The organism is Paenibacillus sp. Y568 (assembly GCF_059445545.1).
Genome location: NZ_JCAIUM010000026.1, coordinates 1 through 55,757, shown reverse-complemented (window position 1 = coordinate 55,757; position 55,757 = coordinate 1). Strand labels below are relative to the sequence as shown.

46 protein-coding genes and 1 riboswitch are annotated in these 55,757 nt (G+C 41.3%); of the genes, 36 read left to right on the top strand and 10 right to left on the bottom strand.

Going from position 1 to position 55,757, the window contains the following annotated elements:
• From AC1D7X_RS23915 to AC1D7X_RS23820, 20 genes are all read left to right on the top strand, one after another.
• Positions 1–155: IS3 family transposase (locus tag AC1D7X_RS23915; RefSeq protein WP_495476250.1), on the top strand; the 155-nt coding region annotated here is incomplete at its 5' end.
• A 131-nt stretch (positions 156–286) separates the two neighbouring features.
• The gene (locus tag AC1D7X_RS23910) at positions 287–2,608 is read left to right on the top strand and encodes a helix-turn-helix domain-containing protein (protein ID WP_495458018.1); all 2,322 of its coding nucleotides are present in this window, start codon (positions 287–289) and stop codon (positions 2,606–2,608) included.
• A gap of 26 nt (positions 2,609–2,634) precedes the next feature.
• Complete coding sequence (locus AC1D7X_RS23905) at positions 2,635–3,672, top strand: glycoside hydrolase family protein (protein WP_495458019.1); 1,038 nt, start codon at positions 2,635–2,637, stop codon at positions 3,670–3,672.
• Positions 3,673–4,014: 342 nt separating this feature from the next.
• On the top strand, positions 4,015–5,415 hold the full coding sequence (locus AC1D7X_RS23900) for a transcriptional regulator (protein ID WP_495476249.1): 1,401 nt from the start codon (positions 4,015–4,017) through the stop codon (positions 5,413–5,415).
• Between the two features lie 326 nt (positions 5,416–5,741).
• Positions 5,742–6,614: a copper amine oxidase N-terminal domain-containing protein gene (locus tag AC1D7X_RS23895; protein ID WP_495476248.1), complete on the top strand. Its 873-nt coding sequence runs from the start codon at positions 5,742–5,744 to the stop codon at positions 6,612–6,614.
• Positions 6,615–7,536: 922 nt separating this feature from the next.
• The gene (locus AC1D7X_RS23890) at positions 7,537–8,994 is read left to right on the top strand and encodes a PTS mannitol transporter subunit IIBC (RefSeq protein ID WP_495458022.1); all 1,458 of its coding nucleotides are present in this window, start codon (positions 7,537–7,539) and stop codon (positions 8,992–8,994) included.
• Positions 8,995–9,087: 93 nt separating this feature from the next.
• Positions 9,088–11,172: a BglG family transcription antiterminator gene (locus AC1D7X_RS23885; RefSeq protein WP_495458023.1), complete on the top strand. Its 2,085-nt coding sequence runs from the start codon at positions 9,088–9,090 to the stop codon at positions 11,170–11,172.
• Positions 11,169–11,606, top strand: coding sequence for a PTS mannitol transporter subunit IIA (locus AC1D7X_RS23880; RefSeq protein ID WP_495476247.1), 438 nt, complete (start codon positions 11,169–11,171; stop codon positions 11,604–11,606). Before AC1D7X_RS23885 ends, AC1D7X_RS23880 begins: the two co-directional genes overlap by 4 nt.
• Positions 11,603–12,757 (top strand): mannitol-1-phosphate 5-dehydrogenase, encoded by a 1,155-nt coding sequence (locus AC1D7X_RS23875; RefSeq protein ID WP_495476246.1) that lies wholly within the window; start codon positions 11,603–11,605, stop codon positions 12,755–12,757. The genes AC1D7X_RS23880 and AC1D7X_RS23875 overlap by 4 nt, the downstream gene beginning before the upstream one ends.
• A gap of 25 nt (positions 12,758–12,782) precedes the next feature.
• On the top strand, positions 12,783–14,501 hold the full coding sequence (ptsP, locus tag AC1D7X_RS23870) for a phosphoenolpyruvate--protein phosphotransferase (protein WP_495476245.1): 1,719 nt from the start codon (positions 12,783–12,785) through the stop codon (positions 14,499–14,501).
• The gene (locus tag AC1D7X_RS23865; protein ID WP_495458027.1) at positions 14,501–14,764 is read left to right on the top strand and encodes an HPr family phosphocarrier protein; all 264 of its coding nucleotides are present in this window, start codon (positions 14,501–14,503) and stop codon (positions 14,762–14,764) included. The genes ptsP and AC1D7X_RS23865 overlap by 1 nt, the downstream gene beginning before the upstream one ends.
• A gap of 144 nt (positions 14,765–14,908) precedes the next feature.
• On the top strand, positions 14,909–15,583 hold the full coding sequence (locus AC1D7X_RS23860; RefSeq protein ID WP_495458028.1) for a response regulator transcription factor: 675 nt from the start codon (positions 14,909–14,911) through the stop codon (positions 15,581–15,583).
• On the top strand, positions 15,571–15,723 hold the full coding sequence (locus tag AC1D7X_RS23855) for a hypothetical protein (RefSeq protein WP_495476244.1): 153 nt from the start codon (positions 15,571–15,573) through the stop codon (positions 15,721–15,723). The genes AC1D7X_RS23860 and AC1D7X_RS23855 overlap by 13 nt, the downstream gene beginning before the upstream one ends.
• A gap of 183 nt (positions 15,724–15,906) precedes the next feature.
• A complete protein-coding gene (locus tag AC1D7X_RS23850; protein WP_495458030.1) occupies positions 15,907–16,332 on the top strand; it encodes a MerR family transcriptional regulator in 426 nt (141 codons plus the stop codon).
• Between the two features lie 9 nt (positions 16,333–16,341).
• Positions 16,342–17,760: a DHA2 family efflux MFS transporter permease subunit gene (locus AC1D7X_RS23845; protein ID WP_495476243.1), complete on the top strand. Its 1,419-nt coding sequence runs from the start codon at positions 16,342–16,344 to the stop codon at positions 17,758–17,760.
• Positions 17,761–17,952: 192 nt separating this feature from the next.
• Entirely contained in the window at positions 17,953–18,627 is a 675-nt protein-coding gene (locus AC1D7X_RS23840; protein ID WP_495458028.1) for a response regulator transcription factor, read from the top strand.
• Positions 18,615–19,805 (top strand): HAMP domain-containing sensor histidine kinase, encoded by a 1,191-nt coding sequence (locus AC1D7X_RS23835; RefSeq protein ID WP_495476242.1) that lies wholly within the window; start codon positions 18,615–18,617, stop codon positions 19,803–19,805. The genes AC1D7X_RS23840 and AC1D7X_RS23835 overlap by 13 nt, the downstream gene beginning before the upstream one ends.
• A 67-nt stretch (positions 19,806–19,872) precedes the next feature.
• Entirely contained in the window at positions 19,873–20,775 is a 903-nt protein-coding gene (locus AC1D7X_RS23830) for an ABC transporter ATP-binding protein (RefSeq protein ID WP_495458033.1), read from the top strand.
• Complete coding sequence (locus AC1D7X_RS23825; RefSeq protein ID WP_495476241.1) at positions 20,775–22,049, top strand: ABC transporter permease; 1,275 nt, start codon at positions 20,775–20,777, stop codon at positions 22,047–22,049. Before AC1D7X_RS23830 ends, AC1D7X_RS23825 begins: the two co-directional genes overlap by 1 nt.
• Positions 22,009–22,656: a hypothetical protein gene (locus AC1D7X_RS23820; RefSeq protein WP_495458035.1), complete on the top strand. Its 648-nt coding sequence runs from the start codon at positions 22,009–22,011 to the stop codon at positions 22,654–22,656. The genes AC1D7X_RS23825 and AC1D7X_RS23820 overlap by 41 nt, the downstream gene beginning before the upstream one ends.
• A 50-nt stretch (positions 22,657–22,706) precedes the next feature.
• On the opposite strand, the gene AC1D7X_RS23815 is transcribed toward AC1D7X_RS23820, so the two are convergent.
• Together AC1D7X_RS23815 and AC1D7X_RS23810 are read right to left on the bottom strand one after the other, a co-directional pair.
• Complete coding sequence (locus AC1D7X_RS23815; protein WP_495458036.1) at positions 22,707–23,744, bottom strand: HAMP domain-containing sensor histidine kinase; 1,038 nt, start codon at positions 23,742–23,744, stop codon at positions 22,707–22,709.
• Positions 23,741–24,415, bottom strand: coding sequence for a response regulator transcription factor (locus AC1D7X_RS23810; protein WP_495458037.1), 675 nt, complete (start codon positions 24,413–24,415; stop codon positions 23,741–23,743). The genes AC1D7X_RS23815 and AC1D7X_RS23810 overlap by 4 nt, the downstream gene beginning before the upstream one ends.
• 252 nt (positions 24,416–24,667) lie before the next feature.
• Here AC1D7X_RS23810 and AC1D7X_RS23805 point away from each other — a divergent pair, with 252 nt between their 5' ends.
• Positions 24,668–27,058, top strand: a complete 2,391-nt coding sequence (locus AC1D7X_RS23805) for an ABC transporter ATP-binding protein/permease (RefSeq protein ID WP_495476240.1) — start codon at positions 24,668–24,670, stop codon at positions 27,056–27,058.
• Between the two features lie 171 nt (positions 27,059–27,229).
• Here the strand turns inward: AC1D7X_RS23805 and AC1D7X_RS23800 are convergent, their stop codons facing one another.
• Both AC1D7X_RS23800 and AC1D7X_RS23795 read right to left on the bottom strand, forming a co-directional pair.
• Positions 27,230–27,559 (bottom strand): type II toxin-antitoxin system PemK/MazF family toxin, encoded by a 330-nt coding sequence (locus tag AC1D7X_RS23800; protein ID WP_495458039.1) that lies wholly within the window; start codon positions 27,557–27,559, stop codon positions 27,230–27,232.
• Positions 27,556–27,831, bottom strand: coding sequence for an AbrB/MazE/SpoVT family DNA-binding domain-containing protein (locus AC1D7X_RS23795; RefSeq protein ID WP_495458040.1), 276 nt, complete (start codon positions 27,829–27,831; stop codon positions 27,556–27,558). The genes AC1D7X_RS23800 and AC1D7X_RS23795 overlap by 4 nt, the downstream gene beginning before the upstream one ends.
• Positions 27,832–28,071: 240 nt before the next feature.
• Here AC1D7X_RS23795 and AC1D7X_RS23790 point away from each other — a divergent pair, with 240 nt between their 5' ends.
• From AC1D7X_RS23790 to AC1D7X_RS23745, 10 genes are all read left to right on the top strand, one after another.
• Positions 28,072–29,775 (top strand): sensor histidine kinase, encoded by a 1,704-nt coding sequence (locus tag AC1D7X_RS23790; protein WP_495458063.1) that lies wholly within the window; start codon positions 28,072–28,074, stop codon positions 29,773–29,775.
• Positions 29,768–31,198 (top strand): response regulator, encoded by a 1,431-nt coding sequence (locus AC1D7X_RS23785; RefSeq protein ID WP_495458041.1) that lies wholly within the window; start codon positions 29,768–29,770, stop codon positions 31,196–31,198. The genes AC1D7X_RS23790 and AC1D7X_RS23785 overlap by 8 nt, the downstream gene beginning before the upstream one ends.
• Positions 31,199–31,357: 159 nt before the next feature.
• A complete protein-coding gene (locus tag AC1D7X_RS23780) occupies positions 31,358–33,037 on the top strand; it encodes an extracellular solute-binding protein (protein WP_495476239.1) in 1,680 nt (559 codons plus the stop codon).
• Positions 33,038–33,124: 87 nt separating this feature from the next.
• Positions 33,125–34,015 carry an ABC transporter permease gene (locus AC1D7X_RS23775; protein ID WP_495458043.1) on the top strand — a complete coding sequence of 297 codons (891 nt, stop codon included), beginning with the start codon at positions 33,125–33,127 and terminating at the stop codon, positions 34,013–34,015.
• A gap of 18 nt (positions 34,016–34,033) precedes the next feature.
• The gene (locus AC1D7X_RS23770; protein WP_495476238.1) at positions 34,034–34,918 is read left to right on the top strand and encodes a carbohydrate ABC transporter permease; all 885 of its coding nucleotides are present in this window, start codon (positions 34,034–34,036) and stop codon (positions 34,916–34,918) included.
• A gap of 412 nt (positions 34,919–35,330) precedes the next feature.
• Positions 35,331–36,689 carry an FAD-dependent oxidoreductase gene (locus AC1D7X_RS23765; protein ID WP_495476237.1) on the top strand — a complete coding sequence of 453 codons (1,359 nt, stop codon included), beginning with the start codon at positions 35,331–35,333 and terminating at the stop codon, positions 36,687–36,689.
• A gap of 61 nt (positions 36,690–36,750) precedes the next feature.
• Positions 36,751–38,046 (top strand): citrate transporter, encoded by a 1,296-nt coding sequence (locus AC1D7X_RS23760; RefSeq protein WP_495476236.1) that lies wholly within the window; start codon positions 36,751–36,753, stop codon positions 38,044–38,046.
• Between the two features lie 63 nt (positions 38,047–38,109).
• Positions 38,110–40,257 (top strand): hydantoinase/oxoprolinase family protein, encoded by a 2,148-nt coding sequence (locus AC1D7X_RS23755; protein ID WP_495476235.1) that lies wholly within the window; start codon positions 38,110–38,112, stop codon positions 40,255–40,257.
• 23 nt (positions 40,258–40,280) lie between these two features.
• On the top strand, positions 40,281–40,931 hold the full coding sequence (locus AC1D7X_RS23750; protein ID WP_495458048.1) for a hypothetical protein: 651 nt from the start codon (positions 40,281–40,283) through the stop codon (positions 40,929–40,931).
• Positions 40,932–41,037: 106 nt separating this feature from the next.
• The gene (locus AC1D7X_RS23745) at positions 41,038–41,898 is read left to right on the top strand and encodes a MurR/RpiR family transcriptional regulator (RefSeq protein ID WP_495458049.1); all 861 of its coding nucleotides are present in this window, start codon (positions 41,038–41,040) and stop codon (positions 41,896–41,898) included.
• Between the two features lie 90 nt (positions 41,899–41,988).
• Here the strand turns inward: AC1D7X_RS23745 and AC1D7X_RS23740 are convergent, their stop codons facing one another.
• Complete coding sequence (locus tag AC1D7X_RS23740) at positions 41,989–42,843, bottom strand: manganese catalase family protein (RefSeq protein WP_495476234.1); 855 nt, start codon at positions 42,841–42,843, stop codon at positions 41,989–41,991.
• A 153-nt stretch (positions 42,844–42,996) separates the two neighbouring features.
• Positions 42,997–43,503 carry a DUF3231 family protein gene (locus tag AC1D7X_RS23735; protein ID WP_495458051.1) on the bottom strand — a complete coding sequence of 169 codons (507 nt, stop codon included), beginning with the start codon at positions 43,501–43,503 and terminating at the stop codon, positions 42,997–42,999.
• A gap of 163 nt (positions 43,504–43,666) precedes the next feature.
• Here AC1D7X_RS23735 and AC1D7X_RS23730 point away from each other — a divergent pair, with 163 nt between their 5' ends.
• The 3 genes from AC1D7X_RS23730 (at position 43,667) to AC1D7X_RS23720 (ending at position 46,704) form a co-directional block, all read left to right on the top strand.
• Positions 43,667–44,191, top strand: a complete 525-nt coding sequence (locus tag AC1D7X_RS23730; RefSeq protein WP_495476233.1) for a DUF4241 domain-containing protein — start codon at positions 43,667–43,669, stop codon at positions 44,189–44,191.
• 389 nt (positions 44,192–44,580) lie between these two features.
• Entirely contained in the window at positions 44,581–45,936 is a 1,356-nt protein-coding gene (locus AC1D7X_RS23725) for an arsenic transporter (protein WP_495476232.1), read from the top strand.
• Positions 45,937–46,461: 525 nt separating this feature from the next.
• Positions 46,462–46,704: a hypothetical protein gene (locus AC1D7X_RS23720; protein WP_495476231.1), complete on the top strand. Its 243-nt coding sequence runs from the start codon at positions 46,462–46,464 to the stop codon at positions 46,702–46,704.
• A gap of 110 nt (positions 46,705–46,814) precedes the next feature.
• Here the strand turns inward: AC1D7X_RS23720 and AC1D7X_RS23715 are convergent, their stop codons facing one another.
• The 3 genes from AC1D7X_RS23715 to AC1D7X_RS23705 form a co-directional block, all read right to left on the bottom strand.
• Positions 46,815–48,047, bottom strand: coding sequence for an L-lactate MFS transporter (locus AC1D7X_RS23715; RefSeq protein WP_495458055.1), 1,233 nt, complete (start codon positions 48,045–48,047; stop codon positions 46,815–46,817).
• Positions 48,048–48,166: 119 nt separating this feature from the next.
• On the bottom strand, positions 48,167–48,916 hold the full coding sequence (locus AC1D7X_RS23710) for a LytR/AlgR family response regulator transcription factor (RefSeq protein WP_495458056.1): 750 nt from the start codon (positions 48,914–48,916) through the stop codon (positions 48,167–48,169).
• Positions 48,913–50,574: a LytS/YhcK type 5TM receptor domain-containing protein gene (locus AC1D7X_RS23705; protein ID WP_495458057.1), complete on the bottom strand. Its 1,662-nt coding sequence runs from the start codon at positions 50,572–50,574 to the stop codon at positions 48,913–48,915. Before AC1D7X_RS23705 ends, AC1D7X_RS23710 begins: the two co-directional genes overlap by 4 nt.
• 682 nt (positions 50,575–51,256) lie before the next feature.
• Here AC1D7X_RS23705 and hflX point away from each other — a divergent pair.
• Positions 51,257–52,519 carry a GTPase HflX gene (gene hflX / locus AC1D7X_RS23700; protein ID WP_495476230.1) on the top strand — a complete coding sequence of 421 codons (1,263 nt, stop codon included), beginning with the start codon at positions 51,257–51,259 and terminating at the stop codon, positions 52,517–52,519.
• 179 nt (positions 52,520–52,698) lie between these two features.
• Here hflX and AC1D7X_RS23695 read toward each other — a convergent pair whose 3' ends face one another.
• A complete protein-coding gene (locus AC1D7X_RS23695; RefSeq protein ID WP_495458059.1) occupies positions 52,699–53,718 on the bottom strand; it encodes an S-layer homology domain-containing protein in 1,020 nt (339 codons plus the stop codon).
• Between the two features lie 239 nt (positions 53,719–53,957).
• A riboswitch (FMN riboswitch) is annotated at positions 53,958–54,135 on the top strand.
• 129 nt (positions 54,136–54,264) lie between these two features.
• On the opposite strand from AC1D7X_RS23695, the gene AC1D7X_RS23690 reads away from it, so the two are divergent.
• Complete coding sequence (locus AC1D7X_RS23690; protein WP_495476229.1) at positions 54,265–55,227, top strand: DMT family transporter; 963 nt, start codon at positions 54,265–54,267, stop codon at positions 55,225–55,227.
• The last annotated feature ends 530 nt before the right edge of the window (positions 55,228–55,757 follow it).

Below are 55,757 nucleotides of genomic sequence, written 5' to 3'. Positions count from 1 at the left end.
TTAAAACGGAAAAACTTTATTTGCAGAAGCCAGATAGCGAGGAAAGTGCTCGAAAACTCATTGCAGAACACATCGAATACTACAATAAAGAGCGATTCCAGAAAAAATTAGGCGACCTCTCCCCGGTAGAATACCGTGAGGCGATCGCCGCTTAACACTCTCTTTTATTACTGTCTACTTGACGGGGCTATGACCAAAAGTGGGACTGCTTTTTACTTTCATATGTTATGCAACCGCTTTCAATTAAAAATGGTAAAACTAGTATACCTATGACAGGGATGATTCTATGTTGATCAAGTCGAGATTGAGTTTCCTTAGTCGAATAATAGTGACCAATGTCGTTATTTTTATGTTCTCGATTATTATGGTTTCCGTTATTAGTTACTATTACAATACACAGATTATCGATAAGCATACATCGGATACGTACCAGCGATTGCTCTCGCAAACCGACTATAATATCGAGACCTTATATGAGAGAGTCTTTCAAATCGGTGAACAGTTTCTCAATGATCCTGAGATCATTAAGGGACTTTATTCAAATGAACTGAGCCCAGCTGATTCCATAAAGGTTGCCACGCGAATAAATGATGTAGTGAATTTGAACTCTTTTATTAATTCGGTCTATTTGTACAATGGGACTATGGAAAGGTTTATCCACTCGATCTCTAAGGATATTGATATCCGAACGATTGATAAAGAAGCTCCGGCATTAATCGAAGTACGCAAAACCATGAACAAAATGACGTTTCTCCCCCACACACAGAAATATACCTATCGATCCAAAGACTACAACGACGATATTCTTTCCTTAATATTCACCTACTCGGGTGGAAAGAATGGCAATGCGATCTTTATTAATTTGAAACTAGACGCCGTTCGGGATCTATTCAATACAATGGAAGGGTCCGAGTACTCCAACTTTATTATTGTAGATAAACATGGGCTGAATATTGTTAATGGCAAACATCCAGAACGATTCATGCAAGATAGTAAGGATCAGGCATTTATTAACCAAGTTATTCATTCTACGGAAGAATCAAATAACTTTATTGCTGACATATCAGGTGAGAAATCATTAATTACTTCGATTTACAATGACAAACTGGAATGGTATCTGATTTATACAACGGACTATACCTATCTTTCCAAAGATAGTTTCAACGTGCTGAAGAATATCATTATCGGAGCTATCATCATTCTATTGATAAGTGTTGCTGCAACTATTTTTATCCTTAATAAAATTTATATGCCCTTTGGTCAGTTCATTAAGATGATCCGATACAGTCATCCCTATGAGCCGCAGTCCGACCATTACGATGATGTTCAATATGTTAGTGATGTATTCAAGGGACTGATCAGTCAAGTGACTACGCTAGAAGATTCAGCCGTGAAGGATCGCAACAAGTTGAAGGAAGGGTTCCTCAAAGACTTGCTCAATAATGAAAGCCATATCGATCAGAGCGAGATAGAGAGTTATTTCAACAAGCTAGGCGTTCAATTGAGGCCAACCCATCTACGCACACTTGTGATAGAGATGGAAGGGGAAGGAGCAATCGTCGAGGGGGAAATTGACGCTAGGAGAGCTCTCGCAAAAGATGCTATGTATGAACTGGCACTTCGGATATTCCCTACTCATAACGATAATGAACTAGAGAGAATAGAAATAGGCAATCCTTCCTTAGTTCTAATCATGAATGATCATGAAGGAAATCCGATGGAAGATCAATTGAATGGATTTATCTATCAAGTCGAGAAATTCATGAGCATTCAAGTGAAGGTAGGAGTGGGCATACATGTCCATATGGCTCAATCCTTATCGCGATCTTTTGAGACGGCAAAAGAGGCACTACGTTATAAGTATGTAAGAAGCCATGAAAGTGTATTTTACTATGATGAGATTCAAGCACGATTAAAGATACAATTCACTAATCCCGTGGAACTCGAACAGACTCTAATGAGCCAACTTAAGATGAATAACTTGGAAGGGGCTCAGGAGGAAGTTGAGAAATTATTCAAGCAACTCAGAGGCTGCTCGATTAAAGAAATATTCGAGATATTAAGAAGAATAGGCGGGAAATTGGATACTGAGTTCAAGGATATCGTAGACTTTTTTCCACTGTATGCAAGTTATCAGAAGGATTCGCTGGTAGACACTATGACTAGCTTTGTTTATATCGAACAAGTATACGAATTTTCCTTAGAACTGGTTGAGTTTATTATTCGCGAATTAAAGGGGAATAGGTATAGAGACAGCAATGTTATCGTCAAAAATGCTTGTGATTTCATCCAAAATCACTACAGGGAAGGCAATCTATCCGCTGATGCAGTAGCTGCTTCACTCCAAATCTCAGTTCCGTATTTCAGTAAATTATTTAATGAGAACATGAAGGTTACATTCTCAAACTATGTAACAAACTTACGGTTGAATGAGGCGGAAGAGCTACTGCTTCATACACCTTTAAAAATTAAAGAAATCAGTGAGAATATCGGTTTCTTGAATAGTACCTATTTCATTACCGTTTTTAAGAAAAGACACGGGGTATCTCCCAACCAGTTTAGACAGATGAAAAAGGCGAATAAGAGTGAGCGAAGTATAAAAGGATAAAAGTAGATAAAGGAGGTCGATAACGGATGACTAATCCGATTTATGATCGATTGCTGCCTGCCCCAGTCAATGGAGGCTATCGTGAGGATGACCATTATATCTGGTGCGGGTCCTGTGTGCGTGGCGAGGATGGACGCTATCATCTGTTTGCTTCCCGCTGGAGCAAAGAGCTAGGATTTGGTGTGAACTGGCTGTTTAATTGCGAGATCGTGAGGGCATCTAGTGAAACGCCCGAAGGGCCCTATAGATACGATGAGACGGTACTTGGAAGGAGGGATAGAGCTTTTTTCGATGGAATGAACCAGCATAATCCCTATATCCAGCAGTGGAACGGAACGTATTACCTTTATTATATGGGAACTACCTACGGCGGACCGATTCCGGGTCCAGGGGATTCGGTTTCCTCTGAACGAGGAGCCGAAGTATGGAATAATAAGAGAATTGGCCTAGCCGTGTCACAATCCGTCTACGGACCGTGGAGAAGAAAGGATACGCCGTTGCTAGAGCCTCGTCCGGGGAAGTGGGATTGCACCATAACCACGAATCCTGCGGTCACGATCCTACCAGATGGAACCACCTATATGATATACAAATCAAGGGAGTATGCCGGGGCTACATTACAATTGGGCATTGCCATAGCGGATCATCCCGAAGGGCCCTTCCTGCGTCTGACAGATGATCCAATCTTGAATTTCTCCGATCCAGATCTGCATGTCGAAGATCCTTATTTATGGCATGCCGATGGTTTATTCCATCTCCTTATGAAGGATGATCTAAAGAATGGCAGTAGCGGTCTGACGGGAGAATGGGGAGCCGGAGTCTATGCGACAAGCGAAGATTGCATCCATTGGAGCATTCATCCGAGTCCAAAGGCGTACTCCCGTATGGTGAAGTGGGATGATGGCACGCAGAGAGAGATGTGTAATTTGGAAAGACCCTATTTATTATTCGAAAATGGCGTTCCGACGCACTTGTTTGCCGCTACAGGTACGGGCGAAGGACCATATTGTTTCGACCATACTTGGAACATGGTTATTCCGTTATCAACCACACAGGGTAAGTAAGACAATTGCTATTATTGTCGGATTTGATAGGGGAGGTTAATAATGTGATGACTTTTGGGATGAAGGCAGATAACGGGATTGGTTGATTGGGAAATAAGAGTAGCGGTAGGTGGAATTCTGAAGAATTTCACCTGCCGTGTTTTTGCATAAGAGAAGCTTACTCTAAATATAGTAGAGATGCAGTTCCCTCGTAAGGGTTACTGTTTTTTATCTTTATACATAAAATGTATTAAAAACGCGAATCTGTAAGAATGATTATTGACCACTGGAATAATTACAGATACAATAAATAATAGAAAAATATGGATTTTGTCGATTCGTTATTTTATGGGGGTGATCTAGTTGGAAGTGAACATCACGATCCGCTCGAAGATAGAGGAATATTTAAGAACGAACGGAAAGACCCTCCAAGCTTTATCAGAATCTATCGGATTGAACAAAGGAATTCTAAGTGCCATCATGAATCGTAATCCACCGAAAGCTATAGCAGTTAGACAGTTGGATCTCATTACAGCAGGTATGGGACTTCCAGAGGGGGCATTATACGTATTATATGTGGAAGAATGTCTCATTACGAATCCACCGAATTGGCGAAGATTAAGACCTTTCCTACAACGATGTGCTGAACTAGAAAAGTACGATTGTATTAAGGATGTACTGCAACGACTTATGGAAGACCTTTCATTTATTCCAGGTATATTCGATATGGCAGAGTTACTCTATCAACAAGGTTGGACTCGATCTGCAACATTGCTCTATGAATGTGTAGCTGAAGGTGAGAAATATCAACATTCTGAGAGACTGGCAATTTGCCAATATCGCTTATTTAAAGTAAAGCTAGGGCAAGATAATATCATGAATTTAAAAGTCGCTAGTCAGTTCGATCCTTACCTGAGTCGGCTTCCTGAAGACGAGCAACTCGATGCATTACGAGATTTGGGTAATGTGTACACGGCACTTCATGAGTGGGAGCGATTAGATGAGATTGCTGATCAACTTGGGATGCTAGTGACAAGTATATATAAATATGAATGCGAGTCTAACAGATACGATGAAGCGAATAGAAGGACGAAGTATCCTTTAGTTGCTTATTACGCGTATGCTTATGTCATGAAGCTAGATGTGTGTGACAGTCGAAAAGATTACAAGTCAGCGAAGCAATATAATCAACAGTATGCGGATTTGAATTGGTTTCAGGGATTAGGAGAAGAAGGGAAGACGTATGTAATCAAGTTTAAAGAGTGGTCACGTGCGAATGCCTATATGATTGATTTAAAAGCTGGATACACAGAGATACTTCCTGAATATGTATCCTATATTGAGAAAAAAGAGTATGAGATTCTTCCGGGCTTAGAAATTATTATGAAGGCTGCGAACCAATATCATTTAAATGTAGATCATATTCTTCAGAAGTTTCAATACAGTATTTCATCTTATGTGTATCTGGATTTTGAGGTCGGAGACTATAACTATCAGTTAAGTATGGATAGACATACCAATTTTTTCTATGAAATTGCCTATTACTATTTCAATAAGTCTAGCTATGTAACTGCATGTAGGTATATTTTGACAGGTCTGGCATCTTCTATTAAAATGAATAATAAGTCAACTATGATTTTGTGTATGAAACTGTTTGAAGAGTTTAGAGAGTTTGTATCGGTTGAATCTTTATATGAATACAAAAATTTAATTAAAGGAGTTTATGAAAATGCGGAAAATGATATCTTCGTTGTTAGCCATTAGTCTATGCCTTATTATTATTACTCTACCAACTTTTTCAAATTCAGATCAAGGTACAGTATCTCCCTTCGCTCACGGTTCTGGTGGACTGAATTAAAGACATTTCATTTTTACAATGAAACACTAGTAAGAAGAACCACACAACAAAGCCACGTGCCAATGCCCCAATGGGGTCAAGGACGTGGTTTTTTGCTTTAGAGTATCAGACAATTCCATTATTATAATCGGGTAATCTGAAAAAGATGAATCCGTTCTAACTACAACTTATCACGATCCAGTCGCGTTAATATAAGTAATGAATACTATCTTTATCTAGGAGATGAGATGTAATGAGACGGAATAAATGGCTCAAATTCACGGTTGCTTCCGCACTGATTGGAAGTGTCCTCTTCATGGGTTCATCTGCGTATGCAGCAGCTCCTTCTGTCTATGTGAACGGGGAGCTTCAATACGATGCGATGATGGTCAAAGGGAATGCAATGATCAAATTACGTGCTCTGTCGGATTCGGCATGGCTTGTTTTTGCATATGATCCGAAGACGCGCGTTGTGATGTTTCATACGAAAGATAACAAGATAATGGTGAAATTACGGGAAGGGGAGAAGAAAGCGACTGTGAACGGCAAATCCGTTCCGATTGACGCCGCAGTCGTGAACAAGAACGGACTGACTTATGTGCCGCTCCGATTCATCAGTGAGACGCTTGGCGCTTACGTGAAGTATAACGCGAAAGACAACCGTGTCGTCGTGCGAACACCTACAGCCCAGCAAGAATATGAGACGCTGATGCACGGCGATCTTACGGAAGCACGCGAGATCGCGTTACAATTGCCAGAGATCTCGGGGGATGCTCCAATGTTGGAATCGGGTGAAGGGTATCATCATTATGGTTTCACGTTCCCCGAAGGAGAAGCCTTGCGATTTATTTTCGATAATGCAGGTTACGACTATGGGTATTACGAGGTCAATGAAGAAGGACTAGCGATCAAGAAATGGCAGTATGATGCTGTAGCTAAGCGTGAATGGGGCATGAAACCGCAATTTAAAAGCTCAGTATATTTCTTGAATCACTGGATGGGCGGTGTATATACTTTCGGCGAGATCGATGCGCAAGGGAATAGTCAGGAGCTTGGCAAGCTTCTATCTGAAGAAGTTGACGGAAGAGTCGTTCCGATTGAAGACGAGAAGCGCACGGATGATTAATAGTCAGGGAGCAGAACATTGTACTTGTTATCATAATATTCATAGGATTGGTAGTTGCCGGAGCCATTACATTACCCGAAGATGGAAATTATCGTATTTATGTTGAGAACAATTCTTTGGATGATGTAATTTTCATTTAATACTAGATAAGAAATTAGAAGGACCTATTGTTTAAGTGAAGAAGAAAATTACTCTAAGATAAAGAGAACTTATGAAGAAAGATAAGAACGAATAATCCCAACCTGTTAAGCTAATAGGTCACAATAGTTTAACTAATGTATCTTTTTCGTTAAAATGGTATAATGTGGGTTGTTATCACGAAAAGGAGCTGATTTCCATTTCTGACTTTTTTGATCCTGGATTTAACTCGAACTCGAATATGACTGACCCTGGCGGTCATAAAGCTAATCATGATGTTAATTCGCAAAGATATCATTCAGAGGGGGTTCCTGGATTTTGGAGACAGGCAACCAATCTGTTGATTGTAGTAGCAATTATTGCATTCATTATCCTGATTTTTCGGATCTTTTTATGACGAGGGTTGTCAGCTGATAGCTATTAAATTGCTGAATCGTTCAATTAAGAGTCGTTAACTTTGTTACATATTACAGCCAGTTTAGTACTTCCTAGAACAATAATCGGGACCGTTAATTAAGGAGAACTCCTTAGTTAGCGGTCTTTTTATATTTATCTGATGGGGACATCACATCACGCTCAAGTATTTTGCAGATCATGAGATAGAAGGTTGTTCCGCCAATGTGGAATATTTGAAATCGAATATAATATTGTACTGGTAAACTATTTTAAATGCTGTCAACAATGTGATTGACAAAATTCCGTTTTCCTTTACTTGTTCAAATAGGTGCTATGCTTTACGCTTTAATCAAGAAATGAAAGCGCTATTATGGGGAGGTAATTAAATATGGCAGAGGTTCAGTTGAAGACTTCAACTCGCGGAGGCGTTCGAGTCAGCGTACAAAAGTTTGGACGTTTTCTCAGTGGGATGGTCATGCCGAATATCGGTGCGTTCATTGCTTGGGGGCTAATTACGGCACTGTTTATCCCAACGGGTTGGTATCCGAATGAGTACTTGGCTAAACTTGTGGGCCCAATGATCACGTACATGCTTCCGCTACTCATCGGATACACCGGTGGAACCATGGTACACAAACAACGTGGGGGTGTCATTGGTGCTCTGATGACGATGGGTATTATTATCGGCACAGATATCCCGATGTTTATGGGCGCGATGATCTGTGGTCCATTGGCAGCATGGGTACTGAAGCAATTCGATCGTTCGATTGAGGGGAAAATCAAACCAGGTTTTGAAATGCTAGTCAATAACTTCTCACTCGGTATTATTGGTGGGATTCTAACGCTAATCTCTTACTCGGGTGTCGGATTTGTAATTGAGCAGATAACGAATTGGTTGTCTTATGGCGTAGAATACCTGGTTAATCACAATCTGATTCCACTGGTGAATGTCCTTATCGAGCCAGCGAAAATTCTGTTCTTGAACAATGCTATCAACCATGGCGTACTGAGCCCGATTGCATTAGATGAAGCATCTAAAGTGGGTAAGTCGATTTTGTTCATGCTGGAGTCTAACCCAGGTCCAGGTCTTGGTATTCTCTTGGCTTACATGGTTGCAGGACGTGGATTAGCCAAACAATCTGCACCCGGTGCTGCAATCATCCACTTCTTTGGTGGGATTCACGAAATTTACTTTCCTTATATTCTAATGAATCCGCGTCTCATCCTTGCAGCCATTGCAGGTGGTGTAACAGGTACGCTTACGTTCACGCTTTTTGGAGCGGGTCTAGTAGGTCCACCTTCTCCGGGTAGCATCTTTGCTTACTTCTTGATGGCGCCTAGGGGCGGAATGCTTGCAGCACTTAGCGGTGTTGTGACGGCAGCAATCGCTTCATTTATTGTCGCTGCACTGCTACTCAGAACGGGTAAACAAGATGACTTAGATGGTGATGATCTGGGGGAAGCAACTTCTAAATTGAAGGAAATGAAATCGGCAGGGTCTCTAGCAGGGAACAACGCTATCGTAGGAAATGCAAGCGTTAATAACAACGCCACTGTGGTAAAGGCCACAATAGATGTGCACACCATTATCTTTGCATGCGACGCGGGTATGGGTTCTAGCGCAATGGGCGCTGCAATCTTACGCAAGAAAATGAAGGCAGCAGGTTCTGATATTTCCGTAATCAATTCGGCTATCAATGATATTCCGAGCGGTGCAGATATTATCATCTCACATAAATCGCTTACCCACAGGGCTCAGCTTAAGGCGCCTGATGCAGAACATATATCTATCGATGACTTCATGAAGAGCCCTGAGTACGACAAGTTGGTTGCTCGACTTACTTGATCAGACATAGTACGAATCTAGAGGCTGTTGTTGATACTAGCGATTTCATAGGTGACGGTCGATCCAATCTGTTGTGTTAGGAGAGTTACGCTAATGAGTGTGTCCAGTAGAACTCGTAACATATTGGAGCTATTGCTTCGGAGTGAGCGTGATCTTACAGCATCAGAAATCGCCACAGAAATCCATGTCAGTTCACGGACGGTTCATCGTGAATTAGCAGCAGTAGCGGATGTGTTACGTGAGCAAGGGATTGAGCTACTTAGGAAGTCTGGTACTGGTATCCGTGTACAGGGTGATAAGGCGAGCTTGGAGAATCTGCATCGGTTGGTCTCTACATCTAATGATATCGAATTCTCATTAGACGAGAGGCAATCTTATATCCTGTGTCTTCTTCTCCGAAATGATGAACCTGTCAAGTTGTTCACCCTTGCACATGAGTTGAAAGTAACCGTAGCGACCATTACGAACGATCTGGATGAGCTTACCGAATGGGTTCAGAAGTTCGATGTGGAACTTGTTCGCAAAAGGGGTTATGGCGTTGAATTATCTGGTAAGGAAGAGCGATTGCGGGAAGTCATTCGACAGCTAGTTAAGCTTAGGATTGACGATGCGGAGCTGATTGCGACCCGTGACGAACGTTCACTTCATCCACTTGACCGGGAGCTGTTCTTGCTTATAGGCAAATCGGAAATGGCGAATATCGAGAATATTTTGTGGAATTGGGAGGCGCATTGGGCGGATCGGATGAGTGAGAATAGCTATACTGATTTACTCATTCGGTTATCCATAGCAATACAGCGTATCCGAGCCGACAGAAGGGTGACTGAACTAATCGCGATAGATCAGACAGTCAATCTTGTATTGCAGGACGTATTGGGAGCACAACGCTTGACTGAAGAGTTGTCTGATGAGTTAGGTCTTCCTATTTGTCCAGCAGAGATAGCTTATATCCTAAGTCTTCTAGAACATGCACGTCAAGAAGATAGTGTTCCATTCCTAGGTGAAGATATAGTACTTGCTCAAATGGTGAGTGAGGTCATCCAACAGGTACAACATGCGATGGGAGTCGACTACAGTGGGGATCTTTCTCTTCGGGATGGCTTATTTCATCATATGAAAGTGAGCTTACAGAGAATCTACGATGGATTGAGTATCCGTAATCCTCTTCTAGACCAGATTCAGAAAGATTATATGGAGCTTTATGGGGTTGTCCGTAAGGCTGTCGATTGTGTATCCCCTAAGCTACATGTGCCTGATGAGGAAATTGGATTTCTTGTTATGCATTTCGGTGCATCGCAGGAACGGATCAAGCAATTACGGAGAGAAGTACGTGCCATTCTGGTATGTACCAGCGGAATCGGATCTTCGAAACATCTACAGATTCGGCTTCAAAAAGAGCTTCCACAGATCGCCATTGTTGATCGGGTTTCTTGGTATGAGGCATCCCGTATTTCGGAGGATACGTATGATCTGATTATCTCTACCGTCGATTTACCTCTAGATCCGTTGCAGTATATCAAGATAAGTCCATTACTTACATTAGCAGAAGTAGAGCAGCTAAGATCATTTATCAAGGTGACGACGCTGGGGAGACAACGCGAGGAGACCATGATTGAGGGGATTACGCCTACGCAGTTCGGATTCGAACAGTTATTGAGTCTGAAGACAACACTGGATGAGATCGTGCTCTTGGTCAAGCGATTTAAGGTCGTTGAGATTCGAGAGCATCAGGTCTACGATCTGACCACTCTATTTGATGAAGCATGCCTAGTTGAGGAAAAAGAGGGCGTACTTATATCTTCATCCTTAGTTGTAGAACGACTAATAGAACGGGAGCGAAGTAGTAGTCAAATGATAACTGGCACCTCTCTTGCTCTGTTCCATACTCGAAGTTCTCACATCCTACGACCCTCGTTGTCGCTTTATCGTCTGGTTCAGCCACTTCCGATGAAGACGACACCACCTAGCCAGTTAAGTCAGTTCTTATTCATGCTTGCCCCTCAGACATTGTCGCGTGAAAGTCTCGAAGTGCTTAGTGAAATCAGTGCCATGTTACTGGAGAGTAGCGTGATTGAATTACTTGAGACAGGTGACGAAATAGCGATTAGAAGCTACTTGACGGTCAGACTGAGAACATTCCTCAGTACTAAAATAGAGAAACGAGTGAGGTTGAAATGAATATTCTCTCCATAGATAAAGTGAAATTGAATGTCACTGCAAAAGATAAATATGAAGTGATTCGTCTAGCGGGTGAATTATTAGTTAACGCAGGACATGTTGAACCAAGTTATATCGATAGCATGATCGAACGAGAAGATTCACTGTCCACGTATATGGGTGGAGGTTTAGCCATTCCACACGGCACAAATACATCTAAAAGGTTCATTAAATCCACGGGATTATCCATCGTACAGCTGCCAGAAGGAGTGGATTTCGGAGAAGGCCATATCGCTAATCTGATCATCGGTATTGCAGCAGTAGGGAATGATCATATAGAAATTCTGACGAATGTAGGTGTTATTTGTTCGGATGATGATAATCTGGAGCGGATTCTGAAAGCATCCACACCAGAAGATCTAATCGAAATCTTTAATATGAATTTAGAAGAATGAAGGCTGTACATTTCGGCGCAGGTAACATCGGACGTGGGTTTATAGGATTGCTGCTTTCACAATCTGGCTACGAAGTGATATTCTCCGATGTTAATAAGACGCTAGTCTGTGACTTGCAAGAGCGTGGCGAATATACGGTGACGCTGGCAGATGACACGAAGGAACAACTGCTAGTCAAAGGTATAACAGCTATTGATGGAACGGACTTGGAGAAAGTTGCTTCGATTGTTGCAGAAGCAGATATAGTCACAACAGCTGTTGGTGTTAACATACTGAAGCATATCGCGGTTGGTATTGCGCGTGGAATTGAACAACGGATTGCGAATGGAGCAGGGAATCTGCATATTATTGCTTGTGAGAATACCATCGGTGGCAGCACCCAGCTGAAAGAGCATGTCTATGGACATTTAGATGAGGCTATCAAGGGGAAAGTCTCCGCAGTTGTAGCCTTTCCGGATGCAGCTGTAGACCGGATCGTACCCATCCAACATAACGTGGATCCCCTTGCGGTCACGGTGGAGTCGTTCTATGAGTGGGTAGTTGATGCTTCTGCTATGTTGGAGGGTTACCAACCGGTGAAAGGCATTCATTATGTCGATAATCTTAGTCCATTTATTGAACGAAAGTTATTTACGGTTAATACGGGTCACTGTACCGCTGCTTACCTCGGTAACCTCAAAGGGTATGATACGATCCAACAGGCCATGGCAGATGAGTCTATTGTGGATGAGGTGAAAGCTACGTTACAGGAGACAGGAACTGTTCTTGTATCTCGACATCATTTCAACCAGGAGGAGCATGACAAATATATCGATACCATTATTGGACGTTTTGCCAATCCCTACCTTACCGATGAAGTCATCCGTGTAGGTCGATCTCCGATACGCAAGTTATCTCCGAATGATCGGCTCGTCAAGCTAGCCCTGCTTGCACATGAGTTGGGTATCGAACCGAAACGGCTGGCTAAGGTGATGGCAGCAGCGCTCTGCTTCGATCATGCAGAAGATCCTGAATCCGTTGAGCTTCAACAAGCAATTATGGACACAGGCATCGGGCCAACGATAACGAAGTACACATCCATTCCGGAAGATCATCCTGTATTTTTCCTTGTAGTGGATAGGTATGAACGAATTCTCGCCACACATGCTTAGGAAAGGCTAGAGAGAGGAGAAGTCAATGACTCACATAATGACAGGTGTTGCAGCATCTCCCGGAATTGCGATTGCTAAGGCATTTCGATTAGCTAGTACAGAGCATATTCCACAGAAGCAGACCATTACGGATACGTTAGCGGAAGTAGAACGATTCCGACAAGCGGTTGAGAGAGCGAAGGGCGAAATTGAGGGGATTCGACAATTGACAGTACAAAGGTTGGGAGAGCGGAAAGCGGAAATATTTGAAGCTCACCTGTTGCTACTGGAAGACCCTGATCTGGTTGAAGTTACAGAGGATAGAATCATCGACGAGAAGATGAACGCCGAATATACGTTGTATGAAGTTACTGTAGGCGTTATGGAAATGCTCCGGGAGATGGATAATGAGCTACTTCGTGAGCGTGCGATTGATGTTAGGGACGTATCTGGACGGGTGATGAGTCAACTCATAGGCAAGCCATATGCTACATTGTCAGGTATTTCTGAGGAGACGGTCATTATTGCTGAAGACTTAACACCATCGGATACGGCACAATTAGATCTGACCTATGTGCTTGGATTCATTACGGAAGTGGGGAGCCGCACATCGCACTCTGCCATTATGGCGAGATCGCTGGAGGTGCCAGCTGTAGTAGGTGCAGACTCAGCGACAGTACTTATCCCCCATGGGGCTATTCTTATTCTGGACGCGACGGAAGGCAAAGTTATCGTGAATCCCTCTGAGCCAGAGTTGATGGAATACCGTGAGAAGAAAGAACGTTATGAAGAACGTAGAGCGCAGTTGAGGCTTCTGTCTAAGCAACCATCGGTTACCTCTGACGGAGTACATCTCGAACTTGCGGCGAATATCGGTAGTGTTGAAGATGTAGCAAAGGTATTAGAAGTCGGAGCTGATGGCATAGGGTTATTCCGTACGGAATTTCTTTATATGGGACGGAGTTCGCTACCAACAGAGGAGGAACAATATCAAGTATATAAACATGTACTAGAGCGATTGGAAGATAAGCGTGTCGTTATCCGGACGTTAGACATTGGAGGAGACAAAGATCTTCCTTATCTGACGTTGCCTAAGGAGAGCAATCCCTTTTTGGGTCTTCGCGCTCTACGATTATGTTTCGATCGACAGGATGTGTTTCGCACCCAATTGCGTGCACTGTTGAGAGCCAGTACGTCAGGTAAACTAAATATTATGTTCCCCATGATAGCGTTACTTAGCGAATGGCATAAGGCGAAGAGCATGCTGGAAGAAGAGCGTACGAAGCTACAGTATGAAGGGATCGCGGTGTCTGATTCTATCGAAGTCGGTATGATGATCGAGATTCCAGCCGCAGCGCTGAATGCCGATCATTTTGCGAAGGAAGTTGATTTTTTCAGCATTGGAACCAACGACCTCATTCAATATACGATGGCAGCAGATCGGATGAACACATCGGTAGCCTACTTGTATCAGCCTTATCATCCTTCTATCTTGAGGCTTGTTCATATGGTTATTAAAGCGGCTAAGCGAGAGGGGAAATGGTCCGGCATGTGTGGAGAAATGGCTGGAGATCCCATTGCGATCCCGTTACTGGTCGGTATGGGTCTGAACGAATTTAGTATGAGTGCTGGCGCTGTATTACCTGCTCGAGAGTTAATTACGCATTTGTCCAAGGAAAAATGGACTTCATTGGTAGAAGAAGTTCTTCTTATGGGAACACAGGAAGAAGTTGGACATTTCGTAGAACAAAGGAGTTTTTTATAATGCTATCTCAAGCCTATACAATTATTCATCCCTATGGGTTCCATGTTCGTCCATCGAAGGTATTTGTCCAAGCAGCAACGAAGTTCCCTTGCCAAGTTCATCTAATAAAAGGGAGTAAAAAAATGAATGGTAAAAGCTCCTTAGGGCTGATGGCTCTAGGTTTAGCAAAAGGCGACGAAGTCACGCTGGAAGTCGATGGAGAGCGCGAGGAGGAAGCACTCTTGGAACTGGGCATCTTACTGACTAGGATATACGAAGAATAGAATCTTAAATGTGAAGAGAAATATTCATGAAGGGTACTCCATCAGATACGTCATCTGTGAGAGTACCCTTTTTGCGTTAACCTGAATAGAAAGTTGATAAAAAGTTGAGATTTGTATACTATCGTCACATGTGAGGTGGTTACATTGCAGACGAAGATACTTATTGTTGATGATGAAGCAGATATTGTGAATTTGCTCCGAGATTATTTTGAGATCAATGGTTATTTGGTTCTAACCGCACAGAATGGAACGAGAGCATTAGAACAAGTAGTGAAGGAACCGGACATTATTCTACTGGACATTAATATGCCAGCAATGGACGGGCTTGAAGTCTGTAAACGAATTAGAAGTCACGTCTCATGTCCTATTCTGTTCTTAACAGCAAAGGTTGCAGATGTAGATAAGATTAACGGATTCCGAATGGGTGGCGATGATTATATCGTGAAACCTTTTTCAATAGATGAGCTTGGCGCAAGAGTGGCTGCGCATTTACGTCGTGAGACAAGAAATCAGAACAAGTCTAAGGTGAACTTTATAGGGGATTTGGTGATTGATTACGGGGAACGTACGGTGTCTTACAATAATGAGTTGATATCTTTTGCCAAAAAGGAATTTGATATCATTGAATTTCTTTCCATGAATAGCGGACAGGTATTTGATAAAGAACGTATTTATGAGTGCTTATGGGGGTTCGATAGCAAGGGAGACAGCTCGGTTGTCGCTGAACATATCCGTAGAATTCGTGCTAAGTTCGCCATGATCAACGAGTTGAATTATATTGAGACCGTCTGGGGAGTGGGATATAAATGGGTAGGATGAAGCGCATGTGGAATAACCTATCGATACAAAAGACACTCGTTATATACACGATAGGATTTATGTTGTTGGTGACGTTGTTAAGTAGTATTTCTTTTAGTGGACTATATGAATGGAAGAATACGGCTTTGCGAAGCGAGTAATTCATATATATACAATCAAGACCGTTAATTGGGGAGTGATCCTTAGTTGACGGTCTTTATATTCTAATCATTTCTAGGGTAGTCCCTTCTTTTGAAATAAACCATAAAAAACCTAATAGTTAACGTTGGCGTTAACTGTGATCAGTAATATAATTTATAAGAAGAGGGTAGAGGTGCGGTGAGTTGAACATATTAAAGATTGAAGATGTGGCGAACCAGACAGGTCTGACGAAACGGGCCATTCGCTACTACGAGGATATTGGGCTCATTCAGGCTGCAGAGAGAACGTCGGGCGGCATACGCATATATTCGAATGAAGATGTGGAGAGAATCAAGAAGATACTGCTCATAAAGGAAGCGCTGGGGTTTTCACTTGCGGAGCTACAGCAGTTTCTTGAATATCGTACGACACTTGATCAGCAGCGAAGCGAATACCGGTCATCTGCTGATCGGGAAGAAAGAAGAGTCAAGCTTGAGAATATGTTATCAAGCATGCGAAAAGAAAAAACGATGATCGATGAAAAGATCAAGCGGATGGAGGATTTTAAAGAGGAGCTGAACAGCATGGAGAAACGTGTGCTGGACGGGTTAGAGAAACTAAAGGAGTAGGAGCACAGTATGGAGACATCACGAGTACAAAGATCAACCTTCTGGACGATCCTAATTGCTGTATTTTTTGGTAACTTTATGGCGTCGCTCAGTACAACAACCATTAATGTGGCTTTACCTGTGTTTATGAAGGATTTTGATGCTAGTCTAAATACGGTGCAGTGGATGTTGTCCGGATTTATGATGGCTACCGGTATTATTGCGCCGATTATAGGTTTTATGGGGGATAGATGGAGCTATAAACGTTTGTACTTGTTTGCTTTAGCTGGCTTTACTATTTTCTCTGCACTATGTTCATTTGCTTGGAGCATTGAATCGCTTATCGCCTTTCGAATCTTGCAGGGGCTGTTCAGCGGGATTATAATGCCTACCACGATGACGATTATTTATCAGACGATTTCGAAGGAGAAGCAGGCGGTTGCCATCAGCTACTGGAGTATATCGGCCATGCTGGCTCCAGCGCTTGGTCCAACCATTGGTGGATGGTTAACCGAGTTATTTGGTTGGAAGTCCTTGTTCTTAATGAACATTCCAATTGGACTTATAGCGGTTATTGTCGCGCTGCGTTACATTCCGAGTTATAAGCTGAGCCGCAGCAGCACGCTTGATTGGATCGGTTTTGGAGCAGTACTGATTGGAACTAGTTCACTGCTCGTTGCCTTTAGCGAAGCTCATAGTTGGGGCTGGACAGGCTGGAAAACACTCGGACTTGCGGCTTTTGGACTGATTATGCTTGCCTATTTCGTGATGAGAACACTGCGTATAAGCAATCCGCTTCTGAATCTGCGCGTATTTATGATACCTCGGTTCACCTATGGGCTAATTATTAACTGTGCTGTTACCATATCTCTATATGCTGCTACGTTATTGGTGCCGATCTATATGCAAAATATTCAGGGCGCATCTAGCTTTACAACAGGGTTGGTTATGTTTCCAGGTGCGCTGGTCATGGTGTTGGTTTCTCTAGCTGTAGGCAGGCTTTACAATAAAGTGGGCCCTGCGCGGCTTATATTTACAGGGTTAATTCTGATGGTAGTGGCCACTTGGGCACTTACCCATGTTGGCTTAACATCGAGTATATTATTCGTTACAGTCTGGCTTGTCGTTCGATATGCAGGGATAGGATTCTGCAACATGCCGGTAACCAATGCAGCAATGTCAGCAGTACCTAGAGAAAATTCGGGTCATGCATCGGCTGTAATGAACTGGATTAGACAGGGAACCGCCGCATTATCGATCAGTTTGTTCAGTTCGATTCTGTCATCTCAGACTTTAGCACATCTGGAAGCAGACGAGGTGACGCCAAATGTTGCGCTTTCGCTCAGTATTCAAGATGTGTTCGTGATTGGAACGATTATTATCATTGTGACGATGCCACTGACGTTGTTGCTCCGTAAGCGCAAAACTAAGGAGCTAGAGGCAGTTTAGTAAGTTAATAGCATCAATCATGTGCTAAGTTATAATGAACAAGAGCTGTCCGGAGAGGTCTATGACCCTTCCGGACAGCTTTATTTTTCGTCGTGCGTAAGGGATTTATAGATTTACATCATTATCTCCAATAAATGAAAGTTGATAAAAAGTTGAGATTTGTATACTATCGTCACATGTGAGGTGGTTACATTGCAGACGAAGATACTTATTGTTGATGATGAAGCAGATATTGTGAATTTGCTCCGAGATTATTTTGAGATCAATGGTTATTTGGTTCTAACCGCACAGAATGGAACGAGAGCATTAGAACAAGTAGTGAAGGAACCGGACATTATTCTACTGGACATTAATATGCCAGCAATGGACGGGCTTGAAGTCTGTAAACGAATTAGAAGTCACGTCTCATGTCCTATTCTGTTCTTAACAGCAAAGGTTGCAGATGTAGATAAGATTAACGGATTCCGAATGGGTGGCGATGATTATATCGTGAAACCTTTTTCAATAGATGAGCTTGGCGCAAGAGTGGCTGCGCATTTACGTCGTGAGACAAGAAATCAGAACAAGTCTAAGGTGAACTTTATAGGGGATTTGGTGATTGATTACGGGGAACGTACGGTGTCTTACAATAATGAGTTGATATCTTTTGCCAAAAAGGAATTTGATATCATTGAATTTCTTTCCATGAATAGCGGACAGGTATTTGATAAAGAACGTATTTATGAGTGCTTATGGGGGTTCGATAGCAAGGGAGACAGCTCGGTTGTCGCTGAACATATCCGTAGAATTCGTGCTAAGTTCGCCATGATCAACGAGTTGAATTATATTGAGACCGTCTGGGGAGTGGGATATAAATGGGTAGGATGAAGCGCATGTGGAATAACCTATCGATTCAAAAGACACTCGTTATATACACGATAGGATTTATGTTGTTGGCGACGTTGTTAAGTAGTATTTCTCTTAACGGATTAGATGAATGGAAGAGCACGATCAATGGGAAATATGACTCAACTGAATTTAGTGACTTTTCGGATGCTAAAGGAAGAACGGTAAGGCTCTCAATGGGGAGAGAATTAGATGAAGAATTGATTACTCCCCAAGATAAAATACTACTGAAAAGCATAGATGTATCTTTTACCTTGACGATTCCCTTATTCTTCGGTGGCTGCATCATTCTTGCGGCTTTTTTGTTCTATCGATATAAACTGAAGAAGCCGATTGAACTTATCAATCTGTCCGCGGCCAAAATAGCGAATAATGACTTGGATTTCTCACTAAGAGTTGAGTCCAAGGACGAAATGGGGCGCTTGTGTACTTCACTTGAAATGATGCGGAGTTCACTCGAGAATAATTCTCGTGACATGTGGCGTATGATGGAGGAACGAAGAAGGTTAAATGCTGTATTTAGCCATGATCTAAGAACGCCGCTTACGGTCCTACGAGGATACTCCGATTTTCTTAGCCGTTATGTGCCCGAGAATAAGGTGAGTACGGAGAAGCTACTGTCAACAGTATCCGCCATATCAAAGCATACAGAACGGATTGAAAGTTATGTGGAGACGATGACGGATGTACAGAAATTAGAGGATATTTCGATATCTGCTACCCAAGCAAGTACTCTTGATCTATGCGAGCAGATCACATCCATTGCTCATATGTTGGGCGAACAATCCACGATTCGTGTGGAGGTTGTGAACCGAATGGACGTTGATCGTATCGGCGTGGACACTAGGATGATACTACGAGTGGTAGATAATCTGTTATCCAATGCTCTTCGATATGCCAAGGAGCGCATAGAGATCACTTTACGAATTGTGGGATATGACCTAATCGTTGAGGTATCTGATGACGGTAATGGATTCTCACCAGAGGATCTACAGCAAGGATCGCAGGCATTCTACAGAAATGATACAGATGACAGTATTCACTTCGGGTTGGGACTCTATATATGTAAGTCATTGTGTGAGAAACACGGCGGAGATTTACAGATTTCTAATGGTGAACAAGGAGGAGCAAAGGTAATCGCAAGGTTTAACCTGAATTAGTTGATAAAAAATTGAAAAGTGGACTTTATACTTTCCTTGAGAGCCAAATGAGGAGGGTATTTTTTTTATGAATAACATGCAAATAGAGATTAAGAATCTGAATAAGTATTATGGAAATAAACATGCGCTGAACAATATTAACCTAACGATGGGTCAGGGAATGTTCGGGCTTCTTGGACGGAATGGTGCAGGGAAAACGACGTTGATGAAGACGCTCGCGACCTTGCTGAATAAAAAGAATGGAGATATCACCATATGTGGCGTTCCGATTGAGAATGCCAAAGAAATCCGCCGTATTACAGGGTATCTGCCACAGGAATTCTCGATGTATCCCCATATGGGGGTGTATGAGGCCATGGATTATTTGGGAGTATTATCGGGACTTAGCCTCCGAACACGGAAAGAGAGAATTCCGGAGCTTCTTGAGAAGGTGAATTTAGGTGATCATTATCGAACAAAGGTCAAGGCATTATCAGGTGGAATGAAGAGAAGACTAGGGATTGCTCAAGCTATATTACATGACCCGAAGGTACTGATCGTGGACGAACCAACCGCAGGATTGGATCCAGAGGAGCGGATACGGTTTCGTAATCTGTTGTGTGAGCTTGCTGAGGAACGAATTGTTATCTTATCCACGCATATTGTTGGTGATATTGAAGCGACCTGTGAAAGAATAGCCGTTCTTGACAATGGACAATTGTTATATAAAGGAACCGTCAGACAACTTACTCAAACGGCCGAAGGCAAGGTCTATAGTGCTGAAATAGCTAGAGCGGAGCTAGTTGCATTGAAGGAGAAATATATCGTGACAGGGATGTTAACGATGGGTGAACGTGTTAATGTTCGGTTGATTGCGAATGAACAGCCGACGCCTAACGCAACCTTGTGCGAACCCAATATCGAGGATGCTTATATGCTTCACATGTTTGAAAATGGTGTTGCAACGCACCAACTAGGAGGGATCTCCTAATGTTCTTGAAGGAATGCCGAAAAACGGTCAAAAGTGTCACCTTTGTGATCTATGTTGTTATTCTAGTGTTATTTGCTTACACGCAAATGGGGACAAGCTTTGAGCTAATCGAACCCCCACAGAAGGGGCTCGATAGTTATGGTGTGAAGCATGATGAACATCAAGAGATCATCATCCCAAATGCGGTTGATTCTTTGTATGGTGAATATATGGCCAATTCATTTACAGCATATCCCGTAGGATTCTATAAAGTTGTGAAGTTAAGTGACCAAGAGCAAGGTGAAATGGCTACTATTCTATCCGAATTAACTGGACTGTCGTCAGATGAATTGATGGCAGCTACTGGCATGGATGACTTAGGAATAACAATTAACGAGAACAATACGGTCATAAACGAAAAAGGTGAGATGACCATTGTAGTCCCGGAAAAGGGGGAAGACGTGTCACTTTCGGACGTTTCCATTGAGCCAAAGCTGACCTACGAACGTTTCCATGAGCTGATGAAGCAAGCAGACAGTCTCATTGGGGGCGGTTCAAAATACAGTGATATGTATTTGACTCAATTCGGTGCAGTACCAATGACATACGACGATGCATTGGCAGATTATAACGAAGTCGTTGGAAAAGATAAAATAACGGGGGCTTTAGCACGTTTATTCTGTGATTACTTAGGTATCTTTCTCTCGATATTTCCCGTTTTTATAGCCGTCGCTTTAGGTTTGAAAGATCGTCGAGCAAAAATGCAGGATTTAATGTATACGAGACGAGTATCTTCCTTTAGATTGATGTTTACTCGTTATTGTGCCATGGTAGCGGTCATGTTCTTGCCTGTCCTTCTGCTAGCATTGTGTGCAACCGTTAGTACGGCAAATCAATATACGGGAGTTGATATAGATCTCTTTGCCTTTATCAAATACTCACTCGGATGGCTTCTGCCTTCCCTTATGGTATCAACAGCAGTCGGTGTTTGCTTGACTGTGTTAACAGATACTCCAATAGCTATAGCAGTTCAGGGGTTGTGGTGGTTCATTGGGCTTAACATGGGAATGCAACATATGGAGGGTGGTTACGGGATGGATCTTGCCGTACGACACAATAAGATCGGAAATACAGGGACTTACTTGGACAATTTTAATACGCTGGTGATCAATCGGTTCAGTTATGTACTTATGGCCATGGTTCTAATGATCGTATCCGTGGGCATCTATGAACTGAAAAGAAGGGGGAAACTCGATGTTCTCGGTCGTATTAAGAAAATATTCATTCATCGCTAAGTCGAATCTAAAACATAACTTTCTTATTCATATCATAGTGGCATTACTACTTCTATGTCTAACACCCTTGATCTTCGGAATAAGCAATCTGGACGCAGCAGCATCAGCGGGTCCTCTTGAGATGTTTGTTTCATTGATTGGAATCATGCTATTAACTCCTGTCTTTATGCCAGAACAACATAAGGATTTACGCGATCTTGTTGAGACGAAATACACCTCGCAGACGGGGATTTATTTCGTTCGAACGTTCACTGCAGTGGTCGCCATGTTGGTCATGATTCTCTGTTTTGTTGTCTTTATGAATGTTAATGGTAGCACATTTCCTTTATTCAAATACCTGATAGGTACCTTTTCCAGTGCTTTGTTCCTTGGTGCTGTGGGAATGTTCTTCTCTGGAATTAGTGATAATATAGCCGTCGGATACATGATTCCACTCTTCTATTATGTTTTTAATATATCGGCAGGAAGTAAGTACGTAGGGAATCTATATCTCTTCTCGATGTCTTCCAAGGACAGCTTCGAGGAGAAATATTGGCTTATGGGTACTGCTATATTACTTATCATAATCACGTTGTTCATCAAAAAGATGACTAGAAAGGCAAGATAACATTTACTTGGAACCAAAGCCCATCCATTACAAGATGGGCTTGAATTCCATCAATCTACAGGCAACTTTACCGTGAAGGTAGAACCTACTCCAAGTTCACTTTTAACCTCAATCGTACCGCCGCATAAGTTGATAATACGATAGACTAGGGGGAGCCCGAGTCCGTTCCCTTCAGCGTTGCGGGCATGATCTCCTTGATAGAACTTCTCAAATATATGTTTCCGAACACTCTTCGTCATACCAATACCTGTGTCGGTGATGATCACAGCTATACAGTGATCCGTAGTAGTAAGACTAACTGATATTTCTCCGCCTTCTGGCGTGAATTTAATCGCGTTTCCGAGCAGATTCAACCACACTTGCATCATAAGTTCTTCGTTTCCGTGATACATACACTTCTGGAGCTCAATGTTCAGTGTCAGTTGTTGTGGTGTCCATATCGATTCTAGTAGTAGTAAGGCTTGGCGGACTTGTTCATCTAATCGATACTCTCCTTTATTCGTGATCATTTCTTGGTTTTCAAGCTTGGATATTTTGAGGATATTACCAGACAAGGTTGACAACTGCCGAGCACTATTCACAATCATTCCGGTATATTCGTCATGTTCTTCCTTCGTAATGGTCTTATCTTGCAACAGCGTGGCATAACCTTCAATGGCTGCGATCGGCGTCTTGAATTCGTGTGACACGTTGACAACGAAGTCATTGCGAAGTGTCTCTATACTTTGTAGTTCTTGGACCATGATATTGAAATGATGTGCGACTTCACTAATTTCACGAACACGATGGGATTCATTCAGATCAATGTTAAAGTTTCCTTTTGCTATTTCTTTAGCTGCGTTACTGAAATCTGTAATAGGGGACAAGATTTTCTTTCCTACATACATAGTGATGATGTAACCCGTCACGAGGCTAAAAAACATCATGAATAGAATGGGTACAAAATGAGTATTACCATGAATAAATAAATTCCCGTAGCGGACATAGACAAATGCTAAGATGGCCATCAGGAAAGTGGATACTAGCATGCTAAAGAAGATTAAGGATACGAAAGACCACCATAGACTTCGATTATTTTTTTTGATCATGTCCATTTCACCGCTTTATATCCTAGACCTCTGACCGTAATGATCTCGAAATCGGGACATGCCTTAAAACGTTCCCGCAAGCGGTTGATATGCACAACCACGGTGTGTTCGTCCGATTCTGTATCCATCCCCCATATTTCATCCATTAACTGTTGTTTGGTGAAGATCTTATTCGGATAAGATAGTAATTTATATAACAGATAGAATTCTTTCTGCGGAAGAATAATCTGCTCTTCATGTTGAACGACCGTTAGTGAATCATATTCGAGTAGGCTATCGCCGCATATAATCTTGCGATCACTGATAATCTGGGCACGACGAAGGAGTGCGCTGACACGCAGAACCATCTCGTTCACATCAATGGGTTTAACCATGTAATCATCAATTCCAATGAGGAAACCTCGCTGCTTATCCGTGAAGCTTTCTTTGGCCGTTACCATTAAGATCGGAAGGTTATAGTTCGCTTCTCTAATGGTTCTAGTAAGGTCATAGCCATCCATACGAGGCATCATAATATCACAGATCATTAGATCCACGTATTCTTTATCTAATATAGCTAGTGCAACCTCTCCGTCTTCCGCAGCTTGTGCGCGGTAACCATTTCTGGTTAGAACAGTGCAGAATAGTTGGCGCAATGTAGGATCATCCTCGACTACAAGGATATTAAACATATCGTTACCTCCAGAAGCTCTGATATAGTAAGTTTCTATAAAATATAAGAATGCATAAGTTTCACTTGATAATTTTTTCCTTAAGTATAACCCATAAATATAAAGTGAATATCAACCAGATTAATTGCGTCATTTCAATGACGTTTAGATTCAGTTTAGGTTTAGTTTACAAATCGTTGATATACTTAGGGAAGTTAGTACATTAGATAAACTAATAAAGAGAGCCTACGTATTGGAAGGGGAGAGGTACCGATGTTGCAATTGAAAGATATCACCAAGAGTTATAAGACTGGGGATTTCACGCAGGTAGCACTGAACAAAGTAAGCCTTAATTTTAGAGAAAGTGAATTTGTAGCTATTCTTGGACAGAGCGGGTCTGGTAAGACTACGTTACTAAATGTGGTTGGTGGACTGGATCAGTATGACAGTGGAGAGCTAATCATTAACGGACAATCCACCAAACATTTTCAAGATAGCGATTGGGATGCATACCGTAATAATAGTGTTGGCTTTATATTTCAAAGTTATAATCTGATTTCGCACTTAAGTATCGTGGATAACGTAGAGATGGGGATGACACTGAGTGGTGTATCTTCATCTGAGAAGAATAAGAAGGCCATGGAAGTGCTAGAGAAGGTTGGATTGAAAGACCATGTACACAAGAAACCGAACCAGTTGTCTGGGGGACAGATGCAACGTGTGGCCATCGCTCGCGCGCTAGCCAATAATCCAGATATTATTCTCGCAGATGAACCGACAGGTGCCTTGGATTCAGAGACTAGTGAACAGATCATGGATTTAATCAAGACGATTGCGGAAGATAAGCTAGTTATTATGGTTACTCATAACCCTGAATTGGCGGAACAATACGCGGATCGCGTTATCAAGTTCTCTGACGGTAATGCGGTATCGGATAGCAATCCACTAGCTAATCAAAAGACAACGTCCAAATATACGCTTAAGAAAACAAGCATGAGCTTCTTCACGGCATTGAAATTGTCGGGCAAGAATATTGCGACGAAGAAGTGGAGAACGGGATTGACTGCTTTTGCATCCAGTATTGGGATTATCGGTATTGCGTTAATTCTATCCTTGTCTAATGGGTTTGATAAGCAGATCAGTTCTTATGAAGCAGGTGCAATGTCGAATTTCCCGATCACGATAAGCCAAAATGCGATGAGCGTTGATATGTCTGACCATGCAGCTATGAGTGGCACGAATCTTCCGACTTATCCGACAGAGAAGACATTAATTCCATATGATCCAACGGAGAATTCAATCATTCATAAGAATGTACTGACAACGGAATATTTAGCTTATCTGGAGAAGATCGATCCTAAGTTAATCGATGGCATTTCCTATACACGAACCGTGAATATGAATATGTTAACGTCCAACGGAGACAAGGCAACGACTGTCAATAAGGGGAATATTAGCTTTTCACCTTATCCTAGCAAACAAGGGGACGAATCTGGAAGTTACTTAGAACAGTACTATGATGTGCTCGAGGGAAGTTTCCCAACGAAGATGACGGATATCGTATTGATCGTGGATGAGTACAACCGGTTGAACAATGCGGCACTTGATGCGCTCGGTATTAACTACGATGTAGATAGTATCAATCTAACCGATCTCATTGGACATGAATTGAAGCTCATAAAGAATAATGATTATTACGTAAAAAAAGACCAGCAGTTCGTAGTGAATGGAACAGCATCGAATTTAATGGATATGTATCATAGTGACGAAGCTATAACCTTAAATATTGTCGGGGTTATTCGTGGCCAGGAAGAATCCAAAATGTCTACATTACCTGCTGGAATCGCATACTCTGATGAACTTGCAACCATGTTCATTGAAGATGCTAAGAATTCAGAGATTGTAAAAGCCCAACAGACAGCAGACTATAACGTGTTAACAGGGCAAGTCCTGTCTGAAGGTATAGCTGGAAGTGGTATGGCAGGGATGAGTCAAGCGGGGATGCCAACGATGGATCCAAGTATGGCTGCTGCTATGGCATCAGTAACTCCAACGATGTCCACCAAGGATGATATTCTTGCCTCTCTAGGAGCAACCGAGATTCCAACATCGGTGTCTCTATATCCAATAGATTTCAGTTCGAAAGAATCGATTACTGCTTACTTAGATAAGTGGAATACGGACTTGGCAACGGAAGATAAAGTGTTATACACGGACTTGGCCGCTATTGTGACAAGTATTTCGGGAAGCATCATGGATGGGATTACGATGGTCCTCATTGCATTTGCTGCAATCTCTCTTGTGGTATCACTTATTATGATTGCAATAATCACTTATATTTCAGTCATGGAAAGAACGAAGGAGATTGGTGTTCTTCGTGCCTTGGGCGCAAGAAAGAAGGATATTACGCGAGTATTTAATGCAGAGACCTTTATTATTGGTACTTGTTCAGGAGTTCTTGGTATTGGGATCACGTATTTGTTGACAATTCCGGTCAATGCAATCCTGTATAATATGACGGAACTTTCGAATGTTGCACAGCTTAATCCGCTACATGCTCTAACACTTGGCATTATTAGTGTAGTACTTACGATGATTGGTGGGTTCATTCCTGCTAAGATGGCATCGAAGAAGGACCCTGTGTCCGCTCTTCGCAGCGAGTAATTTAAATAGACACAACAAAGACCGTTAATGGGGATTACTCCTTATTAGCGGTCTTTTTAACATATAAGAATTTATAAGTATTTCTCTTATAAATAGACTTATATTTCAACGCTAAACGTTTCTTCGCCGCTAAAGGACGGTGATGCCGTTTATGCTTGAATATCTATTCATTTAGTCCAAAAAAGTATGGATTTTGTCTAGAACTTCTCGGGTAACAGAGCTCGCAGCTTGGCCGACAATTTCACAACGCCTTGCTTTCCAATCAAGCGTTTTTATCTGATCGCTTAGTATCACACCCGTAATAGTATCCTCTTCCGTCAATTTCACTTCGAAAGGATATCCCTTTATATGATTCGTGATGGGGCAGAAGGCAGCAAATCCAGTAGCTTGATTGAATGCCTTCGGAGATAATACGATAGCAGGTCTTCGCCCTGCCTGTTCGTATCCTGCTTGTGGGTCAAAGCATAGATAAACCAAATCACCGCGTTCTGGAATACTCAAAGAGATTCATTCCCTTCAGATTTTCCGAAATCTATTTCGTTATGTCGATTCGTTGGAGTAATCTGAGATAGTAATTCTTCTAATGTCGGTTTTTGTTTCACAGGCATTAGGCTTAGCCCACCCTTATCATCGAAATCTAACTGCACTTCAGTACCTTCACCAATACCTAATTTCGAGGTGAATTGCACAGGAATTCGTAGAGCGAGACTATTCCCCCACTTCTGAACTTTAACAGACATGGCGCTCATCCTTTGTTCATTTGATTCCTCCATTATAGCATTACCTCCTTATCGGGTAGATACATAGTATATACATGAAAGGGAGATATATTCCCTTATATGACGCCTAAAACAACTAATGCAAGATGATCTAGTCTATGGTAACCTTTTACTAATTCTAATTTAAAGTATATTAGTAATCTCTATGATGAGTTATTTTCAGAGTAACATAGAAGAGGGAGTGTTATCATAACGGGATCTAAAAGTAGGTTGAAACGATATCTCTATGATTATCTGACGTTAAAGAAAAGGATCATTATCATTTTCCTGATTAGTTCATTGATTCCTTTTATTACGATCATTCTAATATCTTACTTTACGATCTACTCTATTCTCACCAATAAAATTCAAACCGGAATTCAGAATAATCTAAGACAAGTGAAGCTTTCTTTAGAGAATTCCATCAACAATCTAAATCATGTATCACAACAGTTTGCAATTGGAGGAATCGTTGGGAACAAGCTCGATAAGTTACAGTCCACTAGCGAGCCTTATGATCGATCGCAGTTGATTAGTGAACTGAAGGAAGAATTGGGCCTGATCACCTTTACGAACCCGAGCATAGGACTTACGCTATATTATTTTCAAAATGATGACAGGTATGAACTTGAGAATTCAGGTGTGAAGGATCATTTTTCTCCGAAAGACCTACCCCTACTAGCAGAATATAGTAAAATTTCTTATTATGGACCGCATGTTAGTAACAATCGCTTCGACAATCAGTATGTATTATCTGCACTGAGAAAAGTAGACTTATCAAGTCTTGAGGATGTTTATATTTATATTGAAACGGGGTTCAAGTTAACCCAGAACATTCTGCATAACGATGCGATTGGTGGTGCCACATCTCATATATTTTTAGATAACCATGGGAGAATTGCCTATAGCGATGCTACGGATGCTTTCCAGATGGGTACGTTCTTTCCACATTTCGATAAAGAGCAATTGTCAGGTACACAGAGTGGGTATTATTGGTTCAGAGAGGTAAGTAATCAAGGTTGGAGCATCATATCCCTCACCCCGAAGTCGGACTATAACAAAGAAATGAATCGATGGTTTATCCAGATCGCTTTGTTCTCCCTACTATTCCTTGGAATGGCTCTATTCCTGGCTTGGTTACTGTGGACAATGATATATCGACCTCTAAAAGGATTTAATAAAGAAATACAACTTATGGCGCAGAATAATGTTCAGGCCACAGTTGTGCAGACGAGAATACCGGAGTTTGATCTGCTATTGCATCAATTTCAACATATGAAGAACCAGATCTGGGACCTATTTGCTGAAGTCGAGACCAAAGAAAAGCGCAGAGCCGATCTTGAAGTGGAGAAGTTGTTATACCAGATCAATCCACATTTCCTAATGAATACGCTCGACACGGTGCATTGGCTAGCTGTCATGAATGGCCAAGATGAGATTGACCGTCTGGTCTCCTCATTAAACAAATTGTTACATTACAACCTAGGCAAATTAGGTCAATCCTCAACGATTCACGAAGAGATTGAAGCAGTCAAACAATACCTGATTCTACAGCAGGTTCGCTATGATTTTCAATTCGACGTACATATTCATGTGGATCAAGAAGTATTGGATATTCCTATTCCACGATTTATTCTGCAACCGCTTGTGGAGAATTCTCTCTATCACGGGTTAGATGATGATGGTTATATTGAAGTAGATGTTCGGCTAACCGATTACATTGACATCTCCATTCGGGATAACGGTTCGGGGATGTCTCAAGAGAAGATTCAGCATTTACTTCACACCACAGAGACGGAGAATCGCAAGGTCGGTATGGGAATTGGGATGAACTATGTGAAGCGTATGATTGAGGTCTATTATGGCGGACAGGCTGAACTAAGGGTAACTAGTGTCATCGGTACAGGAACAACCATTCACCTAAGCTTACCTATTGGAGGTGCAGTCCATCATGATTAGAGTGATCGTCGTTGATGATGATAAGCTGGTTCGCAAGGGATTGATATCGGCCATGCCATGGCAGAACTTCGGGATGCAAGTTATTGGAGAAGCGAGTAATGGGGAGAAGGCACTAGCGTTCCTCGCTGAGAATGAAGTTGAGTTAATGCTTACAGATCTGTCCATGCCTGTCATGTCAGGTATTGATCTAATGAGAGTGGTTCGGAAAGAGTATCCCCATGTGCATATTGTTGTACTGACACTTCACCAGGATTTCGAATATATACAGGAAGCTATGAGGCTTGGAGCTATCGATTATATTGCGAAGGTTCAGTTAGAGAAGGAGAAATTCGAAGAGGTTCTTGAGAGAATTCATAATCGAATGATGGAACAAGATCTGCTGAGCAGTAAGGGGAAACACGATATTCCTGATCACGAGGTTTTCACCATGAACGAAGGGTATGTGTTGCTCTCGACAAATCCTATATCTAGTAGTAACAGGGTAAGAACATGGATATCCTGCCATCATGGCCGCGTAGCGGAAGTGGGTTTTAATCTATTTTTTTGTCTACCTCCAAGTCATCCGGAAAGTGACATTTGGCTTGAGAGTCTATTGAAAGAGTTAGATACCTATTCGGATTGGGTGATGATGAGGCTGAGTGGAATTCAGAATGTAAGGAAGGAAGAAGTCTTTGCGTGGATTCGAGAATATAAGGAGAAGGATTTCTTCTACGATTACAATCCAAGGATGAGAATCTTGGACAGATCCATGGACGCTGTAGAATGTGCAGAACAAGAGCGTACACAAGAAATCTTGACGTTACTAAAGACCAATTGGCATGCTATGGAATGGATTTATCAGGATACTTTATATCAGACAAATATACAGGAACTGAAACTTCAACGGATGTCTCAAGCCAAGTTAATTGGGTTCATGTATGTACTTGTGGATCGTTGGAACCATCTCTTTGTCAAAATCATCCCTGTGTCTCTGCAGCTCCAAGATTCTTTCGATTCCTGGCAACAAGTTGAACGCTGGATTGATCAGACACGTCATCATATTCGCCATGCCTTGGATAAGGTTGAATTCTCACCAGAGGTCATGAAGTGTATTATGAAGGCGGTTGATCTAGTCCACGAAGAGCTTGACCAACAGATAACAGCTACAGAGATAGCTAAAAGGGTCAATATGAGTCGCAGTTATTTCAGTCAATGCTTCAAAGAGATCGCTGGCGATAACTTCAATGTTTATCTACGACAAGTAAGAATGGATAAAGCGAAGCATTACCTTCATTACACGAATAGAACCATTACGTGGATCGCCAATAACGTTGGATATGAGGATGATAAATATTTCAGTCGTTCCTTTCGTGAGCACACAGGGATACTTCCTAGTGAGTACCGTGTGAAGGTGCAAGAAGGTAGACATATGTCTACAGATTAGGTAGGGGAATGTTGGGATATGAAATAGGGAGAAGCGACGGCTGAGGACATTCAAGGTCATCTCTCTATCTATAAATGTAACCGCTTTCTATCTAATGGGAGTTGAATTCTATGTTACCTTAGGGGTGTAAGAAATATATGGATGAAAGAAGGGGCGAATATGAAGAACACGAAAAAAGTCTTGGTTGCAACACTAGCAACCGTCATGTTGATCCTGTCTGCATGTGGAAATGGTAATAATACTTCCAGTAAAGAGGACGTCGTTACCCAAGACCCAATCGACCCATTCGGTAAGTATAGTCAGCCCATCACGATTAATATTGGTAAAGAAGTAGACTCGGCGGACAAAAGCTTACCATCCGGAGACACACCTGAGAATAATACCTATACCAGATATGTGAAAGAGAAATTGAATATCGATACGAAGATTATTTGGCAAGCTGGCGTAGGGAAGGATTACACACAGAAGGTTAATCTATCGATTGCCAGTAATGATTTGCCAGACGCGCTTGTTGTCACAGACACCCAGCTAAGACAGATGGTGAAGAGCAATCAGCTTGCTGATCTGACGGAAGTTTACGAGCAATATGCTTCACCTACACTTAAGGGAATTATCGAAACAACCGAAGGACTCGCTATGAAATCCGTTACTTTTGACGGTAAAATGTATGCTCTACCTAACGTAACAGCAGAATCGGATATGCAGCATATCATGTGGATTCGTAAAGATTGGTTAGATAAACTAAATCTTGAAGTGCCAAGAAATTTGGATGATTTGGAAAAGGTTGCGAAAGCATTCGTTGAACAAGATCCAGATGGTAATGGCAAAGCAGATACGATAGGTATCACCGGTCCACAATCGGGAGGTCTACTTAATGCAGACTTTATTAATCCCAATAACAATAACTATGGTTTCGACCCAGTCTTTGGTGCTAATCATTCCTACCCAGGCTTCTGGTTAGAAGGTGCTGATGGCAAGCCAACGTACGGATCAATTGAGCCGGAAACCAAGGTAGCCCTTGCCAAGTTGAGAGATTTATATGCGAAGGGATTAATTGATCAAGAGATGAGTATTCGTAAGGATGCACAGGAATTAATCAAGAATGGAACTTCCGGTATTTATTTCGGACTATGGTGGGCGGGTGGTTATGGTCCATTAGCAGATGCTATAAAGAACAATCCCGAAGCCAATTGGCAGGCTTACACTTTATTAGATAGTAATGGGGAATTCACCCCTCATATGGGGACACCGTCGAATCAATATCTTGTGGTTAGTAAGGACTATAAGCACCCAGAAGCAGCGATTAAGATGGAGAATCTCTTGTTAAGAGATGAATCCACATTTGATGTGAATGTAGGCATTGGTAACTATCCATTGCGTATTGTCTTTGCTCCAATGGATGAGATGTACGTTACCTATAACATGATGAAAGAAGTATTGGCAGGTACGAAGACCGCAGCAGATTTAGATCTTCCGGGCTATAAACTACTGAAGTCAGACGCTGAGAATATTAAGAAAGTTAAACTTGAGCCTTATGATAAGGTGGATATCCAGTATTGGGACCCTAATGCAGATAATGGGGCGTGGAAGCGACTTTATTCCACAATGGTAGGTATAGCACCCCTTATGGAACCATATAAGAAAACCTACAGCTTAACATACTCGCAGACGAAGACCATGGAGAGTAAATGGGCTACGCTCGATAAGATGGAGAAGGAAACCTTCCTTAAGATTATTATGGGGGCAGCTCCGCTAGATTCATTCGATAAGTTCGTCGTGGATTGGAAGAAACAAGGTGGAGATGAGATTTTGGCTGAGGTAGCGGAATTAGCGAAGTAACATGGATTCAAGGTAGAGCTGGCATCAGAGAGTCTTGGCTCTCTGATGCTCTTCTATCAACAGATGAGAAAGGAAGAGTGATGAACCATGGTAAACAAGGGATTCGCTAAACATTACTACCTCATGCTTCTCCCCGGCTTCATCTGGTTGACCTTGTTCAGTATTGTTCCTATGTTCGGGATTGTGATGGCTTTTCAAGACTATAATCCTGGACTTGGTATACTCCAATCGGAGTGGGTTGGACTGGATAATTTCAAATATATGTTCTCGCTTAACGATAGTGGGACGATTCTTTTTAACACAATCTTTATAGCTGTTATGAAGATTATCGGAAATCTATTCATTCCACTCCTTTTTGCGCTATTGCTGAATGAACTAAGGATCAACTATCTTAAAAGATGGATTCAGACGATCGTTTATTTACCTCATTTTATCTCGTGGGTTATTCTATCAGGCATTTTACTAGATGTATTTGGATACACAGGACCGGTGAACCAGTTGCTTTCAGTGTTTGATATGAAACCAATCTTATTTTTTGGTAGAGCAGATTTATTTCCAGCCCTGGTGGTAGGGAGTGATGTCTGGAAGGAATTCGGGTTCAATACGATTATCTATCTAGCAGCCTTAACAGGAATTAACCCTTCTTTATATGAGGCTGCAGCCATCGATGGAGCATCACGGTTACAACGAATAAGAAATATCACGATTCCAGGGATCGTATCCGCTATTATACTTCTGTCCGTACTTAGTTTAGGGAATGTCTTGAACGCAGGGTTCGAACAAATCTTCAATCTGTACAACCCACTTGTCTATTCCAGTGGCGATATTATTGATACGTGGGTATATCGAACGGGGCTTGTGAATTTACAGTTCAGCTTAGCAACAGCAATGGGCCTACTCAAGTCGGTGGTCAGCTTCACAATGATTACTGTGTCTTACTACTTAGCAGCCAAGTTTGCCAATTATCGTATCTTTTAATATAAAGGAGCTACGTCTATGGTCAAAGATAATACAGCAGGCTCCAGGCTGTTCGATATCTTTCTTATCATCATTCTGGTGGCTATTGCGCTCTTATGTATACTTCCTATATGGTATACGCTTGCCGTCTCCCTTAGTGATAATGCAGCAGCAAGCTCAGGTAAGGTAGGATTGTGGCCGGTAGGTTTTAACTTTAGTTCCTATAAAGAGATTATGGGAGATCGCAAATTTTTTAATTCATTCTGGATTTCCATCCAACGCGTGGTCTTAGGATCAGGTCTGAATTTTGTTATTATTCTGCTGATGGCCTATCCGTTATCCAAAGGGGCTAAGGAGTTACCTTTTCGTAATGTATTGATGTGGATTCTCGTCTTCACAATGCTCTTTAATGGGGGACTAATCCCTTGGTATATGACAATCAAATCAATGGGGCTTATCAACAATATTTGGGCACTTGTTCTAGGAAGTAGTGTTCCTGTGTTTAGTGTTATTCTCGTTATTAACTTCTTCCGTAATTTACCCAAGGAGCTTGAGGAGGCTGCGCTAGTAGATGGAGCGGGACCTTGGCGAATGATGATTCAGATCTTTGTTCCGCTCGCAGGTCCGGTTATTGCTACAGTAACCTTGTTTAGTATTGTGTATCACTGGAATGAATTCTTTAATGGGTTGGTGCTGATGTCGACCGCAGATCACTATCCGCTACAAACCTATATTCAGCAGATGGTCGTTGTGATTGATGCCAATACGATGAGCGCTGAGCAAATTCAACGAATGAGTGAGTTATCTAATCGGACCTTGAACTCAGCCAAAATCTTTATTGCGATGATCCCTGTACTTGTGGTGTATCCGTTTCTGCAACGATTCTTTATCACAGGCATCACATTGGGCTCTGTTAAGGAGTAAGACGAAATAAGTATGATGACTGATGACTAAACGAAAGGCGAATGCGCGAGGGATTCTCGCGTCTTCGCTTTTTTTTATGTGAGAAAGCCATTTCTTCGAGCTAGCGTTCTTTGAAATATTTCTTTGAAATTGGAATATTCACAGTCGTAAATACTATATAAGAATGGAAGCTTGTTACAAATTACTAGCTAGATAAGGTATAGACTTATCCGATAAAGGGTTCTTTTTTTGGAGAGAGATGTAGGTGTTACTTCTGGTGGGAAAGAGATGAATAACTCAGATGGTAAATGATTTACTTTATTTATGTTTATTTAGAAAATAATATCCTGAAAGCATTTACATTTTGGTTGTTGTTTGTTAATCTATGTTCAAGAATTATTGATAAACATTACCAGAAGGGGAGTGAAGCAGATTGAATCATAATCAGAAATATGACGTTGTCGTGATGGGTGGAGGTATCTCTGGTGCAATGGCAGCGATTGCTGCTTCGAGTACAGGAGTAAGGACTTTAATTGTAGAATCGCAAGGTTTCCTAGGAGGAACGTTAACGGCTAACGGAGTAGGTCCAATGATGACGTTCCATGCAGGTGAGAAGCAAGCCATTCAAGGATTCACAGACCAACTGATTGAACGCCTGAAGCGACTGGACAAATCGCCAGGGCACATTTTTGATACGGTAGGGTTTACTTATTCGGTTACGCCATTTGATGCAGAGGCAATGAAGCATGAACTGGAGTTAATGGTGGTGGAGAATGGCGGAGAGATTCTATATCATACGATGCTAGCTGGAGTGAAGACAGAGGATGGTAAGGTGATTAGCATCACGGTATGCAATAAATCGGGACTTAGCGATATTGAGGCTACAGTGTTCATAGACGCCACGGGTGATGGTGATCTGTCCGCTAAGGCAGGTGTGGAATATACGAAAGGCAGAGAATCCGACGGGGCAACTCAGCCGATGACACTTAATATGAAGATGTATAACGTGAATATTCCTAGAGTGAAGCAATATATCCATGCACATCCGGATGACTTCCCACTATACAACGGTGACACTTCCATTATTGAGAAATCTTCACGTTTATCTGTAGGTGGCTTCGATAGTCTATTCAGAGAAGCGAAGGAGAAAGGAGAAATATCAATCCCTCGTGAGAACATTCTATTCTTTGAGACGAACAATCCTGGGGAGGTCATTCTGAATACGACTCGGATTCTAGGTCATGATGGCACTGATGCGTACAGCTTGAGCAAAGCAGAAATGGTAGGACGGAAACAATGCCGGGAGCTTGAATTGTTCGTACATAAATACATTCCTGGTTTTGAGAATGCCGTTGTAGAATCTACGGGTCCATCTATTGGAGTTAGAGGTTCCAGACAGATCAAAGGGATCTATACATTAACGGCAGAAGACCTTCTTGAACAACGACAATTCGAAGACACGATTGCCCACTCGGGATATCCAATCGATATTCATAGTCCAGATGGCGAAGGAACGAAACATCAGAAGTTGGTGTGGGGTGGCATGTACAGTATTCCGTACTCTTGCATGATTACCGAATCCGTGAAGAATCTGATTGTCATTGGTAGATGTATCTCAGCGACCTTTGAAGCGCAAGCAGCGATGAGAACAACACCTACTACAGGAGCCATTGGTCATGCCGGAGGAGTTGCTGCTGCGATGGCGGCCAAGATGGGGACTACGGTTCAAGATGTGAACATCAAAGATGTGCAGACGGTACTGAAAGAACAGGGTGCCTATCTGGAAGTCTAGCAGAATATAGGTAACGAAGGTATTGGCATGTAATGTAACCAATGTGAGAGGGGAAATGTTTGTGACATCTTTAATGTGGTTTCAAGCTATCGGAATTCTGGTCATTTTCTTAGTGTTTATAGGTTTAATGATGACGAGGAAGCTACCAACGATTCTCGCACTCCCCACGATGGCGATACTGTTTGCGTTGATAGCAGGGGTGCCATGGATGTCGAATGATCCAGAAGCGACTACCATCGCGAAGACCGTTCTATCTGCTGGCTCGATGCGGTTGTCAGGCGCAATCGCAGGCTTAGTGTTCGGTGCTTGGTTCGGTCAGATTCTCAATAAAGTTGGCATTACGAAATCGATCATACGCAAAGCTGCTGAACTTGCGGGTGATAAGCCGATGATGATTGCAATTCTATTCTTTGTTACTTCTTCCATTATATTTTCTGCAGCTGGCGGCCTAGGTATGGTAATCCTCGTCGGAACGATCGTGATTCCGATTATGCTGACAGCTGGAATATCACAATTCGTTGCTTCAGTCGTCGTGCTATCGTCCGTTGGTGTGGGTGCTCTATTCAACGTATCTAACTGGGCGGTCTATGTAGATGTACTGGGTCTACCCGTTGACACAATTGCCAATTACACATTGGTTGCAGCATTGCCATTAATTATTGTTTCCTTAGCTATGATTGTCTTTTATATCAGGAAAGACGGGAAGGGAAGAAGAGCATGGTCGATGCCAACGAACACCAGTGGGGATGGAGGCAAAAAGGTACCTGCGATTTCTCTAATTAGCCCCATTGTACCCGTTGTTCTCGTATTTGCATTTAAGTTAGATATCGTACCTGCTGTTATTATTGGTGCGATTGTTACCATTATTCTGACCTTACCGAAACGACCTATTCATATTCTATCGAGTGCTCTTGTCGAAGGAATACAAGATATCGCTGGGGCTCTGGCCCTCATGATTGGTATCGGAATGTTACTTAACTCTGTTATGGCGCCACAAGTCGCAGCACTTATTTCTCCACTCATTGAGAGTGTTCTTCCAAGTAGTCCTTTAATGTTCGTTATTTTCTTTACCTTATTATCACCACTCGCGATTTATCGCGGGCCTCTAAATGTATGGGGACTTGGTAGCGGTATTGCGGCTTTATTCGTAACGGCTGGCATGACCCCTGTAGCGGCTATGTTAGCATTGCGTGTCGTAAGTAATGTCCAAGCGGTATCCGATCCGACGAACTCACACAATGTCTGGGTAGCGGATTTCACAAAGAGTGACATTAATGAAATTCTGAAAAAGACGTTGCCATGGATGATGGTTGCTGTCCTTATTTCCGTGGTATTCGGAGCATTTATGATTTTTTAGAGGGGTGAGATTAACTAAGGGCAAGAGCCTTAAGGGGTTCTTGCCTCATTTTAGGAGGAGAATATGGACAGAAGAAAAGTTCGCGTCGGGATCGACGTTGGAGGGACGTTTACAGATGCTGCTGTAATAGACAACGAAACCTATGAAGTGATTGAGAAGATGAAAATACCGACTACTCACCACGACGAAGATGGCGTGGCGAAAGGGATCGTTCAAATTTTGAATCAAATTCTAGAGAGCCGGGGTATTCTGCCAGACGATGTTACCTTTATTGCACATGGAACCACTCAAGCAACGAACGCATTGCTAGAGGGTGATGTGGCACGAGTGGGTATTATTGGGATGGGTTCCGGGTTAGATGGGCTCAGTGCGCGTTCAGAATCTAATCCGGGGGATATTGAGCTTGCTCCGGGCAAATATTTGAAGACTTATCATACGTATCTGGACTCAAAAGATCTGAAAGAAGAACAGATTGCTACAGCGATTGATGAACTTGTGAGACAAGGAGCGGAAGTTATTGTAGCTTCTGAAGCATATAGTGTGGATGATCCGAGGAATGAACTTCGCGTAGTTGAGATTGCGAATAAGAAAGGGATATACGCGACAGGTGGTCACGAAATTTCTCAGTTGTATGGGTTGAAGACACGCACTAGGACTGCGGTCGTCAACGCGTCCCTTATTCCCAAAATGATGGAAACGGCTAACATGACGGAAAAATCCGTTAAGAATGCGCATATTACATCACCGTTAATGATTATGCGATGCGACGGTGGAGTCATGAGTATTGAAGAAGTACGTAAACGTCCAATTCTAACCATGCTGTCTGGGCTTGCGGCAGGTGTCGCTGGAGCGTTGATGTACGAGAAGATCTCCGATGGGATATTCTTCGAGGTTGGGGGTACAAGCGTAGATATATCCGTGATCAAGAACGGAAAGGTCATGATAAAGAATGCACAAGTCGGCGGACATCGAACCTATCTACAATCTTTGGATGTTCGTACCCTCGGGATTGCAGGAGGAAGCATGGTTAAGGTAGTCGATGGGAGAATTACCGATGTTGGACCCCGAAGTGCGCACATTGCGGGCATAGAATATGAGGCATTTGCGGTAAGGGATCACATCGTGAATCCTAAAGTGAAATTCATTAGTCCAAGAGCTGGAGATCCACAAGAATATATCATTTGCGAAAGTGAGAATGGAAAGGATTATTCCTATACGTTGGCCGGTGCAGCGAACATCCTCGGATATATTCCGGATGGAGATTATGCTAAGGGAAATAAGGAAGCAGCGATCACAGCGTGGGAGGCCCTTGCCAAGCATATCGGATTGACAGTGGAAGAGGCAGCCAGACAGGTGATGAATATATCAATCGACAAGACGATGAAGACCGTGAATGACATGATTGAAGATTATGAATTGGATCGATCCTTCGTCACTTTAGTAGGTGGAGGAGGAAGTGGGGCGGTGCTTGTTCCAGCGATGGCTGAGCGGGAGAAGATGAGCTTCCAAATCGCCAATAATGCACCCTATGTGTCCACTATCGGTGTTGCTTTGGCGATGGTAAAGGAGCAGCTTGAGCGAACGGTTGTCAATCCGACTGAGGATGATATTAAGCGGATTCGTTCCGAAGTCGTGGAGCGAATTGTTAAATCAGGTGCTAGTGAGGAGACGGTAGAAGTTACGATTGAGATCGATAGTCAGAAGAACATTCTGCGTGCCGTAGCTACAGGTTCGACGGAACTTCGATCTAAAGATTTAGGGCAGGAGACGATGTCTATTGAGGAAATGCGTGCGATAGCCGCTAAATCGGTGGACCAACCCTTGGAATCCATGGTGATATCAGCACAGACAGGGAGATGGAATCTTTTCAGTAGTGAAAGTATGAAGAAGTCGTTCTTCGGGCTGCTGAAGAAGAAATCGACTTATGCCAGTGTGCTCGACCGCGAAGGGGTTGTGCGATTTAAGAAGGGGAACATACAATTCACGCAAATAACCAAGTCCCAATACGGAGGGCAACTCGGAGAATTTCTAGATGACAATACGATTTATTCAGATGCCAATGCGACTCTCCCTAAGGTATTTGTATTCTATAAAGAGAAAATGCTAGATCTGACAGGGATGCAGACGAAAGAGCAGCTGATGTCGATTCTGGAGATTGAGACGGAAATGCTGAGTGCAGACAACGAACTACTTATCATAGCTTACCAGTAAGGAAGGGGAGGAGGGCAACGTCGATGCAGGAAATGATAGACTCACTCTCAGACGAAATGCTAGCTTGTGCAGAGTTGGAACAAGATCCTCTATTTCACCGAATACCTAAGGACCGAATTCCATATTATGTGGAATCTTCATTAGATAGAGGCAGACAGATCAGCGCGGAATATACCGGCGTTTCAGTAAGGTCATTATGTCAGCGCGAGGGACTAAAATATGAAATCGCGAGTAAGTCTGGTAGATTCCATCACGTCTCATTTCGTGCACAGATCGATTTCGCGAAGAAACCACCCGAAATTGTAATTTATTCCTCTTCCTTGTCAGAGATGCAGCAGTCTCTGGAGACTGTGTTGGGACATCAGATGAGTCCGGATATGGATCGGCTTATTGATATTCATCTGGCACATGAATTCTATCATTATCTTGAATACAAAGCAGGTCGATTTACGAACGAATTGCTAGAACCCATAGATGTGTTTAAGGTTGGCTTCTTTACCAAACGGTCAAGTGTTGTGAAGTGTAGTGAAATAGCAGCCCATGCCTTTTGCAAGGAGATTATTGGGCTGTCCTACCTACCGAATTTACTAGACTATGTCTTCCTGATCCAGAATAAGACGATGTCTATGGAACAATTTAGAGCTAGAATGGAAGCTTGGAATCGTTGGATGTAGGTTACTTTTTGACACTCTCAATACCTCACTTGGTATGATATAATGAAGGATGCTAACGGGGATACCGGATAGCCATATTCCATCGTTAGATCAGGAGGAGAGGTTCATGTCTTCACAGGTTCCCGCAGTTATTGCAAAGATCGTATCACAAACTCAAAAGTTAACATATGGAGAGAATCAGATCGCCAATTTTGTCATTCACAATCCGGAATTTATTACTAGCAATACGATTACGGCTATTGCAAATGAGATAGGCGTATCGGAGACGAGTATTAATCGCTTCTGTAAGAAGATAGGATTCAAAGGATTTATTGATTTCAAAATTGCCTTTGCTCAGGATGCCTTTTACCGGGAAATGCAATCTAAGAAAAAAGAGAGACGTGAGATCAATCCCATTGATGCGCTCGCATTAGATTATAATGAATTGATTCTGAACACGTCAGCGCTTATTACGGAGGACCAACTCCATCAGGTGGTGGATATTCTGAAGAAGGCGCGAAGAATTTACCTATTCGGTCTGTTCGACTCTTACCTGGCAGCGATTGCGCTAAAGAATCGGTTAGCCATCATTGGCATTATGTCCGAAGCGATCAGTGATAGCCGAGCGATGAAGATTGCAGCCTCTCAGTGCAACGCTGAAGATGTTGTCATTGCTTTCTCTCGTTCTGGCTCTACCAAAGAGATTGTTGAGGGTGTGACGATGGCTCAGGTGAATCAGGTGAAGACAATCGCAATTACCTGTTATGATTCCTCTCCTATTACGGAGAATGCGGATGTGGATATGATCGTGCCTGACAAAATATCCGTTAATAATAGCGCGTTGATGTCCAACCATATTACATTCTTGTTCGTTGTGGATCTGATTATGAGTGTATTCATTTCCTCCGACAAAGCTTATCTGAAGAAGAAGCTGGATAGTGAAGCGGTACTAGCCCGTGAACCATCCATTACGAATTATTTCTCATAGATAACGAAGACTTCATTTAGACATGTTGTCGTAAAAAAAGAGATGAACCCAAACGGTTCATCTCTTTTTTTTTTATTTGAAATATCTTTTTTAAAGGTTAAGATCTTTCAATCCAGGACTATGCTCATTGGCCAGTTCTGGTAGAAGGGGTACTGGGAATCCCTCAGGCGGTGGAACAACTTCCAAGGTTCCTTTGTTACGACTCGGAGATTCTCCCTGAAAAATCTCACCGATTCTTGTATCATCTAATCTGTAATTGAATTGAGCATTGTGATAACCCATATCAACAAATTTTCGGCATTCCGGGTATTTATTAATGTCATAATTGGGAATAGGGAATATTTCCCCCCAATTCACTCCTAGTGTTTCTAATGCTTTTGCAAATGCATTCTGATGAGCATTGTCCCGAACGATTAGAAATCCAAGCGTTTCACGAAATGTTTTATTAGAGCTCATCTCATAAATTCGTGTCTTTTGCAATACGCCAGTTGATTCAAGTACGACATTATTTAGCATGTCACTAATTAGATTTCCATGATTATATACATAGTTACCTAACCAAGGATTACCAGCAGCATCAACAGGTAAAGATGCTTGTGCTGCCATAATGTAGTGATGTGGATTGGCATGTTTAACAGCTTCATCCAACGGTGCTCCGTCTGCACCACTGTCCCCTGCCTCATCATAACCTGAACCATTTAGCAATTGATTGATCGTGTGCTGAACAAGTTCTACATGCGCAATCTCCTCTAAGAATACCCCTCTTAGTAAATCACGGAATTGAGTTTCCTTACCTCTAAAGTTATTACTTTGAAAGAAGTACTGCATCATGGTACGCATTTCGCCGAATTGTCCACCAAGTATTTCCTGTAGCACTTTAGCTGCTGCTGGATCGGGCTTATCTGCCACAATATCATTAATTAAGCTCTCTTTATAGAAATACAAATGAAATGCCTCCTCGTAATCATAGATTCATGTCCTATGTAATTTGCCCAAAATAGTTTAAGTCATACGAACATAAGTGGATTGAAGATGGATTGTGTTTAAATATCAAGATCTCCCGCTCATGGAGCGGGAGATCTTAGATTGTGAAGAGAACTATTCAGGTCTCTTCACTAATAGTGGGGGAGGAATTAGCCAACCTTTTTCTTTATTCATTTTGAGGATTCTAAGCCCTAATGCTGTTTTGGTAAGGTGATATTTAGCGAATAAAGCGCCGACATCTTCTCTGATACACTGTCCCATTACTTGGCTGCAAGCAACCAATCCTATAGAAGTGTCTGCTGCAATTTTGGCAGCAATTTCAGGATCAGTAAACCTTGCCCCTACAGGGATGTCTTCGAGTTTTACTGGAGGACGATCAGGCATTACTGGAGCGGAAGCAATTCCGTTATCTGACAGCAACTTATCCAGTTCCTTAATTTCCAGTTTGGCTTGATCAATAAGATCCTCTAATACTTTTTTTAGATCTTTGTCTCCAGCATGATTTAAATAAGCCTGGTAGCAGGATACCATTCCTTTAGCTCCCATAGAACTCGTCCAAATACTAAATATTTCACCGTAATGCAAGGGTTCGTCTTTCGGATTACCATTCAGAATTCCCATGTATACACATCCTTTTCTCATATTTCAGAACTGTTTTATTATGCGTTAAGAACACAAAAATAATGTATGTGAATCAATATCATAAATCTAACTGCATTATGAAATTGATTCATGTATGGTACAATTTTATTAATTTTATTCCATCATATCGGAGGGAGTTCATATGATCATTCAATTAGGTGATTTTGAAGTGACATCTGGTCAATTGGTCGTTTCAGATCCTTGTTATGAATTAAATAAAGAGAGCATCATTATGGGGGTCTTAGATGATGTGTTACTGGGAACTTGGGTTGGTCAGGTAGAGAATGCTGAAGTAAGAGATTGGGGCGAAGCCTGTGCCAAATTAACGGCTTACCATCGTTCGGTCGCGGACCAAATAGAGAATTTGGAATGGGTGAAACGTCCATTTATCGTGGGTGTCGATAGTGGGCAGGCAGGGATATTTGACTTGAATAAGTATAGGATCCCTGATTCAGATGCACTGGAGACGAATACAGATTCAGATAGCGATTGGTATTTTACTTGCTGTGATATTACTGAGAGTGGTCATGAAGCTAGCGTGTTAGATGGAGGTGTTGTGTCTCGCACAGGGATGGGAGACGGTACCTATGGAGTCTATACCGCTACGAATCAGCAGAATCAAATTGTGGGTGTGAAGATTGTGTTTCTTAAGACAGCTGATTTCTAGAAGTTCCACAACAAAATGAAACAAGCGGATTAGATATCTAATCTGCTTGTTTCATTTTGTTCTCTACACTGATTGAGCTGATTAAAGACTAGTAATCCAACGCTGTCTGTTTCAGGTAAGTCGTATATTAGATTTATTGTCTGAAACGGCATTAAGATTAATAGGTTTGCCATACGTTTTAGTTCTGCTAAGGTAGGTTTTTCCTTGTTCTGACGGTATATAACCCTTATTGATTCGTTTCTATAAGAAACTATTAAATGAACGACCATTTTAAGAGATTTTACTTAATAACCAGTCCCAACTGTTTAAGTCTTGAATATAAATGTAAGTAAGTAGAAGGCGATGAAAGGAGTTGTTTTTTACAGAGGTGTTATGAAGGGGGAATAAGTATGAGTTTTGGAATTGGAATTACTATATTTGTGTTCTTGATGACGATGCTGGTGATTTTCTGGAGACCAGGAGGTTTAAATGAAGCTTGGCCAGCGTCCATCGGAGCAGGGATGATATTACTTACCGGAATTGTATCAGGGGCAGACCTTGTAGATATATTAAGTAAGATCGGGGGAGCCTCGGTCACCATCATGGCAACTATTGTAATGGCAGTGATATTAGAGAGTTTTGGTTTTTTTAACTGGGCAGCTGCGCGGTTAGCGGTATTATCTAAAGGATCAGGATATCGTCTATACTGGTATATTCAATTTTTATGTTTCTTAATGACGCTACTATTTAATAATGATGGTAGTATATTAATCACTACGCCCATCCTGATATTACTTCTACGAAGTCTTCGGCTTAAACATCGCGAGATGATTCCCTATTTATTAAGTGGAGCCTTGATCGCGACCGCTTCTAGCGCACCGATTGGAGTAAGTAATATTGTAAACTTGATTGCACTAGAAATTGTTCATATGACGCTATATATGCACACTGCGATGATGTTCGTACCCGCAACGATGGGGTTGTTATTCATGTCTTGGTTCATGTTTATTTTGTTGAAGAAGAGATTACCCACTACATTGCCAGACCCTGCATATGATATAGAGGAGGACTTCTTTAGCAAACATGCTTATACATCTAAGAGAAAGGGTTTTGTTAACACCTCAAATAATCGTACGAAGTCAATGTTACTACTGCTATTGTTTGTCTTCGTAATGCGGAGTCTCATCTTTGTAGCTTCTTATTTTGCGATACCCATTGAATGGGTAGCTGTATTGGGTTCTTTAACGTTACTGTGTTGGAGATGGTATCAATTAGGCACGATCCCTTTGGATATTTTGAAAAAGGTGCCTTGGCATATATTTATATTCGCTTTCTCCATGTATGTTATTATCTACGGATTGCATAATGCTGGACTTACAGCTATGTTAGTAGAGATATGCGAACCGATTGTAAACCAAGGACTAATGCAAGCGAGCCTTACGATGGGCGTACTAGTCTCAATTCTATCGAATTTCTTTAATAACCATCCTGCATTAATGATCGGAACCATAACATTAACAGAAATGGGACTTGATCCAATAACGTTGAAGACCATCTATCTTTCTAATATTATTGGTAGCGACATAGGATCATTATTATTACCAATTGGAACATTAGCTTCTCTTCTATGGATGAATATTTTAAAGAAAAATAAGATTGATATGTCATGGAAAACATATTTGAGACTTACATTGATTGTAATTCCAATAACAACTATTGTAACCCTGATTCTATTATTTTATTGGGTGCAGATGTTCTTCGCTTGATATAAAAAATATATCCTGACTTATTAATTCTATACTGCAACTAAAACGAATAAATTACGTTTATGTAGAAGAAGGATTAGTAGTTAATTGAAGCTTAATTTATTGATGTGTGACCATGGAAAGGAATGGAAGTGCATTGGAGGCGCTACCATATCAGGTCTACTGGATTAGAAATATATCAAAATATTTCTTTTGAAAAGAAACATTAATTTAAAGTATTGTGGTATATTTTGTATAGGTTGAATGACAGTTTCAAAAATTCAAATGAAGTCGTATTTATCAGTTTCTAATGATTATACACAGTCAACTAATAACGATTAATGGTGGATTAACTGGTTATCAAGAGTACAACATCGACACCTGTGTAGTTTGATGGGAAATAGAATTTGATCATGATAAATTCCATCAATCTATGAATGTGCTGTCCCGACGTAGTCTTAATCTACGAGAGGAATGGCTTGTTATTGTCCTTTTTTAGGATCCAGGTGGAGAGAATATTGATCTATTCATGGAGGTCGGTAGGAATTGATGAAAGTTAAACAAATATGGAGAGTAATATTAACCTCTGATCAACTGGAAGATTGCGTAGTTTCCAAAAGCATAGTGGAAATATTCTTTGAAGACGACTTGGATTATATAGGGGAAATTATTGGATACTCAGATTACAGAATAGATGTAGAAGGGGGCAGTTATTTAAGGGCTAACTGTAAAGTAAGGAAGGAAATGAACTTAATGAAAAGTGCTTCACTTGATTTGACATATGAATAACTAATAGAGCATATGTCATGTGTAAAACGGTAAACAAGAACAATCCTCCTATCCAATACTGGATAGAAGGATTGTTTATTTATGTCTGTTGATATTTATAAGACTTACATTTATACAAGTTTACCATCCGGGTTGAATTTCATCCGTTCCTTCTTCACTTTTCCTCGAACAGGAGGTTTAAGTTTGATGATGAGAATAAGGGAGATGATACATAGGACTCCAATGACGATAAACGTTGGTTTGAATCCACCTGCGATAGAGGCGATGAATGATCCAGATAATGCACCTAGTCCGAAACCTTGGTAGATGATCCCGTAGTTCTTGTTGTGATTCTTCAGACCGAAGAAATCTCCGACGATTGCTGGGAATACGGTAATGTTACCACCGAAGCAAAATGCGATTGCAGCTACACAAGCAAAGAAGATACCGAAGTTTAGTGAAACGAAACTTAATACGAGTACCGAAGCTGTTGTAGCAATCAGAGTACCGATAACGACCCGCAAGCGACCTACCTTGTCCGACAATGCACCAAGAATAATACGCCCTGCGGTATTGAATATAGCAATCATTGCCACAGCATTAGCGGCACTACCAATAGATAGACCGGCTAATTGAACACCAATGTCTTTTACGATACCGATGAGGTAAAGCCCACTCATACAAGCGGTAAAGAAGATAATGAACAAGATATATGCTTCTTTGGTTTTCAACATTTCTTTGACTGTGAAATTTCTATCCTCACCATGTGAAAGTTGATCCGCACTTGTTGTATCCACCACAGGTGCTTCACGTAGAATCTGTGCACCCATCATAACCATGATCATGACGATAAGACCCCAGAATAAGAATGCTTGTGATACACCGACAGAGTCAATGAATCCAGAGTTGATATATTTGAAAATAAGACTACCCATTCCGTAAGCACCAACAGAAACACCTGAAATCAGACCCTTTTTGTTTGGAAACCATTTGATTAGATTAGATAGTGAAGTAATGTAAGCTGTACCATCTGCGAATCCAACGACTACACCAGCAAGGATGTAAATCAATGTTAATGAATGAACCTGGGAGCTAGCAATGAGACCAAGACCAAGTACCAGTCCTGCAATGGTGATGAGTTTACGAATACCCCATTTGTCTTGAAGTTTCCCTGCCACAAGCGTCGCAAGGGCTAGGGAGAAGCTTGTAATAGAGAACGTCATAGCGACCGAACTGAGATCCCAGCCGAATTTGCTTACGAGAGGTTGATTGAATAAGCTCCATGTATAGATCGTTCCAAGACCCATTTGAACGATAATTGTACCAAGTACGATAAGCCAACGATTCACAGGTGTATTTTTCATTATAGTTTTGGCCTTCTTTCTCATGATGGTAATGTAACCTTATAACCGAATTATAATCCTTGTAGAAGTTGGATGGTCGGTTATAGCATGAGATGCTGAGAAAGCGGTACCAAATGCATTTAGATATTCATGATCTGCCTAAATTCTTTGACGTTGCTACGACTAACAGGGACTTCATAGTCTAGATCTTTCATTTTCAAAAGATACGTATTGTTAAACCAAGGAATGATTTCTCTAATCTTAGAGATATTGATGATGTAAGAACGATGACAGCGGAAGAATAGATCTTGCGGTAGACTATTATGGAACTCCGAGATACTCATGGTTAACGTATATTCTTCTGTTCTTGTATATACACAAGTGACTTTTTCCTGAGCAGAAGCGTAATAGATATCATCTATATCAGTCACTATAATTTTCTCGTTCTTCCATAGGTTGATTTTGTTCTTGATTCCAGGATGCTCTCCTGTTTGTTCTAATGTGGGTACCTGTTCGATGTCGTTACTTCTATGATGAGCAACTTGTAACCTTTGTAGCATAGAAGTAATTCGTGACTCGTGGTATGGCTTCAATATATAGTCAAAGGCCTCAATCTCAAAAGCCTCAAGGGCATGCTCCTTATAAGCCGTAATGAAGACGATCAAAGGTTTCACTGCAAATTTACTAATGCTCTTACCCAATAGGACGCCATCTAAGGATGGAATATTAATATCTAGAAAAATAACATCAACTTTCGTGTCCTGCACAAACTTGAGTGCCTCTATGCCATCTTCAAATCGTCCAATGATTTCGATATCACTGTGTGATTGTATTAAGTATTCTAATTCCTCACGTGCTAAGTACTCATCTTCCACTATAATCGCGTTCATCGGATCTCCTTCTGTATTACAAAATGTATGAGTGTACCTTTATCGAGTCTGCGAATGATTAACCCTTCGCCATAGATGAGTTTCACGCGTTGATGAACATTATATAGGCCGATCTTATTCTCGGGGACTTGTCCTGTATATATGTTATTGATTATTTCTTCTTCGATTCCTTTTCCGGTATCTTCAATAGATATTCTGACATGGTCAGTCTCATCCTTGACTCGAATGGTAACCGTTCCAACACCTTTAGATTTCAATATACCGTGTACAATTGCGTTCTCGACTAAGGGCTGAATGATCAAGCTTGGAATCATAACACTAACATCATCAATATCGTAAATCACCTGTAGACGATTTCCGAACCTTGCAGTTTCAATCTCCACATAATTTCGAACCTGTTGAAGTTCTTTGTTGATATCAATGAAAGGATCATTTAATTCTAGATTGTATCGTAAATAACCTGACAGATTGACAATGAGTTCTCGTGCCTGATCGGGGTTAATACGAATGGAAGAAATAATAGCATTTAATGCATTGAATAAGAAGTGTGGATTGATACGGGACTGCAGTGCTTTGAACTCTGCTTGATTGGCCATTTCCCTAACCTGTTCAATACGGGATACCTCCATTAATGTAGAGATAATCTGAGACAAACCAATAGCCATCGTTTGCAGAGGATATGTAATCTGTTGAGGTTTACGATAGTAGATCTTTAAAGATCCCGTTACCTCACCCTTCTCATGAAGAGGAATAATAATGAGTGACTTGATAGAAGGATTCTTGTTCTGCTCTTCATTATTCCGTATCGTAATTTCCCCGCTTTGAATGGTAGCCTTCGTTACGTCGCTAATAATCTCGTTCCCTAGATTATAGTTCTCAGAGCCCATTCCTACATAAGCAAGCACATTCTTGTTGTCTGTTATGGCAACAGCATCTGCTTGAATATCTTCTCGAATAATGCCACATATGGTATTCAAGGACTGCTCATTAATGGAGCGGAAATAGGGTAACGTCTTATTAGCAATATCAAGCGCCAGTTTGGCTTGTTTAGCTGCAATCGTTTCTTTTTCACCTTCTACACCTTGAATCAATAGAACGATTAGTCCGACACTGATCTCACCTAGGATCAGAGGAGTCGCAATTCTTGATACGATATTCAGACCAAGAGAGTGAGGTTCTGCTAATATCAGTATCAAGACCATGGTCAGAACTTCACATAACATGCCTGCGATAATACCGGTAATCCACTGTTTCTTCTTACGAACTTTCAAATGGATATATCCTGCAACGAATCCTGCTACGATACTAGCTATGAGACAAGGTAAGGAGGTAACGCCATGAATATCGATGAGATAACGGTGAACCCCTGAAAGAACTCCCGTACTAATCCCAACAACTGGACCGAATAGAATTCCTCCAGACATGATGGCGATAATTCGAACGTTGACTAAGGAACCTTCTACATGAATGCCAGAATAAGTCCCCAGAATGGCGAACAAGGTGAATATCATCGATAGAAGAATTAGATGTCTAGGATTGTAGATCTCCTTTTGAAAGATCTCCTTAAACTGTGGAACAAGAGTTAGACAGAACAAGCAACTTAGAAGCAGAGATGCACGTTCGAACTGCTGTATAAGTAAGAGAACATCAGCATTCAATTAAAATCCCTCCTGACAATGACACTAAGGTCTTTATAACAATGTTTCTTATTATGCGCTTCTTAGTATAAAAATCAAGACAGTGATACATCCTACGGAGATTTCAACGTAATCACATTGTGATTAAGGTAGAACTGTGTTAATATGGAAATAATTATAATGATCGGAGGGTTCTCGAAGAGATGAATGATAAATTCCGTTACCACACTTTGTGCCACTAATTGAATAGTGCAAAGGCCCTGCTCCTGTGCAGGGCGAACGGGATTAGTCTGATTATTTCTAGAGAACTCGATGTATTGCGAATATACGGATGATGTGGTATTTGTGCATGATGCGAATATTTCTGCAATCTAGAGGGAGGGGAAATTCCCCCTCTTTTTGTCGTTGTCATGAAGACAATTCTTTAATAACAATAACATGCCCTGTCCTTTGATAGGGTACTCTCTAACCCACGGCTTAACGGACCGATAAACCTTTAAAAGTATTAGAGGTGTTATTTTGGGTAGAAATAGATATATCCCGTTCACTTAACCACAGGAGAATAGCCTGCGGTTTTTTTTATATAAGAATTTATAAGTATATCTGCTTATAGATAGGTTTATATTACACCGCTAAACGTTTCATCGCTGTAAAGGACGGCGTAGCCGTTATCCTTGATTTGAATGTATATGGAGGTTTTAATATGGAAGAACAGCAACAAAGAGCCATTATAGTAGGGGTCAATGTGAATCATCAAGAAGATTTTGAATACTCTATCGAGGAATTAAGAAACTTATCTGCCGCATGTCATGTAGAGGTGGTAGGACAACTAACACAGAACTTAGAACGTGTTAACAATTCTTATTATATTGGAAAAGGGAAAGTGCAAGAGGTTAGGGCATTGTATGAGGAGCAAGAGGCAAACTTAGTGATTTTTAACGATGAATTATCTCCCTCCCAGATTCGTAACCTTGAAGCAGATTTACAATGTAAGGTTATCGACCGTACGATATTAATTTTGGATATATTCGAGAAGCGGGCGAAGACACGGGAAGCACAACTTCAGGTAGAAGTAGCACAACTTCAATATATGCTCCCTAGATTAATTGGACTACGTGAATCCTTGGGTCGTCAAGGAGGCGGTGTAGGTACAAAGAATAAAGGAGCAGGGGAAACGAAGCTAGAACTGGATCGTCGCAGAATTGAGGATAAGATTAATGCATTGAATAAAGAATTAGAAACTCTTGTATCTCAGCGCCAAACCCAACGTAAGAAACGTCAGAGAAACGAACTGCCCGTAGTATCGCTTGTTGGATATACAAATGCCGGTAAATCAACGGTTATGAATGCACTTGTGGAGTCTTTTAATCCTTCTACGGAGAAGTTGGTGTTTGAAAAAGATATGTTGTTTGCAACCCTAGAGACATCGGTTAGAAATATCCGTCTAAAAGATAATAAGTCTTTCCTCTTAACAGATACCGTGGGGTTTGTTAGCAAACTTCCGCATCATCTCGTTAAGGCGTTCCGTTCGACACTTGAAGAAGTGGCTGAAGCTGACCTACTCATTCATGTCATTGATTATTCAAACCCAGAGTATGAGCAGTTGATGAACATTACGGATAACACGTTAAAAGATATTGGCATCACAGATATTGAGACGATTCTGGCCTATAATAAATGTGACAGGGTCGATGATTGTACGATTCCTACGGTGAAAGATCATTGTATCTATCTTGCCGCGAAACCGAGAGTAGGCTTATCTGAACTTGTGGAATTGATACGTTCCTATATATTTAGAGATTATATTCAATGTGAAATGTTGATTCCATACGAGGAAGGGCAAGTCGTTTCCTATCTGAATGAACATGCTCATGTTATTTCTACCGCATATGATCCTGAGGGTACTCGTATAAATCTAGAGTGTCGACCTAAAGTTGTTGAGAAATATCGTGATTATGTCGTTTAAAAGAAGACCGTAAATCACAAAGTATCACATTTGAAATCATGTAGGTACACCAAACACAAGGTTCCGTCATATGACGAGAGCCTTGTGTTTGTTTATAATGCCGGTAGCTTGTTCTCTATATAAAGAAGGTTAAAGTAACTGAAGCAACAAGGTATTTAGGTTTCATTACAAGTCAGGGCTTACTTTGCAATTAGATTTGCAGGATCTTCTATTGAAGTGGTTGGAGCTTCAGGGTAAGAACGTAGCAAAGTGAATGGACTGATTACACTGGAAGAAGCTTCGTATTTTGCCACTACCTTATAGTTATCAGGTATATATGTGATGGCTGTTGATTTGGAAATAACCTGAATGTACATGTTGTTAGGGTTAGGACTAGAGACACTGAAATATACAGTCGCAGTCATATTTTTACCGAATTCAATACGGTCAATAGAGAGTTCATAACCTGGGTTTGGAAGGTTATCCACCGTGAGGGATACTTTGTTTACACCATCTGCCGCTTTTTCGATCGATACGATCGCTTCATAGGCTGGATTAGGAGTAGTAACTTCTTCGGGTAGAATACGCTTTGCCAACTCTGTAGCATCATAGATGAGGACAGCAGCATCGGCACGAGTAATGGCTTCATTGGGTCGGAAGTTATCCTCTTTATCTAAATTGATAACTTTCATGTTAAGTAACGCCTGTAAACTGTTCAATACATCTTGAGGGAGCTTCTCTCCATCAGATATGTTAAAAAATATTGTGGTAGCGGGGAAATTCCCCTTTGTTAAGAGTGCTTGGTGCAGTAAGTGTGCAAATTGAGCACGATTCATTGGATCTGAAGGATTTACGTTCTTATCAATCGATAGTCCATTTTGTTGGGCGCTCACAAAGGCTTCGGAGTACCAAGCGTTATCTTCCACTTTGGCAAAATAATCACTAGCAGTGGATTGAGGGCTAGTTAACTTTAACTGAAAGGCATTGCTTAGTAATTGAATTCCTTGAGCATAGGTCACTTTGGACTTAGGTGCGAATAGATCTTGCGTTACACCGCTAATCACTCCTGATGCTTGAAGTGCATTGATCTTAACCTCAGCCGAATTACCAGATAAATCTGAGAAAGCAAATGCAGCTGTTCCAAAAGATAGAGAAGCTGCCAAGACGCTACATGTAATAATGGTTTTAGTGGCATTATATTTACGTTTAATTGTTTTCATTGGGTTCACCTCTTATAACTATAGATGGATAAAAGTAGTAAAATGTTGCAAGTGACTGCACTTTTTTTATAACTCCAGTTTTCTGTATGATGAATATCATTTATACCCATCATTTATAGCTTTTTAATGAATTTACAGAAACAAAACATTGACTAATTTCATTGTGACCATTTTAATAGAGATATAGCATTTGTTGTCGTAATATGATGACATCCTATAAAAAAATATAAAAATTGAATATGGATCTTCGGGGTAAGGTGAAATTCCTAACCGGCGGTGAGAGTTACTTTTATGATGAATAGACAGACTAAAACATAAATGAACTTATAGCCCGCGACTCGCCACCATGATAGTGATGGCGACTGACTTGGTGTGACTCCAAGGCCGACGGTAAAGTCCGGATGGGAGAAGATCAACGATAATGCATGACGTGGCTTTTTAGGCTAAACGTGAGCTTATTTGATCATCCCTCGTAATGTCGACATCTGTCGATAACGGGGGATTTCTGCTGTAAGACCCCATATTCAGAGTAAGGGGACAGAGAAGATGAACAATGCAGTGGGAAGTGTGAAACCGAATTTATCGGTAACAGAGAAACGCTCCAAGAGTGGATTTTGGTTGGTTGTGTTGGGAGCAGCGCTATGGGGGGTTGACCCATTATTCAGAATCATTTTATTGAAATCAATGACTTCAACTCAAATTGTACTGCTTGAGCATATTGTTATTGCGTTAATTGTTGCTCCAATACTTTGGAAGAACCGTCATGAACTGCGTGGATTACGGATGCGGCATGCTGTTGCACTACTCTTTATATCGTGGGGTGGATCAGCACTTGCGACGATTCTATTTACGATGGGACTGGCTAATGGGAATCTAAATGCTGTAGTGTTGCTACAGAAATTACAACCGATATTCGCTATTATCATGGCAAGAATCCTTCTGAAGGAACGATTACCGAAGAACTTTTCATTATTGTTCCCGTTGGCTCTTATAGGCACATATTTACTTGCCTTTGGATTTGAAATTCCTGTAGGACATTGGAAAGATTTTATAGAAGTGGGTAGTTTGCTTTCTCTAGGCGCTGCAGCCTTATGGGGTGGATCTACCGTGATGGGTCGTCTGATGGTTGGACAAATGAAATATGAGACGGTTGCTTCTCTAAGATTCATTCTGGCATTGCCATTATTACTTGTTATCACTTGGGGTGAAGGTGGTGTTTGGAATTTACCAACCGAATCCAATGCGCTGATGGCGGTCACTATAAATCTTTTGGGCCAAGCATTATTACCTGGCCTGCTTAGTTTGTTGGTTTATTATAAGGGACTGACAACTACCAAGGCTTCAGTAGCTACTTTAGCGGAATTAAGTTTTCCGATGGTGGGAGTACTTATTAACTGGATTGTATTTGATATCGTTCTTACACAGACGCAAATACTTGGATTTATTCTGATATGGATAGCATTATTTGCTATTTCTAGACAGGGTGGAGAAACTGCCCCTACTATATAGATAACTAATTAATTAAATCCCTCGGATCCATGTCATCATGGCGGGGGATTTTTATATTTATGGATGATAAGCAATAGCAACTGTAAACACTTCATTATAGGGTCATTATTTTAATTAACCTAGAAGTGTCTAGATTCGTAATGAATTAAGCGATTGTTATAGAAGAGATCTAGTACCTGGTATATTGCTCTTGAAACGTGATTGGACTAAAAAAAGGTATTTGTAAATATTTATAACTTGCTAAGAGTAAGACAAGCGTGGTATATTTTAAATCCGGAAACTGAGAGGAACAGAAATGCTCAGTAGAAATTGAATATGATTTAAAAGTTTTGAAAAAAACTTCTTGCATAATCAAGCCGGACATGATATTATATAGAAGTTGTCGCCGAGAACAACTGGTGATAACGAAATGAACAAATTGGTCTTTGAAAACTGAACAACGAGTGAGTAGATTTCACGAAAGTGAAATCAAAACAAATGAGAAATCATTTGATAGAGAAAGTAATTTCTCGTCAGTTTGTTTTAAATGA

Bases quoted from the DNA above. Each gene is read 5' to 3' on its own strand.
- AC1D7X_RS23910 (WP_495458018.1), top strand. From the start codon at position 287: ATGTTGATCAAGTCGAGATTGAGTTTCCTTAGTCGAATAATAGTGACC.
- AC1D7X_RS23905 (WP_495458019.1), top strand. From the start codon at position 2,635: ATGACTAATCCGATTTATGATCGATTGCTGCCTGCCCCAGTCAATGGA.
- AC1D7X_RS23895 (WP_495476248.1), top strand. From the start codon at position 5,742: ATGAGACGGAATAAATGGCTCAAATTCACGGTTGCTTCCGCACTGATT.
- AC1D7X_RS23890 (WP_495458022.1), top strand. From the start codon at position 7,537: ATGGCAGAGGTTCAGTTGAAGACTTCAACTCGCGGAGGCGTTCGAGTC.
- AC1D7X_RS23885 (WP_495458023.1), top strand. From the start codon at position 9,088: ATGAGTGTGTCCAGTAGAACTCGTAACATATTGGAGCTATTGCTTCGG.
- AC1D7X_RS23880 (WP_495476247.1), top strand. From the start codon at position 11,169: ATGAATATTCTCTCCATAGATAAAGTGAAATTGAATGTCACTGCAAAA.
- AC1D7X_RS23875 (WP_495476246.1), top strand. From the start codon at position 11,603: ATGAAGGCTGTACATTTCGGCGCAGGTAACATCGGACGTGGGTTTATA.
- ptsP (WP_495476245.1), top strand. From the start codon at position 12,783: ATGACTCACATAATGACAGGTGTTGCAGCATCTCCCGGAATTGCGATT.
- AC1D7X_RS23865 (WP_495458027.1), top strand. From the start codon at position 14,501: ATGCTATCTCAAGCCTATACAATTATTCATCCCTATGGGTTCCATGTT.
- AC1D7X_RS23855 (WP_495476244.1), top strand. From the start codon at position 15,571: ATGGGTAGGATGAAGCGCATGTGGAATAACCTATCGATACAAAAGACA.
- AC1D7X_RS23845 (WP_495476243.1), top strand. From the start codon at position 16,342: ATGGAGACATCACGAGTACAAAGATCAACCTTCTGGACGATCCTAATT.
- AC1D7X_RS23835 (WP_495476242.1), top strand. From the start codon at position 18,615: ATGGGTAGGATGAAGCGCATGTGGAATAACCTATCGATTCAAAAGACA.
- AC1D7X_RS23830 (WP_495458033.1), top strand. From the start codon at position 19,873: ATGAATAACATGCAAATAGAGATTAAGAATCTGAATAAGTATTATGGA.
- AC1D7X_RS23825 (WP_495476241.1), top strand. From the start codon at position 20,775: ATGTTCTTGAAGGAATGCCGAAAAACGGTCAAAAGTGTCACCTTTGTG.
- AC1D7X_RS23820 (WP_495458035.1), top strand. From the start codon at position 22,009: ATGTTCTCGGTCGTATTAAGAAAATATTCATTCATCGCTAAGTCGAAT.
- AC1D7X_RS23815 (WP_495458036.1), bottom strand. From the start codon at position 23,744: ATGATCAAAAAAAATAATCGAAGTCTATGGTGGTCTTTCGTATCCTTA.
- AC1D7X_RS23810 (WP_495458037.1), bottom strand. From the start codon at position 24,415: ATGTTTAATATCCTTGTAGTCGAGGATGATCCTACATTGCGCCAACTA.
- AC1D7X_RS23805 (WP_495476240.1), top strand. From the start codon at position 24,668: ATGTTGCAATTGAAAGATATCACCAAGAGTTATAAGACTGGGGATTTC.
- AC1D7X_RS23795 (WP_495458040.1), bottom strand. From the start codon at position 27,831: ATGGAGGAATCAAATGAACAAAGGATGAGCGCCATGTCTGTTAAAGTT.
- AC1D7X_RS23785 (WP_495458041.1), top strand. From the start codon at position 29,768: ATGATTAGAGTGATCGTCGTTGATGATGATAAGCTGGTTCGCAAGGGA.
- AC1D7X_RS23780 (WP_495476239.1), top strand. From the start codon at position 31,358: ATGAAGAACACGAAAAAAGTCTTGGTTGCAACACTAGCAACCGTCATG.
- AC1D7X_RS23775 (WP_495458043.1), top strand. From the start codon at position 33,125: ATGGTAAACAAGGGATTCGCTAAACATTACTACCTCATGCTTCTCCCC.
- AC1D7X_RS23770 (WP_495476238.1), top strand. From the start codon at position 34,034: ATGGTCAAAGATAATACAGCAGGCTCCAGGCTGTTCGATATCTTTCTT.
- AC1D7X_RS23755 (WP_495476235.1), top strand. From the start codon at position 38,110: ATGGACAGAAGAAAAGTTCGCGTCGGGATCGACGTTGGAGGGACGTTT.
- AC1D7X_RS23750 (WP_495458048.1), top strand. From the start codon at position 40,281: ATGCAGGAAATGATAGACTCACTCTCAGACGAAATGCTAGCTTGTGCA.
- AC1D7X_RS23745 (WP_495458049.1), top strand. From the start codon at position 41,038: ATGTCTTCACAGGTTCCCGCAGTTATTGCAAAGATCGTATCACAAACT.
- AC1D7X_RS23735 (WP_495458051.1), bottom strand. From the start codon at position 43,503: ATGGGAATTCTGAATGGTAATCCGAAAGACGAACCCTTGCATTACGGT.
- AC1D7X_RS23730 (WP_495476233.1), top strand. From the start codon at position 43,667: ATGATCATTCAATTAGGTGATTTTGAAGTGACATCTGGTCAATTGGTC.
- AC1D7X_RS23725 (WP_495476232.1), top strand. From the start codon at position 44,581: ATGAGTTTTGGAATTGGAATTACTATATTTGTGTTCTTGATGACGATG.
- AC1D7X_RS23715 (WP_495458055.1), bottom strand. From the start codon at position 48,047: ATGAAAAATACACCTGTGAATCGTTGGCTTATCGTACTTGGTACAATT.
- AC1D7X_RS23710 (WP_495458056.1), bottom strand. From the start codon at position 48,916: ATGAACGCGATTATAGTGGAAGATGAGTACTTAGCACGTGAGGAATTA.
- hflX (WP_495476230.1), top strand. From the start codon at position 51,257: ATGGAAGAACAGCAACAAAGAGCCATTATAGTAGGGGTCAATGTGAAT.
- AC1D7X_RS23695 (WP_495458059.1), bottom strand. From the start codon at position 53,718: ATGAAAACAATTAAACGTAAATATAATGCCACTAAAACCATTATTACA.
- AC1D7X_RS23690 (WP_495476229.1), top strand. From the start codon at position 54,265: ATGAACAATGCAGTGGGAAGTGTGAAACCGAATTTATCGGTAACAGAG.